This is a genomic window from Acuticoccus kandeliae, from assembly GCF_003073115.1.
The window spans coordinates 225,022-282,692 of record NZ_QBBV01000002.1 but is presented as its reverse complement, the minus strand read 5'-3'; the positions used below and the strand labels follow the sequence as shown (position 1 = coordinate 282,692).

49 protein-coding genes (2 of these 49 only partly in view) are annotated in these 57,671 nt (G+C 68.6%); 30 read left to right on the top strand and 19 right to left on the bottom strand.

Translation table 11 applies throughout. From position 1 onward, the window contains the following. Together DBV35_RS13950 and DBV35_RS13945 are read left to right on the top strand one after the other, a co-directional pair. Positions 1-714: the 3' portion of an enolase C-terminal domain-like protein gene (locus DBV35_RS13950; protein WP_108660934.1), read on the top strand. The gene continues 477 nt to the left of window position 1, outside the view; 714 of the gene's 1,191 nt are visible here — the last part of the coding sequence; its start codon lies off the left edge, out of view; the stop codon is at positions 712-714. A 14-nt stretch (positions 715-728) separates the two neighbouring features. Beyond that, on the top strand, positions 729-1,481 hold the full coding sequence (locus DBV35_RS13945; RefSeq protein WP_108660933.1) for an RraA family protein: 753 nt from the start codon (positions 729-731) through the stop codon (positions 1,479-1,481). A gap of 27 nt (positions 1,482-1,508) precedes the next feature. Here the strand turns inward: DBV35_RS13945 and DBV35_RS13940 are convergent, their stop codons facing one another. From DBV35_RS13940 to DBV35_RS13930, 3 genes are read right to left on the bottom strand one after another with little or no spacing between them, the layout of a single operon-like run. Beyond that, positions 1,509-2,552, bottom strand: coding sequence for a 2,5-dihydroxypyridine 5,6-dioxygenase NicX family protein (locus DBV35_RS13940; RefSeq protein WP_205648678.1), 1,044 nt, complete (start codon positions 2,550-2,552; stop codon positions 1,509-1,511). 21 nt (positions 2,553-2,573) lie between these two features. Then, positions 2,574-3,302 carry an SDR family NAD(P)-dependent oxidoreductase gene (locus DBV35_RS13935; protein WP_108660932.1) on the bottom strand — a complete coding sequence of 243 codons (729 nt, stop codon included), beginning with the start codon at positions 3,300-3,302 and terminating at the stop codon, positions 2,574-2,576. Then, on the bottom strand, positions 3,299-4,237 hold the full coding sequence (locus DBV35_RS13930; protein ID WP_170134938.1) for a LysR family transcriptional regulator: 939 nt from the start codon (positions 4,235-4,237) through the stop codon (positions 3,299-3,301). Before DBV35_RS13930 ends, DBV35_RS13935 begins: the two co-directional genes overlap by 4 nt. Before the next feature lie 78 nt (positions 4,238-4,315). Here DBV35_RS13930 and DBV35_RS13925 point away from each other — a divergent pair, with 78 nt between their 5' ends. The 7 genes from DBV35_RS13925 to DBV35_RS13895 all read left to right on the top strand — a co-directional run bounded on the left by DBV35_RS13925 (position 4,316) and on the right by DBV35_RS13895 (position 11,751). Then, positions 4,316-5,134 carry an alpha/beta fold hydrolase gene (locus DBV35_RS13925; protein WP_108660930.1) on the top strand — a complete coding sequence of 273 codons (819 nt, stop codon included), beginning with the start codon at positions 4,316-4,318 and terminating at the stop codon, positions 5,132-5,134. 52 nt (positions 5,135-5,186) lie between these two features. Further along, positions 5,187-6,143, top strand: a complete 957-nt coding sequence (locus DBV35_RS13920; RefSeq protein WP_108660929.1) for an ABC transporter substrate-binding protein — start codon at positions 5,187-5,189, stop codon at positions 6,141-6,143. Next, positions 6,143-6,934: an ABC transporter ATP-binding protein gene (locus DBV35_RS13915; RefSeq protein WP_108660928.1), complete on the top strand. Its 792-nt coding sequence runs from the start codon at positions 6,143-6,145 to the stop codon at positions 6,932-6,934. The genes DBV35_RS13920 and DBV35_RS13915 overlap by 1 nt, the downstream gene beginning before the upstream one ends. Positions 6,935-6,939: 5 nt before the next feature. Continuing rightward, on the top strand, positions 6,940-7,842 hold the full coding sequence (locus DBV35_RS13910) for an ABC transporter permease (RefSeq protein ID WP_108661941.1): 903 nt from the start codon (positions 6,940-6,942) through the stop codon (positions 7,840-7,842). Further along, positions 7,839-8,633 (top strand): VOC family protein, encoded by a 795-nt coding sequence (locus DBV35_RS13905; protein ID WP_108660927.1) that lies wholly within the window; start codon positions 7,839-7,841, stop codon positions 8,631-8,633. The genes DBV35_RS13910 and DBV35_RS13905 overlap by 4 nt, the downstream gene beginning before the upstream one ends. A gap of 152 nt (positions 8,634-8,785) precedes the next feature. After that, positions 8,786-10,579 (top strand): diguanylate cyclase, encoded by a 1,794-nt coding sequence (locus DBV35_RS13900; protein WP_108660926.1) that lies wholly within the window; start codon positions 8,786-8,788, stop codon positions 10,577-10,579. A 92-nt stretch (positions 10,580-10,671) separates the two neighbouring features. Beyond that, positions 10,672-11,751, top strand: coding sequence for an AI-2E family transporter (locus tag DBV35_RS13895; RefSeq protein WP_108660925.1), 1,080 nt, complete (start codon positions 10,672-10,674; stop codon positions 11,749-11,751). Here DBV35_RS13895 and DBV35_RS13890 read toward each other — a convergent pair. From DBV35_RS13890 to DBV35_RS13880, 3 genes are all read right to left on the bottom strand, one after another. Next, positions 11,741-12,859: an alpha/beta hydrolase gene (locus DBV35_RS13890; protein ID WP_157961736.1), complete on the bottom strand. Its 1,119-nt coding sequence runs from the start codon at positions 12,857-12,859 to the stop codon at positions 11,741-11,743. The genes DBV35_RS13895 and DBV35_RS13890 overlap by 11 nt on opposite strands. A gap of 196 nt (positions 12,860-13,055) precedes the next feature. Further along, complete coding sequence (locus DBV35_RS13885; protein WP_245943986.1) at positions 13,056-14,159, bottom strand: alpha/beta hydrolase; 1,104 nt, start codon at positions 14,157-14,159, stop codon at positions 13,056-13,058. A gap of 98 nt (positions 14,160-14,257) precedes the next feature. Further along, positions 14,258-15,703, bottom strand: coding sequence for a GntP family permease (locus DBV35_RS13880; RefSeq protein WP_108660922.1), 1,446 nt, complete (start codon positions 15,701-15,703; stop codon positions 14,258-14,260). Between the two features lie 586 nt (positions 15,704-16,289). Between DBV35_RS13880 and DBV35_RS13875 the strand changes: the two genes are divergently transcribed. Continuing rightward, positions 16,290-17,375: an efflux RND transporter periplasmic adaptor subunit gene (locus DBV35_RS13875; protein ID WP_108660921.1), complete on the top strand. Its 1,086-nt coding sequence runs from the start codon at positions 16,290-16,292 to the stop codon at positions 17,373-17,375. Beyond that, positions 17,372-20,452 (top strand): efflux RND transporter permease subunit, encoded by a 3,081-nt coding sequence (locus DBV35_RS13870; RefSeq protein WP_108660920.1) that lies wholly within the window; start codon positions 17,372-17,374, stop codon positions 20,450-20,452. The genes DBV35_RS13875 and DBV35_RS13870 overlap by 4 nt, the downstream gene beginning before the upstream one ends. Before the next feature lie 19 nt (positions 20,453-20,471). Here DBV35_RS13870 and DBV35_RS13865 read toward each other — a convergent pair whose 3' ends face one another. The 3 genes from DBV35_RS13865 to DBV35_RS13855 form a co-directional block, all read right to left on the bottom strand. Then, on the bottom strand, positions 20,472-21,389 hold the full coding sequence (locus tag DBV35_RS13865) for a dienelactone hydrolase family protein (protein WP_245943985.1): 918 nt from the start codon (positions 21,387-21,389) through the stop codon (positions 20,472-20,474). Between the two features lie 132 nt (positions 21,390-21,521). Further along, positions 21,522-22,826 carry a sensor histidine kinase gene (locus tag DBV35_RS13860; RefSeq protein WP_108660918.1) on the bottom strand — a complete coding sequence of 435 codons (1,305 nt, stop codon included), beginning with the start codon at positions 22,824-22,826 and terminating at the stop codon, positions 21,522-21,524. Then, positions 22,823-23,545, bottom strand: coding sequence for a response regulator (locus DBV35_RS13855; protein WP_108660917.1), 723 nt, complete (start codon positions 23,543-23,545; stop codon positions 22,823-22,825). Before DBV35_RS13855 ends, DBV35_RS13860 begins: the two co-directional genes overlap by 4 nt. A gap of 317 nt (positions 23,546-23,862) precedes the next feature. On the opposite strand from DBV35_RS13855, the gene DBV35_RS13850 reads away from it, so the two are divergent. The 4 genes from DBV35_RS13850 (at position 23,863) to DBV35_RS13835 (ending at position 28,259) form a co-directional block, all read left to right on the top strand. Next, positions 23,863-24,885, top strand: a complete 1,023-nt coding sequence (locus tag DBV35_RS13850) for a TerC family protein (RefSeq protein WP_108660916.1) — start codon at positions 23,863-23,865, stop codon at positions 24,883-24,885. 15 nt (positions 24,886-24,900) lie between these two features. Beyond that, on the top strand, positions 24,901-25,512 hold the full coding sequence (locus tag DBV35_RS13845; RefSeq protein ID WP_108660915.1) for an exopolysaccharide biosynthesis protein: 612 nt from the start codon (positions 24,901-24,903) through the stop codon (positions 25,510-25,512). Positions 25,513-26,190: 678 nt separating this feature from the next. Beyond that, positions 26,191-27,462 carry a glycosyltransferase gene (locus DBV35_RS13840; protein WP_108660914.1) on the top strand — a complete coding sequence of 424 codons (1,272 nt, stop codon included), beginning with the start codon at positions 26,191-26,193 and terminating at the stop codon, positions 27,460-27,462. A 92-nt stretch (positions 27,463-27,554) separates the two neighbouring features. Then, positions 27,555-28,259 (top strand): sulfotransferase family protein, encoded by a 705-nt coding sequence (locus tag DBV35_RS13835; RefSeq protein WP_157961734.1) that lies wholly within the window; start codon positions 27,555-27,557, stop codon positions 28,257-28,259. Positions 28,260-28,666: 407 nt separating this feature from the next. Here the strand turns inward: DBV35_RS13835 and DBV35_RS13830 are convergent, their stop codons facing one another. Next, positions 28,667-29,413 (bottom strand): SDR family oxidoreductase, encoded by a 747-nt coding sequence (locus tag DBV35_RS13830; protein WP_108660912.1) that lies wholly within the window; start codon positions 29,411-29,413, stop codon positions 28,667-28,669. 198 nt (positions 29,414-29,611) lie between these two features. Here DBV35_RS13830 and DBV35_RS13825 point away from each other — a divergent pair, with 198 nt between their 5' ends. The 5 genes from DBV35_RS13825 to DBV35_RS13805 all read left to right on the top strand — a co-directional run bounded on the left by DBV35_RS13825 (position 29,612) and on the right by DBV35_RS13805 (position 36,540). After that, a complete protein-coding gene (locus tag DBV35_RS13825) occupies positions 29,612-30,550 on the top strand; it encodes a LysR family transcriptional regulator (protein WP_170134936.1) in 939 nt (312 codons plus the stop codon). A gap of 216 nt (positions 30,551-30,766) precedes the next feature. After that, entirely contained in the window at positions 30,767-31,942 is a 1,176-nt protein-coding gene (locus DBV35_RS13820; protein WP_108660910.1) for an efflux RND transporter periplasmic adaptor subunit, read from the top strand. Continuing rightward, on the top strand, positions 31,942-35,046 hold the full coding sequence (locus DBV35_RS13815; protein ID WP_211099983.1) for an efflux RND transporter permease subunit: 3,105 nt from the start codon (positions 31,942-31,944) through the stop codon (positions 35,044-35,046). Before DBV35_RS13820 ends, DBV35_RS13815 begins: the two co-directional genes overlap by 1 nt. 158 nt (positions 35,047-35,204) lie before the next feature. Then, positions 35,205-35,810: an exopolysaccharide biosynthesis protein gene (locus DBV35_RS13810; RefSeq protein ID WP_157961733.1), complete on the top strand. Its 606-nt coding sequence runs from the start codon at positions 35,205-35,207 to the stop codon at positions 35,808-35,810. Positions 35,811-36,150: 340 nt separating this feature from the next. After that, entirely contained in the window at positions 36,151-36,540 is a 390-nt protein-coding gene (locus DBV35_RS13805) for a response regulator (protein WP_108660907.1), read from the top strand. 39 nt (positions 36,541-36,579) lie between these two features. Here the strand turns inward: DBV35_RS13805 and DBV35_RS13800 are convergent, their stop codons facing one another. After that, positions 36,580-37,971, bottom strand: a complete 1,392-nt coding sequence (locus tag DBV35_RS13800; RefSeq protein ID WP_205648677.1) for an FAD-binding oxidoreductase — start codon at positions 37,969-37,971, stop codon at positions 36,580-36,582. Between the two features lie 320 nt (positions 37,972-38,291). On the opposite strand from DBV35_RS13800, the gene DBV35_RS13795 reads away from it, so the two are divergent. The 9 genes from DBV35_RS13795 to dhaK are packed head-to-tail and all read left to right on the top strand — an operon-like array spanning position 38,292 to position 45,839. Beyond that, positions 38,292-39,590 (top strand): ABC transporter substrate-binding protein, encoded by a 1,299-nt coding sequence (locus tag DBV35_RS13795; RefSeq protein ID WP_108661940.1) that lies wholly within the window; start codon positions 38,292-38,294, stop codon positions 39,588-39,590. Between the two features lie 52 nt (positions 39,591-39,642). Beyond that, entirely contained in the window at positions 39,643-40,593 is a 951-nt protein-coding gene (locus DBV35_RS13790) for a carbohydrate ABC transporter permease (protein ID WP_108660905.1), read from the top strand. Further along, positions 40,590-41,534 (top strand): carbohydrate ABC transporter permease, encoded by a 945-nt coding sequence (locus DBV35_RS13785; protein WP_108660904.1) that lies wholly within the window; start codon positions 40,590-40,592, stop codon positions 41,532-41,534. The genes DBV35_RS13790 and DBV35_RS13785 overlap by 4 nt, the downstream gene beginning before the upstream one ends. After that, positions 41,531-41,701, top strand: coding sequence for a hypothetical protein (locus DBV35_RS30535; protein WP_170134935.1), 171 nt, complete (start codon positions 41,531-41,533; stop codon positions 41,699-41,701). Before DBV35_RS13785 ends, DBV35_RS30535 begins: the two co-directional genes overlap by 4 nt. 3 nt (positions 41,702-41,704) lie before the next feature. Continuing rightward, the gene (locus tag DBV35_RS13780; RefSeq protein ID WP_108660903.1) at positions 41,705-42,085 is read left to right on the top strand and encodes a bleomycin resistance protein; all 381 of its coding nucleotides are present in this window, start codon (positions 41,705-41,707) and stop codon (positions 42,083-42,085) included. Next, positions 42,078-43,163 carry an ABC transporter ATP-binding protein gene (locus DBV35_RS13775; protein ID WP_108660902.1) on the top strand — a complete coding sequence of 362 codons (1,086 nt, stop codon included), beginning with the start codon at positions 42,078-42,080 and terminating at the stop codon, positions 43,161-43,163. Before DBV35_RS13780 ends, DBV35_RS13775 begins: the two co-directional genes overlap by 8 nt. Next, positions 43,156-44,172, top strand: a complete 1,017-nt coding sequence (locus DBV35_RS13770; RefSeq protein ID WP_108660901.1) for an ABC transporter ATP-binding protein — start codon at positions 43,156-43,158, stop codon at positions 44,170-44,172. The genes DBV35_RS13775 and DBV35_RS13770 overlap by 8 nt, the downstream gene beginning before the upstream one ends. Before the next feature lie 39 nt (positions 44,173-44,211). Further along, positions 44,212-44,835, top strand: a complete 624-nt coding sequence (gene dhaL / locus DBV35_RS13765; RefSeq protein WP_108660900.1) for a dihydroxyacetone kinase subunit DhaL — start codon at positions 44,212-44,214, stop codon at positions 44,833-44,835. Between the two features lie 20 nt (positions 44,836-44,855). Further along, positions 44,856-45,839: a dihydroxyacetone kinase subunit DhaK gene (gene dhaK, locus DBV35_RS13760; protein ID WP_108660899.1), complete on the top strand. Its 984-nt coding sequence runs from the start codon at positions 44,856-44,858 to the stop codon at positions 45,837-45,839. A gap of 30 nt (positions 45,840-45,869) precedes the next feature. Here the strand turns inward: dhaK and DBV35_RS13755 are convergent, their stop codons facing one another. From DBV35_RS13755 to DBV35_RS13740, 4 genes are read right to left on the bottom strand one after another with little or no spacing between them, the layout of a single operon-like run. Then, complete coding sequence (locus DBV35_RS13755) at positions 45,870-46,730, bottom strand: 2-keto-4-pentenoate hydratase (protein WP_157961732.1); 861 nt, start codon at positions 46,728-46,730, stop codon at positions 45,870-45,872. A gap of 25 nt (positions 46,731-46,755) precedes the next feature. Then, entirely contained in the window at positions 46,756-50,454 is a 3,699-nt protein-coding gene (gene metH / locus DBV35_RS13750) for a methionine synthase (protein ID WP_108660897.1), read from the bottom strand. A gap of 25 nt (positions 50,455-50,479) precedes the next feature. Continuing rightward, on the bottom strand, positions 50,480-51,352 hold the full coding sequence (gene metF / locus DBV35_RS13745; protein WP_108660896.1) for a methylenetetrahydrofolate reductase [NAD(P)H]: 873 nt from the start codon (positions 51,350-51,352) through the stop codon (positions 50,480-50,482). Next, complete coding sequence (locus DBV35_RS13740) at positions 51,349-52,365, bottom strand: ArsR/SmtB family transcription factor (RefSeq protein WP_108660895.1); 1,017 nt, start codon at positions 52,363-52,365, stop codon at positions 51,349-51,351. The genes metF and DBV35_RS13740 overlap by 4 nt, the downstream gene beginning before the upstream one ends. 221 nt (positions 52,366-52,586) lie before the next feature. Here DBV35_RS13740 and DBV35_RS13735 point away from each other — a divergent pair, with 221 nt between their 5' ends. Continuing rightward, positions 52,587-53,288: a LysM peptidoglycan-binding domain-containing protein gene (locus DBV35_RS13735; protein ID WP_170134934.1), complete on the top strand. Its 702-nt coding sequence runs from the start codon at positions 52,587-52,589 to the stop codon at positions 53,286-53,288. Positions 53,289-53,301: 13 nt separating this feature from the next. Here the strand turns inward: DBV35_RS13735 and DBV35_RS13730 are convergent, their stop codons facing one another. The 4 genes from DBV35_RS13730 to DBV35_RS13715 form a co-directional block, all read right to left on the bottom strand. Continuing rightward, on the bottom strand, positions 53,302-53,667 hold the full coding sequence (locus DBV35_RS13730) for a hypothetical protein (RefSeq protein ID WP_108660893.1): 366 nt from the start codon (positions 53,665-53,667) through the stop codon (positions 53,302-53,304). Between the two features lie 60 nt (positions 53,668-53,727). Further along, entirely contained in the window at positions 53,728-55,359 is a 1,632-nt protein-coding gene (locus DBV35_RS13725) for an AMP-binding protein (protein WP_108660892.1), read from the bottom strand. Positions 55,360-55,363: 4 nt separating this feature from the next. Next, entirely contained in the window at positions 55,364-57,442 is a 2,079-nt protein-coding gene (locus tag DBV35_RS13720) for a putative bifunctional diguanylate cyclase/phosphodiesterase (protein WP_108660891.1), read from the bottom strand. A 78-nt stretch (positions 57,443-57,520) separates the two neighbouring features. Then, positions 57,521-57,671, bottom strand: the 3' portion of a protein-coding gene (locus DBV35_RS13715; RefSeq protein WP_425428473.1) for an HPr family phosphocarrier protein. It continues 125 nt past the right edge of the window; 151 of the gene's 276 nt are visible here — the last part of the coding sequence; the start codon falls outside the window, past its right edge; the stop codon is at positions 57,521-57,523.

The following is a 57,671-nucleotide window of genomic DNA, read 5'->3' as shown; positions in this document are numbered from 1 at the left end:
GGCGTGAAGGCGATGAAATTGAAGGCCGGGGTGATGCCGCCCAACGAGGAGGCGCGCGTCCTCGAACTGTGCCGCGACCGGCTCGGCCCCGAATTCGGCCTGCGCATCGATCCGAACGGCGTCTGGTCCGTGCCGACCGCGACCCGCATCGGCCATCGCCTGGAGCCGCTCGCCATCGAATATTTCGAGGACCCGTCCTGGGGGCTCGAAGGCAACGCGGCGGTGCGGCGGGCCGTCCGCATCCCGATCGCCACCAACATGTACCCGGCGAAGTTCGACGATCTCGGCCCGGCCGTGCGGCTCGGCGCGGTCGATATCGTGCTCACCGACATCCACTATTGGGAAGGCCCGCGCGGGGTGAAGGATCTCTCCGCCGTCTGCCGGACCTTCGCCCTCGGCGTCGCGATGCACTCGGGCGCGGAGTTCGGTATCGAGCTCGCCGCGATGCTCCACACCGCCGCGACCATCCCGGAGATGAGCTTCGCCGGCGACGCGCACTACCACTACCTCACCGACGACATCATCGAAGGCGGGCTGATGCCATATGTCGACGGCGCCATCGCGGTGCCGACCGGCCCCGGCCTCGGGGTGACGCTCGATGAGGACAAGATGCGCCACTACGAGCGCGTCTACGAAGAACGCGGCGACTACTACGCCCGCTTCCATCAGGACCCCTATCGCCCCGACTGGTATCCGGTCGTCGGCGGACTTTGAGGCGAGGACAGCCCATGAACGATGCCCCGACCGGCGCGCTGCAGCGCGAAGCCTCCATGATGAAGCTCGAACGCCTGATCGCGGAGCGCGAGAGCGTGGACGACGCCCCCCTCGCCGTGCCGCAGGCCGAGCTCCTCGCCCGCTATGAGAAGCTCTATACCGGCGCGATCTCGGACGTGCTGCGCGAGAATCTGCTGATGGACCAGGCGCTGCCCGGCTATCTCCAGCCGCTGCGGCCGGAGAAGACCGTTGCCGGGATCGCGTTCACGGTGAAGAGCGCGCCGAGCACCAAGGTCTCGGGCGAGCTGACGCTCCGCACGAAGATGCTCGACCAGATGCCGGAGGGCGCGTTCGTGGTGTGGGACACCTCGGGCGATCTCGCCAGCACCTCCTGGGGCGGGGTGATGACGGCGACCGTCTCCGGACGCGGCGTGCGCGCGGCGGTGATCGATGGCGGCATCCGCGACACGGCGCAGATCCTCGCCGCCGACTTCCCCGTCTACTACCGCTACCGCAGCCCCAATGGCAGCCTCGGCCGCTGCCTCATCTCGCACTACCAGATCCCGGTGGAGATCGGCCGCACGATGGTGCGTCCCGGCGACGTCGTGGTGGGCGACATTGACGGGGTGATCGTGGTGCCGCGGGCCCTCGCGGTGGCGGTGCTGGAGCGGTGCGAGGAGGTGCTCGCCAACGAGCGCAAGATCTTCGGCTGGGTCGCGGAGGGGGCGAGCCCGACGAGCATCGCCGAGCGCGGCGGCTACTTCTAGCCGCACGTCGCCCAGGCGGACGGCGGGTCAGCCCGCCGTCAGGCGCCCGTCGCGCACCACCACGCGGCCGTCGATGTCGACGGTGCAGGCGCGCATCGGGAAGTCGAAATGGCAGGGGGTGTAGCGGTCGGCGAACTCGTTTGCGCCGGTCGAGATGAGGAAGCTCCCCGCGACGGCGCGCAGCTCCGTGCCGTTGATCTCGTTCTTGTCGTACATCATCAGCGAATCCCAGCTCGCGCCCGGATTGAGGCCCCAGCCGACGTGCGCGATCGCGTAGGCGAGCGGGTCGTTCCAGGCGGCGAAATAGGACCGCAGCGTCACCGCATCGAGCCCGTCCCCAAGGATCTCCACCACGACGTCGTTCTCGATGACGAGCGTGACGCGGCTCTCCAGGTAACGCTTGAAGGTGAGGTTCACGTCGCCGACGTCGAGGACGACGCGGCCGTTCACGCTGTTCGCGAGCGGAAAGCAGAGGGCGAGCCCCGCCGGCCAGTAGGCGATCGGGGCGCCGGGCGCGAGGAAGCCCGCCCCGCCGCGCACCGGCGCGCCTTCGATCTCGGCGACGAGATCCGTGCCGGCCGCGGAGGTGACGCGCATCCGCTTGCCTTCGCCGAGCGTCGTCATCGCGCCCGCGACCGCGTCGGCGAGGGCGGGATCGGGCCGGCAGCGCTCCAGCACCTCCGGATGCTCGTTGGAGATCATGTAGATCCGCCCGCCCGCCGCGAGCACGGCCTTGCGGACCGGGCTGTGGAGGAGCCCCTCCACCGTCACGTCGACGATGAGCGCACATCCCGCGATCGCGGCCAGGAGCGGGGCATAGTCCTCGTAGGCGAGGGAGGTGCCGGTGGAACGGATCGGCTGCACCGTCGTCACCGGCGCGCTCGGCACCTTCACCGTCACGAATCGCGCCCCGCACAGGGCAAGGCCCATCTCGGCGAGGTTCACGAGCACCGGGTTCGACTGGCTTTCGGCGACGACGGCGACCATCTGCCCGGCCGCGACGCCGCTGAGGCGGAAGCTCTCCTCGAACATCCGGGCCCATTTCACGTCGGGGTTGGCTTCGAGCGGCACGGCGGGACGTCCTTCAGTGGGTCAGGCGGGCAGGCTCTTGCCGCCATCGACGAGGAGGCATTGGCCGGTGACGAAGCCGGCGCGCGGCGAGGCGAGGAAGGCGACCGCCCAGGCGACGTCCTCCGGCTTGCCGACGCGGCCGAGCGGCTGCTTCGCGACGAAGGCGGCGAACTGCTCCTCGTTGAGGACGGAGCGCGAGAGCGGGGTGTCGATGAAGCCGGGCAGGATCGCGTTCACGGTGATCCCGCGCGGCAGAAGCTCCACGGCGAGGCTGCGCGTCAGCGCGTTCACCGCCGCCTTCGTGGCGCTGTAGTGGGCGATGCCCCGCCCGCCGAGCGCGGCGCGGGAGGAGATGTTGATGATCCGCCCGCCCTCTTCCATGCGCGGCAGCGCGCATTGGCAGGCGGTGAAGAGGCCGAGCACATTGACGTTGATGAGCCGCTGGAACTCGGCGTGGCTGATCGCCTCGAAATCGTGCTGCGACATCGTCCCGGCGCTGTTCACCAGCACGTCGCATCGCGGGATCGCCTCGAAGGCGGCGCGGATCGAGGTCTCGTCGGCGAGGTCGCAGGCGATGGCGGCCGCCTCGCCCCCGGCCGCGCGGATCTCGGCGACCACGGCGTCCGCGTTCGCCTGGTTGCGGTTGAGGATGCGGAGCGCGTGGCCGAGCCGGGAAAGCTCCAAGGCACTCGCGCGGCCGATCCCGGACGCGCCGCCGGTCACCACGGCGATCGGCTTCGTCTCGTTCATCCGATCGTCTCCCTGGCGCCCGCGAGAATCGGCGGGGCGTAGGCCGCGAGCACGCCCTTGAGGTGGGCGAGAAAGGCTTCGGCGGCCGGCGATGTCGCCGATCCCGCCCGGCGCAAGAGCACCACCGACCACGGTACCTCAACCTCCGGCACCGAGAGGATGGTCATCTCGCCGAGCTCGACCTCGCGCATCACGAGATAGGGGGGTACCAGGCTGAGATAGAGCCCGCTGCGCATCAGCGCCTTGATGCAGGCGCCCGAATTCGTCTCCACGCGCGGGGGAGGCGGGGTGAGGCCGATCTGGTCGAACGAGCGCTTGGCGCTCTGCCACAGGAGCCCCTCGCTGGGCGGCAGCACCCAGGGATAGTCGAAGAGGTCGGTCGGGGTGAGGTCGCCGGTGTGGGCGAGCGGGTGATCCGAGCGCGTCACGAACAGGAACTCGCCACGGAAAAGGTCCTCCGCCGTCAGCTCGTCCGACGGGTCGACGATCGGCTTGGTGGTGATCGCGAAATCGAGCCGCCCGCTCTCCACCCCGGCGGTCAGCGCCTCGTAGAGCCCTTCGATCATGAGGGCGGTGAGCTGGGGGTGGTCCTGCAGGAAGGTCGCGAGCGCCTCGGACACCAGCGAGGCGGCGAGGGCCGGGCCGACGCCGAAGCGCACCTCGCCACGCGCGAAGCTGCGCAGGCTGTCGAGCTCCTCGCGCGCCCGCTCCAGCTCGTTGCTGATGATCTCGGCCCGGCGGGCGAGGATGTCGGCATAGGTGGTGGGCTCGACGCCGGTCGGCGTGCGGTGGAACAGCGTGACCTTCAGCTCGTCCTCCAGCCGCCGCATCGCGTTGCTGATCGCGGGCTGCGACACGCCGAACTGCCGGCTCGCCTTGCCGATCCCGCGATGACGGTAGACGGCCAGGAATTGGAGGAGCGTTTCCGAGTTCATGGGTAATAATTGAAAGTTATGAACTGTCCATCTGATACCCACTTGTATTAATGAGGACGCGCTTGGCATTGTCAATTCATGACACAGCGCATGATCGTCATCCCCGGTTCGCCAGAGCTTGCCGCCGATATCGCCGGGGCGGGGCCGACGGTCGTGTTCGTCCACGGGATCGGCGGCAACCGGCTGAATTGGGCCGGCCAGATGGAGACCTTCTCCGGCCGCTACCAGACGATCGCCGTCGACCTGCGCGGTTATGGCGACAGCGCCGACCCCGATGACGGCTTCGCCTTCTTCGACTTCGTGGACGACATCTTGCGCACGCTGGATTTCGTCGGCGTCGAGACGGCTGATCTCGTCGGCTTGTCCATGGGTGGGCTCGTGGTGCAGGCGGTCGCCGCGCGGGCGCCGGAGCGGGTGCGCAGCCTCACCCTCGCGGGCTGCCGGGCGGGCGACAGCCCGGTCTTCGACGACCCGGCCTCCTTCGCGGCCGAGCGCATCGGCTCCCTCTCCGCCGACGCGCCGGCAACCATCGCGGTCGACGCGATGCTCCCCCGCCTCCTCGGCCCGGCGGTGTCGCCCGAGGCCGCGCGGGCGATCCGCGGAAGCCTCGAATTGCTGCGACCGGCCAACTATCGGCGCACGATGATGGCGCGCCTCGCGATCCCGCCCTTCCTCGACCTTTCGACCATCGCCGTGCCGACCCTCGTGATCGGGGCGAGCCACGACAAGGTCGCCCCGCTCGCGCAGATGCAGGGCATCGCCGCGCGCATTCCCGGCGCCCGCTTCGCGACCATCGCGGACGCCGGGCACCTCATGAACATCGAACAACCCGACGCCTTCGACACGGTGCTGGCGTCGTTCCTGGAGTCGGTGCCGCGTTTCGTCTGTCCATCCTGAACGAGAACAATCACCCTCGAGCCGAGGGAACAGCACACGAGAGGACTAGTCTATGAAGTGGATCCTCCCCGCCATCGCGAGCCTCCTGGTCGGCGCGTCGGTATCCCACGCCGAGGAGAAGACGATCGCGATCGCGAACTTCGGCGACCATCCGGCGCTGCAGCTCGTGATCGATGGACTGAAGGAGTCCATGGCCGAGCGCGGCTTCGACGTCACCTACACCTACGACCAGGTGAACTGGGAGCGGAACGTCATCCCCCAGATGCTCGCGAAGATCTCCGCCGCGCAGCCGGATGTGGTCGTCACGATCACGACGCCGGTGACGCAGACGGCGGTGAGGGCGCTTCAGGATCCGAACGTCCCCGTCGTCTTCGCCGCCGTGCAGGATCCCGTGACCGCCGGCCTCGTGCCGGACTGGGAGACCGCCGCGCCGAACATGACGGGCGCGGCGAACCTCGTCGACATGGACGGCACGCTCGGCTTCATCAAGGAGATGATGCCGGACCTCACGCGCCTCGGCGTGCCGTACAATCCGGGTGACGACGCGGACAACGCGCTGCGCGAGCGCCTCGTGAAGTTCGCCCCGGACCACGGGATCGAGCTCGTTCTCGTCGGCGTCGACAACGTCAACGATCTGCCCCAGCGCATCCAGTCGCTGAGCGGGAAGGTGGACGCGGTCTATGTCTTCCCCTCGAACCTCTTCCAGCCGGCGACGGCGCAGATCGCCGCGATCACCGACCGGATGGGCGTTCCCGCCTTCAACGGCCTGCCGGCCCCGGTCGAGAAGGGCGAGATGCTGGGCTCCTATTCGGTGAACTGGCCGCGCATCGGCGCGAGCGCCGCCGGGATCATCGAGCAGATCTTCAACGGGGCGAAGGTGTCCGACATTCCGCCGACCGTGCCGACGGCGCAGGACCACACCGTCGTCATCAGCAAGGCCCAGCTCGACCGGTGGAACCTCACCCTCCCGGCGGCCTATGCCGACTGCGACACCTGCGTGGTCGACTAGTGGGCGAAGTCGCCTCGCTCGCCGTCAGCGGCGTCGCGAAGACCTTCCATCCCGGCACCCCGAGCGAGCGGCGCGCGCTCGCCGGCATCGACCTGACGCTCGCCAACGGCGATTTCACCGTCGTCATCGGCAGCAACGGGGCGGGCAAGAGCACGCTCCTCAACGTCGTCGCGGGCGAGATCATGCCCGACAGCGGGAGTGTGACGATCGCCGGCGACGACGTGACCGCGATGCCCGTCCACCGCCGTGCGCGCTACGTCGCCCGCGTTTTCCAGGACCCGGCGATCGGCACGGCCGCGGGGCTGACGGTGGAGGAGAATCTGGCGGTCGCGCTGAAGCGGGGGGAGGGGCGCGGCCTCTTCTATTCGCTCACCGGGGCGCGGCGGCGTCAGTTCATGGACGCGCTGGCACCGCTCGGGCTCGGCCTCGAGGAGCGGCTCGGCACGGGGGTCGAGATGCTGTCCGGCGGCCAGCGCCAGGCGCTCTCCCTGATCATGGCGTGCCTGCGCCGCCCGAAGGTGCTGGTGCTCGACGAGCATTGCGCCGCGCTCGACCCGCGCACCGCCGACGCGGTGATGCGCGCGACGATCCAGGCGGTGGAGGGCTCGCACATCACCACGCTGATGATCACCCACAACATGCAGCACGCGATCGACTGCGGAAACCGCCTCGTGATGATGCACGAGGGCCGGATCGTCTACGAGGCGGCGGGCGAGGAGAAGGCCGGCCTCACCGTCGACGCGCTCGTCGCCCGGTTCCACGGGGCGGACGACAAGGTGCTCCTGGTCTGATCATGATGGATTTCATCACCGGCTTCTGGAACCTCGTCCCCGTCACCCTCGCGCAGAGCCTCGTCTACGGGTTCATCGCGCTCGGGATCATGATCCCCTTCCGCCTCCTCAACTTTCCGGACCTCACCTGCGAGGGCGCCTTTCCGCTCGGCGGGTGCCTCTGCGCCGCGCTCCTCGTCGCGGGCGTTCCGCCGGGGCTCGCCTTCCTCCTCGCCATCGCGGCGGGCTTCCTCGCCGGTTGCGCGACGGCGCTGATCCACCTCAATCTGAAGATCAACACGCTGCTCGCCGGCATTCTGATGATCACGATGCTGTGGAGCCTCAACCTGCGCATCATGGGCAAGTCGAACACGCCGCTCTTCACGGAGACGACCTTCTTCGACAGCCTGCTGCCGACCTTCACCCGCAGCCTCATCGTCCAGAACAGCGTGTGGGTGCCGATCGTGATCGGCGTGTGCGCGCTGGTGAGCTGGTATCTCCACACCGACAGCGGCCTCGCGCTGCGCGCCTCGGGGGCGAGCAGCGCGATGGCGCGGGCGAACGGGGTCTACACCTGGCGCATGACGCTCCTGGGCGTCGGCGTCGCCAACGCCTTCAGCGCGTTCGCCGGCGCCTCGGTCGCGCAGGTCCAGGGCTATGCGGATGTCGCGATGGGGTTCGGCGTCCTCATCAACGGCCTCGCCGCGCTCATCATCGGGGAGGCGATCGTCGGCCGGTCCTCGGTGCTGCGGCAGGTGGCGGCGCCGTTCGTCGGCTCACTCGTCTACTATCAGGTGATCTCGGCCGGTCTCGCGGCCGGCGTCAATCCGTCCGACCTCAAGCTGGTGACGGGGCTCTTCGTCCTCGGCATGCTGGCATTGTCCTCGCGCCGGGGCGGCTTGCGGGCGGAGCGGAGAATCAACGCATGAACGGGGCGGCAAGGCACGCGGGCGGCGCGGGACGCGGGGTCATCGGATTCGACCATCTGATGGTCCTCGTCGACGATCTCGAGGCCGTCGCGGCCGAGGCGTCGGCGGCCGGCTACACGCTGACCCCGCCGAGCCTGATGCCGGGCCTCGCCAACCGGCTGATCTGCTTCTCCGACGCGCTGCCGGGCGCGACGAGCTTCATCGAGTTCCTGCAATATGGCGACATCGAGCGTGTGCCGGCGGTCGTGCGCAATTTCCTCGGCATGGCGCCGGGCCCCGCCGCCCTCGTCATCGCGGTCGAGGATGTGGCCGCGTTCGGCGATGGACTCACCCGTCAGGGCATCGCCCATGCGGAGCCGATCGCGATCCGCCGCCAATGGGCGGTCGATGGCGGGGAGATCCTCGACGTCCACCTCGAGGTGCTGCTGATCGCGCGCGCCGGGCTGCCGGTGCCGTGCGTCGCCGTGCGCCACCACACCCCGCACCATTATCTGCGCGAAACCTTCGTGCGCCACCGGAACGGGGCGACGGGCATCCCCGCGATCGTCCTCGCCGCGGCCGATCCGGGCGCGGTCGCCGCGACGCTCGGCACGGTGTTCGGCTGCCCGTCGCGCGAGACGGGGGACGGCGCGGTGGTGGACCTTCCCGGCGCGCGCCTCATCGTGCGCCGCGCCAAGGTGGAGCGGACCATGATCGTCGGCCCGCACATCGCGGTCGCCGGGCATGGCGGCGCGGCCGCCCCCGCGCGCCCGCTTCCCTCCGCCCCCGGCCTCGACCTCATCCCCGCATAGGCGGGGCGGGCGGCGTCCACACCGCGTCCGGCTGCCGCGAATGGAATGTGGCGTTCAGACGGCGGCATCTATAACGGTGGGATCGCGTGTCGTTGGCGGACGGATTCGTCTATCCTCGACACCGTCTCGCCGAGGGTAGACCGACCACCATCATGCGGATTTGCTTGCGCGTTCTCCTCCTGCTGGCCTGCATCTCCGCCTGTTTCCTCGCGGGCCCGGCCGGTGCGCAGGAGGCCGACGGCGCGAGCGAGCCGCCGCCCGTCACCTTCAGCACGCTGGAGGAGGGGCGACGCCTTTTCGGCAACGCGCGCCTCTTCCGCGATCCGGACCACGACCTCTCCTTCGAGGAGGTGCTGGAGGCGGAGGAGGAAGAGTGGCACCTCATGCAGCCCGAGATGGGCGAGCAGGGCATCACCACGGACGCCTTCTGGCTCCGCTTCACCATCCGCAATGACAGCGACAACGACCAGCGCCTGGTCGTCAGCCACGACATCGCCAACCTGTCGGATTTCGACGCCTATGTGCGCGGGCCGAACGGGCTCGAATCCCACACCGATTTCGACCCCAACGCCCCGTTCCGCAGCCGCGAGATCGCCTATGCCGGCCCCGCCGCTCCCATCGCCGTGCCGGCCGGGGAGGCGCGCGAGGTCTATGTCAGCTTCTACAACGAGTTCGCCATCCCGATTCACGTGAACGTGCGGCTGTGGAGCGAGGACGCGTTCGACGACCACACCATCGAATACACCGCCTTCTACACCTTCTGGATCGCCTCGCTGCTGATGAACGCCCTGTTCTGGGTGCTCTACGCGGTGGTCATGCGGCAGATGCGGATCATCATGTACTCGCTCTACATGGTGTCCCTCGCGGTGACCTATCTCGGCTTCTTCGGCATCGGCTTCCAGCTCCTCTACGCGTCGATGCCGTGGATCCAGGCGATGGGGTACCACTGGTCGATGTTCCTGGCGCTCGCCGCGGCGACCGACTTCGCCCGCCGCCATCTCGAGATCGACCGCCTCCATCCGCGCCAGAACACGCTGATGCTGGGGGCGATCGCGCTCTTCCTCTTCGGCGCGGGGTTCGCGATCGTCGCCCGGCGGCCGGAGATCGAGGCGCCGATCACCTTCATCGGCTTCGCGATCGTCCCCGCCTATATCTGCTGGCGCAGCTTCGTCGCCTGGCGCAGCGACCGGCTGAGCTATGCCGGGTGGATGTTCTTCGGCTGGTTCACCATCAGCCTCACGATCCTCTTCACCCTCGTCGGCAGCCTCGTCGAAGGCGCGTTGACGGACTGGTCCAACATGGACTTCATCCGCCTCGCCTTCTCGCTGACGGTGCTGGAAAGCCTCCTCCTCAGCGTCTCGCTCGCCCAATGGCTGCGCAGCCAGGAGCGGCGGCTGCTCGCGGCCGAGCAGGCGGCGGCGCGCGACGCGCTGACCGGCCTCCTCAACCGGCGCGGCTTCAGCGACCGGATCGCCGACATCAAGTCCGACCGCATCCGCTGGCCGGGCGACCTGTGGCTCGCGGTCATCGACATCGACCGCTTCAAGCAGATCAACGACACGCACAACCACGCGGGCGGGGACGCGGTGCTCGTCCACCTCGCCCACCTCCTCCAGCGCGAGTGCCGGGCGGACGACATCATCGCCCGTTTCGGCGGGGAGGAGTTCGTGGTCCTCTTCTCGGCGCGCTCGGAGTCGGCGGCGCGCGCCTTCATCGACCGGATCCGCGTGATCTTCGACGAGAGCCCCACAGTGTTCGAGAACCGGCCGATCGCCCATACGCTGAGCGCCGGCATCGTGCGCGTCGCCGATGTCCGCCACGGCGACGAGCGGGAGCTGATCGCGCGGGCGGACGACGCGCTCTACCGCGCCAAGCGGGCGGGGCGGGACCGCGTCTTCGTCGGCGCGACAGGCCCCGCCGGCCTCACCCCCGCGATCGCCGAATGAGCGCTTGAACGACACCCCGCGAGGGGGCGCGGCCCTTGCATGGCCGCGATGCGGCGGCGAATGTGGCAAATCGGCAAGCGAGAGGAAGTTGAATGCGTACGGCGGTGACGATCGCGGCTGTGATCTGGATCCTGATCACGGCGCGCGGCGTGTTGCAGCCCCTGGCGGTCGGGCTCGTCGTCTGGCTCGTGCTCAGCGCCTCCACGCGCAAGATCACGAGCCTGCTGCCCGGCCGTTTCCGCCGCGGAAAGACGACGGTGCGCATCATCGGCGCCTTCAGCGTCGTCGTCATCCTCCTCACGCTCGGCGTGTTCGTCGGCGAGAATATCGCGCAGCTTCACGCCAACCGCGCGATCTATGAGGAGAATCTCGACCGCTGGCTGGAGTTCGGCGGCGATATGATCGGCCTCACCGAGCGCATGAGCGTTGCCGATATCCTCGGCCGGATCGAGCTGACGAGCTTCGCCCTCAGCGTCGCGGGCTCCACCGCCGCCTATCTCGGTGCCCTCATGGGCGTCCTCATCTACGTCATCTTCATCTTCGTCGAGGCGGAGGCGATGGACACCAAGATCACCGCCTTCGCGAACGACCCGGTGCGCGAGGGGAGGATCCGCCACTCGCTCGGCACGATCCGCCGCGGGATCGACGATTTCCTTAGCGTGCAGGTCTTCGTCGGCCTCCTCCAGGCGGTGCCGACCTACGCGCTCCTCGCGCTTCTCGGCGTCGACGCGGCGCTGTTCTGGTCGGTGCTGGTGCTCGTCTTCAGCTTCATCCCGACGATCGGCACGCTGTTCGGCATCGCCTTCCCTGCGGCGATGACGCTCCTCCAGTTCGGCACGCTCCAGCCCTTCCTGATCGTCGTCATCGTGCTCGGCATCGTGCAGATCACGTGCAGCAACGTCATCCTCACCCAGATGATGAGCAAGTCGCTCAATCTGAGCCCGCTGGTGGTGCTCTTCGCCGTCTTCGCGGGCGGCGCGGTTTGGGGGATCACGGGCGCGCTGATCGCGGTGCCGGTGCTCACCGTCCTCGCCATCATCTGCGCGGAGCGGCCGGAATGGCGGCCGATCGCCGTGGTGCTGTCGGCGAACGGCACGCTGCCGCAGCGCTTCCCCGACCGGCTCGAGGACGAGGTGGTGGAGGAGCCGGCCGCGCCCGCCCCTATTCGTTGACGACGACGACCCGGCCGCCGCCCACGATGCGGGCCGGCAGCAGCGTCACCTCGAAGAGGACGTTGCGCACGCCCTCGATCGGGTTGTCGTCGTTGTCCTCGGCGAGGTTCCCGTCATTGCCGAGATAGCGGCCGATGAGCTGCACGACCTCGGGCGCCTGCGCGAAGGTCGAGTGCTGGAGGCGGTCGCCCTGGGTCACGCGGGTCACGTCCACCGCGTTGACGCCGAGCTCGGCGAGCTTCTCCGGATCGGTGTTGCCGGCGCGGCTGACGCCGCCCGCGATGCTGCGCGAGAGGGCGAGGGCGCGGTCGTTCGCCGAGGTCATCACGAAGATCGGCGGGTCGCCGACGGGCAGCGGGGCGAGCTGCTTGCGGAAGAGGTCGATGTCGATGTCCGGCGCGGCGAGCATGATGCTGCCGATCCGGTCCGCCGTCGCGAAGCGGCCGAGGAGCGCCATCTGCCGCATCGATTCCACCACGAGGAGATTGCCCATCGAGTGGGCGAGGATGTCGACGGCGACGGCCTTCGATTCCTTCAGCGCGTCGGCGGTCGCGAGCAGCGAGTCGCGGGACTGGAGCGCGCTGTTCATGTCGTAGACGTAGTCGATCGTGCGCCCGCGCGAGGGCCAGCTGAAGAGGAGCGGGATGCCCGGATAGCCGCTGTCATAGGCGAACTGGGCCGTGCGGGTGACGGCGGACGGGAAGTCGGTGTTGAAGCCGTGGACGAAGAGGAGGACGTGTCGGCGCGGGGCCGGACGCTCCATGAGGTCCCGGTTGAGCGAGGACACGAAGTCGGCCTCGCTGCCGAACACCTGCGCGGCGACGACCACGAAGTGGCGTCGCGGGTCGGGCGGCAGCGTGGAGGCGCGCGTCACCTCGCCGACCGGGCGGTCCGGCGGCACCGAGACGACGAGACGCGCATAGGAGACGTCGTCACTGCGCTCGCCTGAGAAGAGGAGGTGCGGGTTGTCGGACGCCGCGCGGCTCGTCGCGACATAGATCGGGAGGAGGTGCGTTCCGGGAACGTCGACAGCGCGGGTCGAGACGCCGTCGACGCCGATGATCGCGGCGGGAGGCCCCCCGCAAGCGGCGAGCCCGAGCAACAACACACACACGATCCAACGCACGCCCACCACCTTTCGCCAACCCCGGCCCGAGGAGCGCGTCGGTTCATCCCGCCTCCGTGACGGGGCGGCGCGCTCCAGGAACGATCAGCGTCCTTGATGCGCGCAACGGGCGGGTGGGTGGAAGGGCGAAAGCACCTTAAGTGGTCCCGGTGCCTTCCGATTTTTGCAACGAGTCGCTTTATTGCACGCGTTTGGCGGTGCTCGGGTCGTCGATCATCTGGAGGATGAGCGGGTAGGTGATGTCCGGATTGGCGCCGGGCTCCAGCGGGTCGATCAGCTCGTGGCCGAGACCGTCGCTCGCGGGGAACTCGTAGCGCGTCACCGGCATCCCGTGCTTCTCCCACGCGTCGGCGATGAGCTGGGTGACCGAGTTGTCGACCGCGGTGTCCGCCTCGTTGGTGACGACAGCGGCTTCCTTGGCCGCCGGCGCCGTCTCCTGCGCCTGGCGATAGACCGCGAGGCCGAGACGCATGATCTCGCCCGTCGCACGGGTCGACTGGCGCTGATAGGCGTGCGGCATCCCCTCGAACTGATCGCGCTGCACCGGATCCTTCCAGATCGAGACATGCGGCAGGACGAGCATCGTGCGCATCAGCGCGACGTTGATCCGCGCGCCGAAATTCGCGAGCCCGAAGAAGGGGGCGAGGAGGACGACGCGGTCGACCTCGGGCCGATTCTGCCCGGCCCAGGCCGCGACCGTCCCGCCCGCCGAGATGCCGAGGACGACCATCTCGTCGCCGAGCCCGGCGGCGATGTCGACCGAGACGTCGCCCATCTCGCGCAATTGCTCGGCCGTGAGGTGTCGCAGCGCGTCGGTGGAGCGGTCTGCGAAGCCGTTCTGCGGCATCCGGGTGATGAGGACATTGTCGCCCTTGTCGAAGAGGATCGGGGCGAAATCCACGAAGGCCTGCGGGCAGCTCGACACGCCGTGGAAGAGGACGACGACGCGCGCCGTCTTCTGGCCGTGCGTGAGGAGCTGGGACGGGCAGAGCGGGTTGAGTGGCTCGGTGGTGCGCGCCTTCTCCCGCTCGAAGCGCGCGACGGCGGCCTCGTAGCTCGTCTCGGGGTGGGGCTGGGCAGCGAGGCTCTCGGTCTCGACCGGCATCAGCATCGTGTAGGCGAGGAAGGCGATCAGCACGACGACCCACAGGATCACCGAGCGCTGGAAGCGGATGAGGAGCGACGTCACCGCGACGAGGATCGCGAACGCCAGGAGCAGCGCGACGACGCCGATGATCGCCCGCATCTCCACGGTCAGGGATCCCAAGAGGTTCGTGATCATCTCCACCGGGATTCCTCCTCGCGCCGATTTGTCGTGATGGCGTACGGCATCGCGCGGGTCGCCGCCATGCCCCGTTGTCTAAAAATATCGCGCGCCGGTCAGAATGAGCCGACGAGGCTGCCGAGAATGATGACGACCGTGAGGGCGATGAGCGCGCCGACGACGGCGGCCATCACGATGTCGAGATAGCTGTCCTTGTGGGTCGAGCCGCAGACCGCGAGCATCGTGACCACCGCCCCATTGTGGGGAAGGCTGTCGAGCGTGCCCGAGGAGATCACCGCCACGCGGTGGAGGAGGGCGGGGTCGAGCCCGGTGTTCGCCGCGATCTCCATGAAGGTCGGCCCGAGCGCCTCGAGCGCGATCGTCATGCCGCCCGAGGCCGAGCCGGTGAGGGCGGCGAGGATGTTGGTCGCGACCGCGAGCGAGACGAGCGGCCCGCCCTCGATGCCGAGCACCCACTCCTTGACCATCTCGAAGGCGGGGAGCGCGGCGACGACCGCGCCGAACCCGACGAGGCTCGCGACGCTGAGGATCGGCAGGACGGAGGCGTTGGCGCCGGCATCGATGGTGCCGCGGATCGCAGGGAGGCGGCGGAAGCCGGTCGCGACGAGCGCGATGATGCCGGAGAGGAGCGCCACCGCGACCGCCCAGACGCCGCCGACGGCATTGATCGAGGTTCCGCCCCAGCGCGGCTCGGCGAGGAAGGAAAAGTCGAGCGCGGGCAGGATGAGCTGCGCCATCAGCAGGTTGACGAGGATGACGACGGCGAGCGGCAGCACCGCCATCGCGAAGGAGGGGGACGCCTCGCTCTTCGCGCCCGAATCGATCTCCTGCGGGTCGAACTCGCGCGCGGTGGTCGCGAGCTCGCGCACGGTGAGGTCGTCGGCGTGCGGGCCGGGGGCGGCCTCGCCATAGCCCTCGCCGGCGGCGGCCGCGCGCCGGGCGCGGAACGTCAGCCACCACATGCCGAAGCCGAACATCACGACGGAGGCGATGAGGCCGAGACCCGGCGCGGCGAAGGCGGTCGTGCCGAAGAAGGGCATCGGGATCGCGTTCTGGATCGCCGGGGTGCCGGGCAGGGCGGACATCGTGAAGGTGGAGGTGCCGAGCGCGACGGCGGCCGGGAGGAGGCGCTTCGGCACCGCGGCCGCGCGGAAGAGGGCCTGCCCCATCGGCGCGATCACGAAGAAGGCGACGAACAGGCTGACGCCGCCATAGGTGACGAGCGCGCCCGCGAGCACCACCGCGAGGATCGCCCGCTTCGGCCCGAGCGTGCGGGTCATGAAGTCGGCGATGGCGTTCACCGAGCCCGAATCGTCCATCAGCTTGCCGAAGAGGGCGCCGAGCAGGAAGAGCGGGAAAAACTGCGCGACGAACCCGGCGGCAGCGCCCATGAACGTCTGGGTCCAGTGGGCGAGGAGGGGCTCACCCGAGAAGGCGGCGGCGACGAGGGCGGCGAGCGGGGCCAGCAGCAGGATCGTCCAGCCGCGGAAGGCAAGCGCCATCAGGAGGGCGAGGCCGACCAGAATTCCCAACAGCCCCATCGGTGTCTCCATCGTCCTCAGCGCGGCGCGCGGTCGTGTTGCGGCCGCGCCTTTCCGCCTCGGCGCGAGCCTAGCATCTCATTGTGCATTGCCGAAAGATTGTTGCGTTGCACATAAGCATGGCTGCCGCGTGGAGGCGTGAAATCACGGGCCCGGCCGGGATGCAACCGTGGCCCCGAGAGGCAGAAGAACGGCCCGGCGGCCCCGGTGTTAGGACAATCGACTTGCCTCAGCGGAGGTCAAAGAAGCTGCCGGAGAACGGAAAGCATGGGATCGACCGATGGAAATCCGCGGATCCTGTGCGCAACACTGGCGAGAGGAGGGTTCGTCTGCGACTGGAAAGTATTCGCTCTCTTCTTGCTGGGCTAGGAAAAATTGCTTGAAAGCCAAGCAGCGGCGTGATGCCGCGAAACATTAAATATCATTCGCCGCCATGGAATTGGGTTGCGGCAGATCATGGCGCCCGCATAAGAAACGTGCGTCAAGCAGCATTCAAATTTATCGTCTAACATGGCTCCGGGCCGCTCAGGCGCACCGGGCGCCGTCGGGCGGCTCCGCCATCGTCAGTCTTCAAAGGTCGGCGTTCATGCGTTTGCGAACAATTGCCTTCACCGCCAGTGCCGCCGCGCTCTTCGCGCTCGCCGGCTGCAACTCCGAAGAGGAGCAGGAGACGGTGGAGGTGCCGCGGCTCGTCCGCGTCGTCACCGTCGTGGAGCAGACCGAGGGGCGCACCATCAGCCTCACCGGCACCGTCGCCGCCGAGCGCCAGGTGGATCTCGCCTTCCGCGTCGGCGGACGGATGACCGAGCGGGCCGTCAACGTGGGTGACGCGCTGGAGGCCGGCCAGTTCGTGGCGCGCCTCGACCCGGTGAACGAGCAGAACACGCTCCTGTCGGCCCAGGCCGGACTTTCCGCCGCGGATGCCCGGCTCGTGGAGGCGCAGCTCGATTTCGATCGCCAGCAACACCTCTACCAGCGCGAGGTCGTCGCCCGCGCGCGGCTCGACAACGCCTCGCAAGTGCTCCGCTCGGCCCAGTCCGCCGTCGACGACGCGCAGGCCCGTGTGGACCTCGCCCGCACCCGCTACGACGACACACAGCTCCTCGCCGATTCGACCGGCTCGGTCATCGCGGTCGGCGCCGAGGTCGGCGAGATCGTGCAGCCCGGACAGATGGTCGTGCGCATCGCCCGCGACGATGGCCGCGACGCGGTGTTCGACGCGCCGGCGAACCTGATGGGCGTCGTCCCGCGTTACAAGGAGATCGACGTCGCGCTGACGATGAGCGCCGACGTCACCGCCAAGGGCCTCATCCGCGAGGTCTCGCCGCAGGCCGACGCCACCACCGGCACGTTCCGCGTCCGGGTCGGGCTCGACAATCCGCCGGCTGAGATGCGCCTCGGCTCCACCGTCACCGGCCGCCTCACCCTCGGCGATGCGGCGGGCGTCGTCATCCCGTCCACCGCGATGACGAGCGCGAACGGCGCACCGGCGGTCTGGGTCGTGGATCCGGCGACCTCCACCGTCTCGCTCCGTCCCGTCGAGGTCAGCGAGCACCTGCCGAGCCGCGTCGTCATCGACGCCGGGCTCCAGCCGGGCGAGGTCGTCGTGACCGCCGGCGTCCAGGCGCTGCGCCCCGGCCAGACCGTCCGCCTGCCCGACGCGCAATCATGATCGGGCCGAACCTCTCCTCGTGGGCGATCCGCAGCCGATCGCTCACCATCTATCTCATGCTCGTCGCGCTGATCGCGGGCGCTGCCGCGTTCGTCAATCTCGGCCGCGACGAGGACCCGACCTTCACCATCAAGACGATGCTCGTGTCGGCCGTGTGGCCTGGCGCGACGATGGACGAGACGCTGAACCAGGTGACCGAGCGCCTCGAGCGCACGCTCCAGGAGACGCCCGGCCTCGACGCGCTGCGCTCCATCACGCGCCCCGGCGTCGTGACGATCTATGTGGAGCTCGAAGGCACGTGGCCGCCGGATGAGGTGGCCGATTCCTGGTACGAGGTGCGCAAGCGCGTCGGCGACATGCGCCACACGCTGCCCCAGGGCGTGCTCGGCCCCTTCTTCAACGACGATTTCGGCGATGTCTTCGGCATCGTCTACGGCTTCACCGCCGACGGCTTCAGCTTCCGCGAGCTGCGCGACGCGGTCGACGGGGTCCGCTCCGATCTCCTGATCGACGTGCCGGGCATCGCGAAGATCGAGTTCATCGGCGCGCAGGACGAGCGGATCTATATCGATCTCGACCCCGAACGGGTCGCCGCGCTCGGCCTCGACTACAGCCAGATCTTCGCCGCCGTCGCCGCGCAGAACATCGTGCGCCCGGCCGGCACCATCAACACGGGTCTCGAAAACCTGTCGCTTCGGGTGACCGGCGCGTTCGAGACGGAGGCCGACGTCGCCAACGTGTCGATCAATGCCGGCGGCCGGATGATCCGCCTCGGCGACATCGCCGACATCCGGCGCGACTTCGCCGACCCGCCGAGCCCGATCTTCCGCTTCAACGGCGAGCGGGCGATCGGTCTCGCCATCTCGATGCGCGAGGGCGGCGACGTCCTGGAGCTCGGCCGCAACGTCGACGCGGCGATGGCGAAGATCACGGCGGAGCTGCCGATCGGCATCGAGACCTTCCTCGTCTCCGATCAGCCCGAGGTCGTGACGCGCGCCATCGGCGACTTCACCGCGTCGCTGTGGCAGGCGATCGGCATCATCCTCGTCGTCAGCTTCGTCACGCTCGGCGCGCGGCCGGGCGCGGTGGTGGCGATCGCCATCCCGGTGACGCTCGCCACCGTCTTCCTGGTGATGCAGACGCTGGGGATCGACCTTCACCGCGTCTCGCTCGGCGCGCTGATCATCGCGCTCGCCCTCCTCGTCGACGACGCGATGACGACGGTGGACGCGATCCTGCGCCGCCTGGCCCTCGGCGAGAAGATCAGCGACGCGGCGTCCTACGCCTACAAGATGCTCGCCGCGCCGATGCTGACCGGCACGCTCATCACCATCGCCGGCTTCATCCCGATCGGCTTCGCCGAGAGCATGGCGGGCGAGTACACCATCTCCCTCTTCCAGGTCGTGGCGATCGCGCTGATCGCCTCGTGGTTCGTCGCCGTCCTCTTCACCCCGATCCTCGGCGCGGCGATCCTGAAGCCGCCGAAAGGGGGCGCGGAGCCCGCGAAGCCGGGTGCGATCCTGCGCGTCTATCGCCGCGTCCTCGACGTCGCGATCACGGCGCGGTGGCTGACGGTGCTGATCGCGATCGGCCTCTTCGCGCTCGCCATCGTGGCGCTCGGCGGGGTCAACCGGCAGTTCTTCCCGCCGTCCGACCGAAACGAGCTGATCGTCGACTTCCAGCTCCCCCGGTCGAGCTCGATCTTCGCGAGCGAGGCGGCCGTGGAGACGATCGAGGACTGGCTCGCCAAGAACGAGGAAGTCGACTTCTACTCGTCCTATATCGGCCGCAACGTCGTCCGCTTCTATCTCCCGCTCGCGATCCAGCCGCCGAGCGACCATCACTCGCAGATCGTGGTGATGGCGAAGGACGTGGAATCGCGCCTGAGGCTCGAGGATTCGCTCTCGAACTATCTCGAGGCGACCTTCCCGGAGGCGATCAGCCGCGTCAGCCCGCTCGAGATGGGCCCGCCGATCGGGTGGCCGCTCCAGTATCGCCTCATCGGTCCGGACATCGAGACGCTGCGGACCGAGGCGCAGAGCCTCGCCGCCATTGTGGCCGCCCATCCGGGCGCGACCGGCGTCCATTTCGACTGGATCGAGCCCTCGCGTGAGGTGCGGATCGTCGTCGACCAGGACCAGGCGCGCCGGCTCGGCCTCACGAGCGCCGCGCTCTCGAACGTCCTCAACGCGGCGGTCTCGGGCACGCCCATCACGCAGCTGCGCGACGGGATCTATCTCGTGAACGTCGTCGGCCGGGCGAGCGTCGACAACCGCGTCACGCTCAACACGCTGAACACGCTCCAGGTGCCGGTGCCCGGCGGGCGGACCGTCGCGCTCAGCCAGTTCGCGACGTTCGAGCCCTCGCTCGAACAGCCGATCGTCTGGCGGCGGGACCGTGTGCCGACGCTGACCGTGCTCGCGGACGTCGCGCCGGGCAGCTCGCCCGAGGCGGTGGTCGCCGACATCGCGGACGAGATCGCCGAGTTCGACGCCGCGCTCCCGCCCGGCTTCCGCGTGGAGCTTGGCGGCACGGCCGAGACGAGCGCGGAGAGCGCGGCGGCGGTGTTCGCGGTGGTGCCGCTGATGGTGATCGTGATGATCACCCTCCTGATGGTGCAGCTTCAGAGCTTCCGCCGCGTCGCGATCGTGGTGCTCCTCCTGCCGCTCGGGCTCATCGGCGTGGTCGCGGCGCTTCTCGCCTTCGGGCGGCCGCTCGGCTTCGTCGCGATCCTCGGCATCCTCGCCCTCATCGGCATGATCGCGAAGAACGCGGTGATCCTGATCACCCAGATCGTGGACGAGGAGGCGAAAGGGCTCTCCGCGCGCGAGGCGGCCGCGGTGGCGGCGACGGCGCGCCTGCGCCCGCTGATGCTGACGGCCTTGTCGACGGTGCTCGGCCTCCTGCCGATCGCGCCGACCCTCTTCTGGGGACCGATGGCCTTCGCCATCATGGGCGGCCTGCTCGTTGCGACGATCCTGACGCTGATCGTCCTGCCGGCGCTCTATGTCATCCTCGCCGGACGACGGAAGGCGCCGCCGGCGACGGATGCGGAGACGACGGCGCCCTCCGCCTGAGGCGGGCGCCGGCGAAAGATCAGCCGCCGGGCGTGAGGCCGGCGGCCTCGTTCAGGAAGCGGACGGCGGTGGCGAGCGCGGTCTCCGTCGCCTCCGCGTTGAACTCCAGCAGGCTGAAGGCGGCGCGGGTCTTCTGGTCGAACCCGTGCGTGGTGCCCTCGAACACCACCGTCTCGACGCTCTTGCCCTGCTTCTCAAGCACCTCGGCGATGTCGAGGCACTCGCCCGACGGGGCGATGGCGTCCTCCCGGCTGAGCAGGAAGAGGACGGGCGCCTCGTCGCGCCAGCCGGAGGAGCGGGCGCGGTTCGCCGGCCCGCACCAGGGATAGACGAGGACGCTGCCGACGATCCCCTCCATCCCGCGCGCCGCGAAGCTTTCGGGCAGGGCGGAGAGGCTGAAGGGCGTCGTCTCCGGCGGGTCGAGGACGAAGAAATCCATGATCGACCAGCCGCCGTGGGATGCGCCGATGAGGGCGATCCGGTCGGTGTCCACGAAATCCATCTTGCGCGCGTCGTCGATCCCGATCAGCACGTCGCCCGCGCGCTCGGAGCCCATGAAGAGCTGGCCGACGCAGATGAGGCGCCAGATGTCGTAATCGTCGAAGCCGCGCGGGGTGTGGCTGTCGACGACGATCGAGGCCCAGCCCTCCGCCGCGAGCCGCTCCGCCCAGCGGGCCATGTTGTCCTGCGGACCGTCGCAGCCGGAGAAGATGAGGGCGGTCGGGAAGGGGCCTGCCCCCTCCGGCTTGGTGATCCGGTAGTAGGGGCTGAGGAGGGCGGACGCCTCCTGCGGCGTCAGCCGCTCCGTCGTCCAGCCGAAATAGCGGCCGAGCGTGTTCGCCCCCGCCCCGAGGAGGACGACCGCGACGAGCGCGGTGAGGCCGATCACGGCCCAGCGGACGCGCCGTCCGTTCCGCCCGCGCCAGAATTCAGTCACGCTCAAGCTCACGCCGCCCCCTTGCCGCCACCCGCGGGCCGCCCGGCCCCTGATATGGCTGTAGCGGCATCTTCGTGCAGCGGCCAGCGCTCCGGCCGCGCCCGGGGCCGCTCGAATGGACGCAGCGGCCGGTCAGGCGAAGGCGGGCTCGTCCATCCGCGCCGTGTCGGCCTTCGGGTGCGTGCCGGAGCCGGTCAGCGGCAGGCGCACGACCTGCTCCAGCCCGTGCGGCGTACGGTTCCTCACGACGATCGTGCCGCCGGCCCGCTCGATGATCTCGCGGGCGATGGCGAGGCCGAGCCCGGCGCCTGGGATCGCCTTGCTGCGCGCGTGGCGGGCGCGGAAGAAGGGCTCGAACACCTGGTCGATGAGCGCGGGCGGGATGCCCGGCCCCTCGTCGCAGATGGTCACGATCGCCTCGGTCCGGCTGGTCTCCAGCGACACGGTGGCCCCGCCCCCGTGCGTCGCGGCGTTGACCATGAGGTTGCGCAGCGCGCGCTTCAGCGCGACGGGCGCGGCGCGGACCTGCGCGCCGTCGACCCGCGCGAGCGCGACCGCGTGGCCGAGTTCGCACAGCTCGTTCGCGATGCGTGCGAGGGAGCGGGAGAGGTCGACGGCCTCGACGCGGCTGTGGCCGGCCTCCTCGCGCACGAGCAGGATCGCGCTGTCGGCGATCGCGTCGAGTTCGGCGAGGTCGGCGAGCCACTTGTCGCGCTCGTCGTCGGGCAGGAATTCAGCGCGCAGGCGCATTCGCGTCATCGGCGTGCGCAGGTCGTGCCCGGCGGCGGCGACCATGCGCACCCGGCTCTCGGTCGCCCGCTTCAGCCGGGTCGAGAGGCGGTTGAGCGCCGCGGCCGTGGCGCGCGCCTCGACCGGCCCCGTCACCTCGATGCGCGGCAGCGTGCCGTCCGGCTGCACCATCGCGACGGCGGATTCGATGAGGCGCAGCGGGCGGATGACCTTCGCCGCCGCGAACGCCGACACGAGCGCGCTGCCCACCACGATGAAGGCGATCCACACCGCGAACACCGACCAGCCCCCCGGCGGTGGTCCGATGCGCGGGAAGGGGACGATCAGCCAGCGCCCGCTCTCGAGCTGGATGGAGGCGAGATAATCCGCGCGCCCCGGCCGCTCGACCACCTGCACCGGCCGGGACGGCCCGGTGGAGGCGAGTGCCTCGGTCACGATGGCGGAGGCGAAGGGCACGTTCTCCCCGTTCGCCGGCGTGTCCGACAGCACCGCGCCGGCCGCGTCGAGGGCGGTGGCGTTCACCGAGGCGAGGCGCGCGATGAGGTGCAGCCCCTTCGCGATCGGCTCGACCGTCGCCTCCGGGCGCGGCGGGTGCAGCGTCATGTAGGCGGCGAGCGTCGCGAGGCCGACGACGGAGAAGATCGCGACGATCAGGAGCGCGGTGATCCGCGTCCGGAGCGAGTTCATCCGGCGAATTCGGTCTGGACGGGCATCGCGAGCTGGTAGCCGCCGTTGCGGATGGTCTTGAACAGCGGCCCGTTCGACGTGTCGCCGAGCTTGCGGCGCAGGCGGCTCATGAGGACGTCGATCGACCGGTCCATCGCGTCGCGGTCGCGGCCCTGGGTGAGGTCGAGGAGCTGGTCGCGCGACAGGAGCCGGCCCGGCCGCTCCATGAAGGTGCGCAGGAGGTCGAACTCGGCGCTCGTCAGCGTCACCTCTTCGCCGGAGCTGCGCGCGATGCGGCGGCGTTCCGGCTCCATGACGAAATCGCCGACGCGGTAGGCGACGATCTTGTCGTCCTTCTCCGGCACGGTGGCGGAGCGGCGCAGGACAGCGCGGATGCGCGCGGTCAGCTCGCGGGGGTTGAACGGCTTGCCGAGATAATCGTCCGCGCCGAGCTCGAGGCCGATGATGCGGTCGACGTCCTCCTTCAGCGCCGTCAGCAGGATCACCGGGGTCGACGGGCGCCTTGACGAGAGATCGCGGCAAAGATCGAGCCCGGACCCGTCCGGCAGCATCACGTCGAGGACGACGAGATCGGGCGCTTTCTCGGCGAGCGTCGCGAGGCATTCGGCCTGGTCTCCGGCCACTTCCACGCGGAAGCCCTGGCTCACGAGATAGCGGCTGAGGAGGTCACGGATTTCGGGGTCGTCATCGACAACGAGGACGAGGGGTACACTGGACATACTGAGATCGATCTGAGGACCCCGGCCTTATAGGGTCGATTGCAGCGGCCGACGCATAAAAATTGCATCAGATTGTGTCAAAAGCAGCCATTGAAACGACGCGTTACAAAAAACAAAGGATCGACACGGCTTTGGAGAAAGTGTGTCACTGAACCGGGTGTCGCCGATAGGCAACGCGTTAAGCTGACGCGCCTCCCCGGCCTTGTTGTCTCCTGCCTGGGTTGCCATCTGACGGGCGTGCATACCCCGCCATGGCGGCGCGTGCATGGGAGCGCACGTCTGCGTCCCATCTCGCGCCGGCGGCATGGAGTCTGATTTTGGATACCCTCTTCATTGACATCATGGGGAAACCGGCCTGGATGTGGCTGGCCTTTCTCCTCCTCGTTCTCGTGCTTCTGGTGTTCGACCTCGGGGTCTTCCACCGCAATTCCCACGAGATCGGTGTCCGGGAGAGCCTTTTTCTTTCAGCCTTCTATATCGGTGTCGCCCTCGCCTTTGGCGGCTGGGTCTGGCAGACCATGGGCGACGATGCCGCGGTCCTCTACCTGACCGGCTTCGTCGTCGAGAAGAGCCTGGCGATGGACAATATCTTCGTCATCGCGCTCATCTTCGCCTACTTCAACATCCCGCGAATCCACCAGCGACGCGTGCTCCTTTGGGGCATACTGGGCGTCATCATCCTGCGCGCCATCATGATCGCCGCCGGCGTCGTGATCATCGAGCGCTTCGAGTGGATGCTCTATCTCTTCGCGGCCTTCCTGATCTTCAGCGGCATCAAGATGCTGGTGATGGGGGATGACGAGTACGACGTCGCCCAGAACCCGGTGCTGCGCCTGATGCAGCGGCGCTGCCGGCTCACCGAGGAGCTGCACGGCGAGCGCTTCTTCGTGCGCAAGCCCGACGCGAAGACCGGGCGGATGCTGACCTTCGTGACGCCGCTCTTCCTGGCGCTCGTGGTGATCGAGTTCGCCGATGTCGTGTTCGCCGTCGATTCCATCCCGGCGATCTTCGCGATCACGACCGACCCGTACATCATCTACACCTCGAATATCTTTGCGATTCTCGGCCTGCGCGCGCTCTATTTCGCGCTCGCGGCGATGCTCCATCGCTTCACCTATCTGTCGCAGGCGCTGGCGATCGTGCTGGTGTTCATCGGCTCGAAGATCTTCCTCGCCGATGCGCTGGGACTCACGAAAATTCCGCCCGCCTGGTCGCTGTCGATCACGATCGGAATCCTCGTCTCGGGCGTTGTGCTGTCGATCGTGAAGGCGCCGCGCGAAGAGGAATCGGACGAGGCCGCCGTCACGTCATCGGGAGAAGCCGACGCCGTAAGGCGGTGACAGACGGGGGCATCCTTGCGCCTATTGAATGAGGAGAGCGTCAGGCCTCCTCTATCCCGCGTCCTCTCGGATCTCGCACGGAACGCGGGTCCGCGGGTGACCATCGGGGACATCACCGAAGCGCTCGCAAAGCGATCCTTCGCGGCGCTCGTCCTGATCTTCGCGCTGCCGAACCTCTTTCCGATGCCGCCCGGCGCGGCCGCGGTCTTCGGCGTGCCGCTGATGCTGCTCGGGGCGCAGATGGTGGTCGGCTATCGCCGGCCCTATCTGCCGCGCCTCCTCGCCGATCGTGGCTTCGAGAAGGGCACGTTCGTGACGCTGGTGGAGAAGATGACGCCGCGCCTGTGCTGGCTCGAGCAGCGCGTGAGGCGGCGCTGGGCGCTGCTGCCGGAGCGGATGCTCGTGCCCCTCACGGGGGCGGTGGTGCTGATCCTCGCCTTCGTTCTCGTGCTGCCGATCCCGTTCGGAAACGGGCCGCCGGCGATCGCGCTGGCGCTCGTCGGGCTCGGCCTCATGGAGCGGGACGGTCTTCTCCTTTGCCTCGGCAGCGCGGTGGGGGTCTGCGCGGTCGCGGTCTATGGCACGCTGATCGTGTCGCTCGCGCACATGGCGGCCGGAGCCCTTTAGCGAAGGCGCACGAAAAAGCGGGTATATCATGCGGCATTCCGCCGCATGACGGGATGACATCTCGACCCTCGGTCCGGATGCGATAAATCCAGACTCAAGACGCCAGGATTGCGGCGCGATTTGCAATCGACCTGGGATTGCGACCAGGGAGCGGGCGATGGCCCGCGCGGCATTGAGGATCAAGGCAATTTGCAGGGGTGAGGCCGGTGTGCAGGGCTGCGCGCACCCGGTTAGGGCATCGCTTGACTTCCGCCCTAAACGATTTCCTCACATATTTGTGTCCGAGATTTAGCGTCCTGAATTCGACCGGTTTCCCGGCGAGTCGGACGGGATGTCGGATGGGGTACATAGTAGACCATGTAATGATCAGACGAATGGATCGTTTTGTCGGATCATATTCTGGTCACACTCTGAGTATTAGCATACAGCCATAAAACGAAGCGTTGGTGGTGTCGGGCACCGTTGACAAGCAATCGTCATAAGTATGTCTTTTTAGAAGCATAATAAGTCTGGCTTAATGGCAGGCTTGTGATGCGATTTAACTTTCATTGACCTTATTAGACTTTGTGGCTAATGGCCTGCGGGCCGACGGCACGGGGCGTGCTCGCAAGAAGCGCGTTGCGTGTCGCACGTTAAGGTTGTACAGCGAGAAACAGAGTTTGTGAGGGTTGAGCGGAAATGAAGATTGTCGCGTTTGCTGTCGGCACGCGTGGTGATGTCGAGCCGCAGCTGGCTGTCGCCGCCGCACTGCAGGCGCGCGGGCACGATGTCCGCATCGCGGCCCCGTCCGATCAGATGGATTGGATCGCGAAGTCGGGCGTCCCCGCCATCCCGCTCCCCTATCAGGCGAAGTCGCTGCTCAATTCGCCCGAGATACAGAAGGCCATCTCAACGGGCCGCATCTTCGGCCAGCTGAAAGCCTTCCTCGCGAAGATCAAGGGCGACACCGCCGTCACGCTCAACGCCGTGCACGACGCGGCGGACGATGCGGACGCCATCCTGTCGATGCAGGTCGGGATGAACATTCCCGCCGCCGTCGCGGCCGTGCGCGGCGTTCCGGTCCTGCCGATCACACTGTTTCCCTGGCTCCCCACCCACGCCTTCCCCTCGCCGGTGGTCACGGTGCGCCAGCTCGGCCCGCTCAACCGGGGCACCTACGCGCTCGTGCTGCGCCAGCTTGCAAGAGGAGTGAAGTCCGTGATCGATCCCTATCGTTCCGAGCACGGATTGCCGGCATCGAAAGACCCCTACGCGATGGAGGTGGTCTCGCAGAACCGCGCGGCGGCCATCGCGTGGAGCCGCTATATCGCGCCCCTGCCGCAAGATTATGGAACCGGCGCCTTCCAGCCCGGCCCGATCATCGTGCCGCCGTCATTGCGGGACGAGACGGGCAGCGTCGCGCCGAGCCGTGAGCTCGTCGACTGGATCAAACGCGGCTCCGCCCCGGTCTTCATCAGCTTCGGCAGCATGTCCGTGCCGGACGAGGCGGCCACCGTCGAGATGCTGAAGGACGCGCTCGACGAACTCGGCGTGCGCGGCATCCTGTCCGCCGGCTGGTCCGCCTTCGCGGAAGGGGAGAGCGACAATCTCTTCTGCGTGCGCCATGTCGACCACCAGCGCCTCCTGAAGCACTGCGTCGCGGCCGTCCATCATGGCGGCGCCGGCACCACGCACGCGACGATCTCGGCCGGCCTGCCGACGCTCGTCTGCTCCTTCGCGGTCGACCAGCCCTTCTGGGGCGAGCGGCTGAAGCGCCTCGGTGTCGGCGACCATGTGCCGTTCAAGTCGCTGACCCGCGCCCAGCTCGTGAAGCGCCTCGGCGCGCTCCTCGAACCGGAGACGGCGGCGCGCGCCCAGCGTCTCGGCGGCAACGTCCGCTCTGAGAACGGCCTCGCGACGATCGTCGACTATATCGAAGAGAAGCTGCCGAACGCCCCGAAACCCGCCTGACGTCCCCGCCGGGGGCTCTCCGGAGCCCGTGCCGGCGGCCCTTCCCCGGCGCCGTCCGGGTCCAGAATCCCGTGTAGAGTCAAGGAACGAGAATGCCGCTAGAAGTCATCGGAGTGGGGTTCGGCCGCACCGGAACCCGCTCCTTGCAGGCCGCCCTGCAGAAGCTCGGCTACGATCCGTGCTTGCACTACATGAATCTGCGGCGGTCCGACGTCTTCAAGTGGCACGACATCGCCTTCAAGGGAAAGCGCGACTGGGAGGCGGTCTACGGGCGCTACAAGTCGGCCGTCGATACGCCGACCTACTGCTACTACAAGGAGCTCTACGAGGCCTATCCGGACGCGAAGTTCATCCTGACCGTCCGCTCCTCGCCGGAGAAATGGTACGAGAGTTCGGTCAACACGGTGTTCGCGCTCCGCGACGCGGCGCCGAAATGGGTGCTCGCCCTCTTCCCGGCGGTGCGCAAGCTCGTCCAGTTCACCGACAAGCTCGTCTACGAGGGCGTCTTCAACTGGCGCTACCACGACCCCGCGCTGGCGAAGCAGAAATATCTCGACCACAACGCCGCCGTGAAGGCGACGATCCCGCCCGAGAAGCTCCTCGTCATGGAGGTGAGTGAGGGCTGGGAGCCGCTCTGCGCCTTCCTCGGCAAGCCCGTCCCCGACGAGCCCTTCCCCCGCCGCAACGACGCGAAGGCCTACCAGCGGATGGTCCGCATCGCGAAGTTCCTGAAGATCCTCCCCTGGATCGTCGCCGCCATCGGCGTCGCCGTCGCGATCACGATCGCCGCGACCTGACGGCGGGGCGGCTCCGCCCGCTCCAGGCTCACCGCATCGTCGGCCTTGGCGATGAGCCGCATCTGGCCGAAGCCCACGTCCCAATCCAGACGCGGAGCGTGCCTGCCCTGCGCTGCTGGTCGCCCTCATCCCGCACGGAAGTGAACCCGTCAACGTCGGGAGCGCCTAAGCGATCGACGTTCGGCGGGCGCTGGCGGGCCGACGGCGGTCGCACCGCACATGGTGCATGGGGCGTAAGCCCAGCGGCGCCGTCGGCGCTCCGCCTGTTTGGACGTCGGCGCGCCACTGTGCGGCGGGGCCGTCGGCTCGGCCGACGCTCGCCGGCACGAACGGCTGGGGCGCGCCGGTTTCGCCGGAAGCACCCCGCCCGGTTGCGGCGGCGCTGCGCCGGGCAGGCCTGCCCCGGCTCAGCGCCCGCCCGTCACCTCGATAAAGCTCCCCGTCACATAGGACGCGGCGTCGGAGGCGAGCCACATCACCGCCTCGGCGACCTCGTCGGCGGTGCCGGCGCGGCCCATCGGGACGCCGGGGATCAGCTTTTCGAGGCGCTCGGGGGCGCCGCCGCGGGCGTGGATCTCGGTGTCGATCAGGCCGGGGCGGATCGCGTTCACGCGGATTCCTTCGCGCGCCACCTCGCGGGCGAGGCCGATCGTCATCGTGTCGACCGCACCCTTGCTCGCCCCGTAATGGACCCACTCGCCGGCGCCGCCGAGGGTCGCGGCGCGCGAGGAGATGTTGACGATCGCACCGCCCTGCCCGCCGAGCGCGGTGGACATGCGCCGCACCGCCTCGCGCGAGGCGAGAAAGACGCCGAGGACGTTGATGTCGAAGAGGCGGCGGATGTCGTCGGCCGTCATGTCGGCGACGCGCACGATGTGGCCCGTGATGCCGGCATTGTTGACGAGCACGTTCGGCGCGCCGAAGGCCCCGTCGCACGCGGCGAAGAGCTCGAGCACGCCCGCCTCGGTGCCCATGTCGGCCTTCACGGCGAGGATGCGACCGTTGCGCGCCTCGGCCGCGGCGACCACCTTCTGCGCGCCCGCATCGTCGGCGCCGTAGCTGAACGCCACGTCATAGCCTGCGTTCACCGCGTGCAGGATGGTCGCCGCGCCGATCCCTCGGCTGCCGCCGGTCACGATCATCACTTGGGGCATGGGGGTGTCGTTTCCTCTTCCGGTCTTGTGTCGCCGTCTGGCTGTTTGAGGCGTATCGTCCAACGGGACACGGGCCGCGTCAAACCGGCACACGCGCGCCGGTCCGCATGGCTGACCGGCAGCCAGCGCTTGACGCCATGCCGGCCCTCGCCCTAAAATTTAGAAACATTGCATTGTTCAATTGATTGATTGATCGCAGTGATCAATTTCAAGCTGGCGGAAATCGCGACTTTTATCGCCGTCGCCGAGCTCGGGAGCTTCCGGGCCGCGGCCACGAAGCTCAACGTGTCGCAGTCGACCGTCAGCGTGCGCGTGCGCCAGCTCGAGGAATCCCTCGGGATCCGTCTCTTCCAGCGCTCCACCCGCCAGGTCGTCCTCACGAGCGGCGGCTCACGCCTTCTCGACGCGGCGCGCGACGCGCTCGGCGAGCTCGAGAAGCTGTCCCGCCAGCTTCGCGAAGAGGGCGAGCTGAAGCAAGGCCGGGTCGCGCTCACCGCGCTGCCGACGGTCGCGGCGAGCCTCCTGCCCCGCGTCCTCCTCGCCTTCCACAAGCGCTATCCGATGGTGGAGGTGACGGCGATCGACTGCACGGCGGACCGCGCGCTCGCGCTCGTCCTCGCCGGGGACGTGGATGTCGCGCTCGTCTCCGAGCCCGCCAACCGGCGCGACCTCACCTTCAACCGCCTCCTGCGCGACGAGTGCCTCGTCATCGTGCCGACCGGCCATCCGGCGGCGGCCTGGGAGGCGATCACGCTGGAGGACCTCGCCGATGCGCCGCTGATGGTGCCGGCGCGCGGGTCGGGCTTCCGCGCGACCATCGAGGCCGCCTTCGCCGCCAACGGGCGCACCTTCAGCCCCGCGCGCGAGGCGCAGAACATCACGACGCTGATCGCCTATGTCGAGATGGGGATGGGGTTCAGCTTCGTGCCCTCGATCTTTGCCCACAAGCTCGATGCGTCCCGCTGCCGCACGCTGCGCATCGGCCCCGTCCCGATCTTCCGCGATATCGGGACGGTGACGGCGGCCGAACGTCCCGTCACCCCCGCCGCGCGCGCGTTCATCGACTTCCTGCGGCGGCAGGCCCCCGGCCTCGTGGATCAAGGCAACGCCCCAGCGCCGGAGCCGGCCTCCGTCTGAGGCGCTTTCGCACTTCGCGGGGCGTTTGTTTGACGATAATGTGATCCAGCGGAATCCCTGGATACCTCTAGACGTTCATGTGTGGGACAGTCTCGTCGGGCATTGTGCGCCGGATCGACGCGACGGACGGGCCGAATGGCTTGATAGTTGCTACGCCGCGCTTGCCTCTTCTTGGGCGATCGCGGGGCGTTCGGGGCGCCGGCGGACGGGGGAACAATGGGCCTACTCAGACAGATCGTCATCCTCGCGGTGCTCGCGGCCTTCTTCGGTGGCGGCTATGTCCTCTACCGGGACCATGGCCAGCGCTCCGCGAACGCGGCGGCCCCCGCAGCCGGCCCAGCCGCGACCGCAGCGGCGCCCAAGCCCACCCGTGAAGTCCGCGCCACCGCCGTCGAGGTCGAGATCGCCGAGCTCCAGTCGCTCGACCTCAATGTCGAGGCGGTCGGCTCCACCCGCGCGCTCCAGTCGGTCGACATCGTCCCGCTCGCCGAAGGCCGGATCATCGAACTGAACATCGAGCCCGGCCAGGAGGTGGAGGAGGGGACCGTCCTCGCCCGCCTCGACATCGAGATCGAGGAGGCGACGCTGCGCGAGGCGGAGGCGCTGCTCGAGGAGAAGCGGCGCGCGCTCGAACGGTCCGAATCGCTCCTCCGAAACAATTCGAGCACGGTGAGCCGCGCGACGCTCGACCAGCTCCGCTCCGAGCAGCTCATCGCCGAGGCCGCCGTCCAGCGCGCCCGCCGCCGCGCCGAGGACCGCACCGTGCGCGCCCCCTTCGGCGGCGTGCTCGGCATCCGCAGCATGGACCTCGGCGCCCGCGTCGACACGTCGACCGTGCTGACGACGCTCGATGATCTCTCCGAGGTCGAGATCGAGTTCCGCCTGCCCGAGACGGTCTATGGCCAGATCCATCACGGCCAGCGCGTCGCGGCGACGAGCGCGGCCTTCCCGGACCGCGTCTTCGCCGGCAATGTGACGGCGATCGACAGCCGCGTCGATCCGGTCTCCCGCGCCTTCCGTGTCCGGGCGCGCCTGCCCAACAATGACCGCGCCCTGCCGGTCGGCATGTTCATGCGCATCGATCTTGCGCTGATGGACCGTGAGAATGTCGTCGTGCCCGAAGAGGCCGTGACGATCGAGGGCGGCGAGCACTACGTCTATATCGTCGAGGACAATCACGCGATGCGCCGGCCGATCGCGACGGGCCTGCGCCGCAAAGGCATCGTCGAGGTGCTCGACGGCGTGGCGCCCGGCGAAGTCGTCGTCTCGCGCGGCATCCAGTCGATCCGCAACGGCGCCGCCGTCCGCGTCCTCAACGAGCCGAAGAGCGAGCAGACGACGCCAGAGGCGGCGGTGGTCACGCCGCCCGTCACGCGGGAGCAGCGCTCCTGATGCTGTCCGATCTCGCGATCCGTCGTCCTGTGCTCGCGGCGGTCGCGAGCCTCCTGATCATCGTCTTCGGCATCGGCGCGCTGACCCAGCTCCCGATCCGCGAACTGCCCGACATCGACACCGCGATCGTCACCGTGCGCACGACCTACACGGGCGCCGCGCCGGAGATCGTCGACACCGACATCACGGAGGTGGTCGAGAGCTCGATCGCCGGCATCTCCGGCGTGAAGACGCTCTCCTCCCAGAGCCGCCGCGGCCGCAGCCAGATTACCGTCGAGTTCGAGGTCGGCCGCAATATCGACGAGGCCGCCAACGACGTGCGCGACGCCGTCGCCCGCGTCCGCGCCGAGCTGCCGGACGACGCCGACGAGCCGCAGGTCGTGAAGAGCGACGCGGACGGCGACCCCGTCATGCGCCTCGCCGTGACCTCCACGCGCATGACGCCGGCCGAGATCACCGACTATGTCGACCGCTATGTCGTCGACCGCCTCGCCACGGTGCCGGGCGTCGCGAGCGTCGATCTCTATGGCGACCGGCCCTTCGCGGTGCGCATCTGGCTCGACCGGCGCGCGATGGCCGCCCGCAACCTCACCGTCACGGACATCGCGGACGCGCTGCGCCGGGCCAACGTGGAGCTGCCGGCGGGCGAGATCGAATCCCAGTCGCGCCAGCTCACCGTCCGCCTCAACAGCCGCCTGCCGACCGTCGAGGCCTTCTCCAACGTCGTGATCGACCGGATCGCGGGCTACCCGATCCGCCTCCTCGACGTCGCGCGCGTCGTGCCGGGCGTCGCGAACGATTCCACCATCGTGCGCAACAACGGCACGGTCGCCGTCGGCCTCTCGATCATCCGGCAGAGCCAGTCGAACACGATCGCGATCTCCAACGGCGTGCGCGCCGAGATCGAGGCGATGTCGGCCGGCCTCCCGGATGGCATGGCCATCGAAGTCGGCTCGGACGACGCGATCTTCGTCGCCGCCTCCATCAAGGAGGTGGTCATGGCGCTCGGCATGTCGCTGGTGCTGGTCGTCCTCGTCATCATGGCGTTCCTGCGCTCGTGGCGGGCGACGCTGATCCCGGCGATCACCATCCCGATCGCCCTCATCGGGACGTTCACGCTGATCGCGGCGATGGGCTTCTCGATCAACGTCCTCACCCTCCTCGCGCTCCTCCTCGCCATCGGCCTCGTCGTCGACGACGCGATCGTGGTGCTGGAGAACATCCAGCGACGCATCGACCTTGGCGAGAGCGCGCTCGTCGCGAGCGTGCTCGGCTCGCGCCAGGTGACGTTCGCCGTCATCGCGACATCGCTGACGCTGATCGCCGTCTTCGTGCCGCTCTCCATGCTCGACGGGCAGGTCGGCCGCCTCTTCACCGAGTTCGGCTTCGTGATGGCGAGCGCCGTCGCGATCTCGACCTTCGTCGCGCTGACGGCCTGCCCGGCCCTCGCCTCCAAGGTGCTGCGCGGCGGCACGCTCGGCGCGGTTGACGAAAACCACGAAGGCTGGGTGATGCGCAATTTCCGCCGCCTCGTGAACGCGGCGGTGCGCGCGCCCCTCATCGTGCTCGCCGCCTCGGTCGGCGTCGCCGTCGCGGGCGGCTTCGTCTACCAGACGCTGCCGCAGGAGCTGACGCCGAGCGAGGATCGGGGCGTCGTCTTCGTGCCGCTCACCTCGCCGCAGGGGAGCACGCTCTCCTTCACCGACACGGCGGCGCGCCAGGTCGAGCAGATCGCCGAGCCGCTGCGCCAGTCCGGAGACGTCGCCGCGATCTTCACCTTCTCGGGCAGCTTCGGGCGGACGAACCGCTCCTTCGTCGTCCTGCGCCTCGCCGACTGGGACAAGCGCGACCGCGACCATCGCGAGATCGTCGCCGCGATGGCGCCGCAGATGCGCAACGTGACCGCCGCGCGCGGCTTTCCGGTCTCGCCGGCGGGGCTTGGTCTGCGCGGCAGCCGCACGCCCCTGCGCGTCGTCGTCAGCGGGCCGGATTTCGACAGCGTGAAGGTGTGGGCGGACGAGCTTCTGCGCCGGGCGCAGGAGAACCCGAACCTCACCAACATGGAAATGGACTACGAGGAGAATCAGCCGCAGCTCGACATCTCGCTCGACCGCGCGCGGGCCGACGATCTCGGCGTTTCCGTCGAGACCATCGCCGGCACGCTCCAGACGCTGCTTGCCTCGCGCGAGGTGACGAAGTTCGTCGACCGCGGCCGTGAATATCCCGTCCTGATGCAGGCCGAGGACAAGGACCGCGCCTCGCCCTCCGACATCGACTTCATCTTCGTGCGCGCCGGGGACGGCGAGACGCTGGTGCCGCTGAACTCGCTGGTGACGGTGAAGAACACCGCCGCCGCCGCTGAGCTGCGCCGCTACGACCGGCTCCCCTCCATCACCATCGAGGGCTCGCTCGCGGACGGATACAGCCTCGGCGAGGCGATCGCCTACATGGAGGCCGCCGCCGCCGAGACGCTGCCGCCCGAGGCGCGGCTCGGCCTCGCCGGCCAGTCCCAGCAATTCCGGGAGACGTCGAGCGGGGTCGCGACCACCTTCGCGCTCGCCCTCCTCATCGTCTTCCTGGTGCTCGCGGCGCAGTTCGAGAGCTTCGTCCACCCGCTCGTCATCATGCTGACGGTGCCGCTCGGCATCGCGGGGGCGGTCTTCTCGCTCTCCCTCGCCGGGCTCTCGCTGAACATCTACAGCCAGATCGGCATCATCCTATTGATCGGGCTGATGGCGAAGAACGGCATCCTGATCGTGGAGTTCGCGAACCAGCTCCGCGACGAGGGCAAGGGCATCCGCGAGGCGGTGGTGGACGCCACCGTGCTGCGCCTGCGCCCGATCGTCATGACGGTGATCTCGACCGTGCTCGGCGCCGTGCCGCTGGTGCTCGCGACCGGGGCGGGGGCGGAGAGCCGCATCGCCATCGGCACCGTGATCGTCGGCGGCCTCGTCGTGTCGGGCTTCCTCACCCTCTTCGTGATCCCGGTCCTCTACGACCTCCTCGCGCGCCTCACGCGCCCGCGTTCGGCCATCACCCGCGCCATCGAGGCGGAGCTGAGCGGCATGGGCGACAACAAGACCCCGCCCGCCCCGGCGGAATAATCCCGGTGGGTGCGGCGCTACGGTCGCGCCGCGCCACTGTGAACTTCTGATCCGGCAAATTATGTGTGCCCCTGGGCCTCGTCCCGTGCGCGACTTTGCGGCATGGAACCGGGCACCGCTGACTGCCGTTCCCGACAGTCGCTTTCGGAGGGTGGTGCGTGGAGTTAGGCGAGGGTCGCCTTCAGACCTTGTTGCGTGAGGTCGTCGAGGCGGGTCAGGGCGAGACCGTGAGCGTGGCGGATGCGCTCGAGGCGGTTGGCCAGAAGTCGTTCGGTGCGCTGCTTCTCCTGCCGAGTGTCGTCATCGTGTCGCCGATCAGCGGCATCCCTGGCACGCCGACGCTCGCCGCGGTGATGATCGTGCTCGTGTGCGTCCAGTTCCTCCTGGGGCGCGACACGGTCTGGCTGCCGGCGCGGCTTCTGAGGATGCGGATCGCGCGGCACCGGCTCGAATGGGCCGTCGGGCGCGCGGGGCCGGTGCTTACCCGCTTCGACCGGCTCGTCCGCCCGCGTTTCTCCTTCATGATCAACCGCTGGACGATCATCGCGATGGTGGTGATCTGCGCCGCGCTCGCCGCCACGATGCCGCCGATGGAGCTCCTCCCGCTGACGAGCACGCTCACGGCCGCGATCATCGCCCTCTTCGCGCTCGCCATCCTCGCGGGCGACGGCCTCCTCGCGCTCGGCGCCATGGGTGCGTCACTTTTGGCCGGCGGCGGCTTCCTCTTCCTCCTCCTCCCGGAAATCGCCGATCTGATCCACTGACGCGGCCGTCATCGCGACGGATCGCGCGCAAACACTGGCCGGCGCGCGGGTCGCGAACGTCCCGCGATGCGGCTTAGTTTCCCTGGATCCGCTTGTGTGATGGTCCGCAGAGGACTATCGTCCAATCAATAGCATCGAGATAATTCTCGCGATCAACTCAACGGAAACTGGACTTTTTGTTCCAAGTCCGCATCGCGCGTTAGCAAGATGGAGCTGGCTCCTGCGAAGCCGGCCGGCACGGGGGTGGAAGCGCTACCGAACGTGCCGGGCGGTGTATGTGCCCCGGTGTTGTCAGGAAGACGGAGCGACCGTGACGGGTGACGGCAGCAAGGATGGGGCGATGGGGCGCAAGACAAGCCAGATTCTGATCGTCGAGGACGAAGCCCTCATCGCGTTCGATCTGGCCGATCTGCTCGAAGACGCCGGCTACACGGTCCACGGCCCGTTCGCCGACGCCGACCAGGCGCTCGACGCCCTGAAGGCGTTCGTGCCGACCCTTGCCATCCTCGACGTCAATCTTGGCGAAGGCCGCACCAGCGAGAAGGTCGCCGCCTACCTCACCCAGATCGGCACGCCGATCGTGTTCGTCTCCGGCTACACGCTCGCCGGCAGCGAGGTGCTGCGCAACTATCCGAACGCGCAGCGCCTGCCGAAGCCCTGGGACCCGCAGGAGATGCTGGCGACCGTCGACCGCTATGCCGGGATCGACGGCGTGCCCTTCGTCAACTGACCGCGGGACGGCCGCGCGGTCCGGCGCGGCCGGACGCCCTCAGATCACCCGCCCGTGGTTCAGGATCCCCTTCGGATCCAGCGTCGACTTGATCGCGTGCATCAGCGCGAGCTCGGCCTCCGTCCGGCTGTGGGCGAGATAGGGCCGCTTCGCGCGCCCGATCCCGTGCTCGGCCGAGATCGACCCGCGGTGCTTGCGCACGATCTCGTAGACGCCGGTCTCGATCCGCTTGGTCTGGGCGGCGTCGATCGTCGTGTCGGGTTTCGCCGGGCCGGTCACGATGTGGAGGTTGCTGTCGGCGATGTGGCCGAAGACGACCTGGAGCGCGCTCGGCCACTCGGCCGCGTGGAGGGCGCGCAGATCCTCCACCGCGGCGCCGATCGCGGGGCGCGGGATCGCGATGTCGAACCCGACCTGTACCTTGTGGAGCCGCTGATACTCGTAGACGCTCTCGCGATAGCTCCAGAGCCTCAGCGCATCGGCGGCGGACTGGGCGAGGATCGCGTCCTCGATGGCGCCTTCCTCGAGGAGCGCGCCGAGGACGGCCTCGACCGCCTCGGCCGGGTTGTCGCCGCCCGGCGCGATCTCGGTGAGGATGAGGACGTCGTGCTCGGCTTCGAACGGGCGCACGATGCCGAGTTCCTCGGTCGCGACCGTGATGAACTCGCGCCACATCCCCTCGAACACCATCAGCCCAGCGCCGAACTCGGCCTCGAGCCGCTTCAGCACCTTGAGCGCCGCGTCCGCGGAGGGGAGGGCGAGGAGCGCGGTCTCGACCGCCTTCGGCTGCGGATGGAGCCCGACCACGACGCGCGTGATGACGCCGAGCGTCCCCTCCGACCCGACGAGGAGCTGCGTCCAGTCGTAGCCGGTGTTGTTCTTCATCATCTTGTTGAGTGAGGTGAGGATCGTGCCGTCCGCCTGCACCGCCTCGAGCCCCAGGATGTTCTTGCGCGTCATCCCGTAGCGCAGCACCTGGTTGCCGCCCGCGTTCGTCGCGACATTGCCGCCGATCGTGCAGGAGCCGCGCGCGCCGAGATCGATGCCGCACAGGAAGCCCGCCGCCTCGGCCGCGGCCTGGACGTCGGCAAGCGTCGTCCCCGCGAGCGCGGTCAGCGTGCCGGCGACCGGGTCGACCTCCTCGACGCCGCGCATCTTTTCGAGGGACAGCGCGAACTCGCCGTCCATCGGATGCGCGCCCGCGGCAAGCCCCGTCATCCCGCCTTGCGTCACCACGTGCTGGCCGGCCTCGTTGCACAGACGCAGCGCGATGGAGACGTCCATGGTGCTGCGCGGCAGGATCAGCGCGGCCGGACGCACCGGCGTAAGCTTCGTCTCGTCGGCCCAGTTGCGCGGCGGGATGTCGTCGCCCGTCAGCACGCTGTCCGGGCCGAGGCGCTCGCGAAGGCTCGCGATCAGGTTCTCGTTCAAGGTCGTCTCTCCTGGTGCCGGCGATGCGTCGCCCTCGGGCGGCCGGCGCCGCCACACTCTACGAGGCGGGCAAGTGTCCGCAAGCGCTTCCGCCATGTTCCGCGCCGGATCCCGTCACACGGAACGCGGCCGCTGGGGTGGATCTGCACAGAAATTGCGCATCCCTGAGGTTGTCGGGAGCGTTGACGACACCAGCGATTGCTGGCCTCATGACGATAAGCCGCCGAAGCGCGGCTTGCCGCCACAGCATGGCCTCAAAACGGGGCAGACAAGAAGAATGGCGGCCAACAGGGGAGGATGGAATGCGCGTCTTCGCAACGATGACTGCTGCCCTGGTGTTTGCCGCCACGGCAGGCGCCGCCCGAGCCCAGGACAAGGAAATCACGCTCTGTTGGGCCGCGTGGGATCCGGCGAACGCTTTGGTGGAACTCTCGAAGGACTTCACCGCCGAAAGCGGCATCAACATGAAATTCGAGTTCGTCCCGTGGACGAGCTTCGCCGACCGGATGCTGAACGAGCTGAATTCCGGCGGAAAGCTCTGCGATCTGATGATCGGGGACAGCCAGTGGATCGGCGGCGGCGCCACCTACGGCCACTACGTCCAGCTGAACGACTTCTTCGAGAAGGAAGGCATCACGATGGATGACTTCCTGCCGGCCGCGGTGGACGCCTACTCCGCCTGGCCGAAGGGGTCGACCAACTATTACGCGCTGCCGGCGATGGGCGACGCGGTCGGCTGGGTCTATCGCCGCGACTGGTTTGAGAATCCTGACATCCGTGCCGCCTTCGAGGCCGAGGTCGGTCGCCCGCTGGAGGTCCCGCGCACCTGGGACGAGCTCCTCGAGGTCGCGAAATTCTTCCAGGGCCGCGAGATCGACGGCGAGACGCGCTATGGCGCGGCGATCTACACCGAGCGCGGCTCGGAGGGGATCACGATGGGCGTCACCAACGCGCTCTACCCCTACGGCTTCCAGTACGAGACCGAGCCCGGCACCTACAAGATGGACGGCGCGGTGAACTCGCCGGACGCGGTGAAGGGGCTCGAGGTCTACAAGGAGCTCTACGAGTGCTGCACCCCACCGGGCCACTCCGACGCGTACATGACCGAGGATCTCGACGCCTATAAGTCCGGCCAGACGGCGCTGCAGATGAACTTCTTCGCCTTCTTCCCCGGCATCGCGAAGGACCCGGCCGTCGGCGGCGACACCTCCGGCTTCTTCGTGAACCCGTCGGCGAAGATCCCGGCCTCGGTCCTCGGCGGCCAGGGCATCTCCGTCGTCGCCTATTCCGACAAGCAGGACGAGGCGCTCCAGTACATCAAGTGGTTCGCCCAGCCCGAGGTCCAGAAGAAGTGGTGGAATCTCGGCGGCTACGCGGTCCACAACGCGGTGCTCGAGGATCCGGGCTTCGTGGAATCCACCCCCTTCGCCGGCCAGTTCCTGGAGGCGATGAGCAACGTGAAGGACTTCTGGCAGGAGCCCATCTATGCCGAGCTTCTCCTCGCGATGCAGAAGCGCGTCCACGACTATGTCGTCGCCGACCAGGGCACGGCGCAGGAGGCTCTCGACAAGCTGATCGAGGACTGGACCGTCTCCTTCGAGGACGACGGGAAGCTCTGACGCACAAGGCTGGCGGCCGGTCCCCGGCCGCCGCCCCACCGGGATCTCGCGGATGATCGACCAACCTGCTGCCCACCCGCTCGCCGCGCGGGCCGTCCGGGCGAGCCCCGCGCTCGCGCGGCGGGCACGGGGCCTGTCGGACCGGGCGATCGCCTGGCTCTTCATCACGCCGACGATCGTCCTCCTCCTCGCGATCAACATCTTCCCGCTGATCTGGACGGTCTATCTGTCCTTCACCAACTACCGCGCCAACCAGCCGGGGCGTCCTGTCGAGTGGCTCGGCACGAAGAATTATGAGCGGATCCTCGGCTCGGAGGACATCTGGTCCTACCTCCAGGCGACGGCGCATTTCGTCATCTGGACGATGCTGCTCCAGATCCTGATCGGCTTCGGCCTCGCCCTCCTCCTCAACCGCTCCTTCCGGGGGGCGAGCTTCTGGACGACGCTGATCCTCATCCCGATGATGCTGTCGCCCGCGGTCGTCGGCACCTTCTGGACCTACATCTACCAGCCGCAGACGGGCATCTTCTCCTACATCATCGACTTCTTCGCCGGGACGGGACCGATCGACATGATCGGCTCGGTGCCGCTCGCGCCCTGGGCGATCATCATCGTCGATACGTGGATGTGGTCGCCCTACATCATGCTCCTGTGCCTCGCGGGCCTGCGCTCGATCCCGGACTATCTCTACGAGGCGGCGGAGATCGACCGCGCGAACTGGCTCCAGAAATTCTGGTACATCACGCTCCCGCGCGTCCTGCCCTTCCTGATGCTCGCCGTGCTCTTCCGGGGCATCGAGAACTTCAAGATGTTCGACATGGTGGTCGAGCTGACCTCGGGCGGCCCCGGCTCGACCACCGAGCTCGCCTCGATCAACCTGAAGCGCGAGGCGTTCGAGAAGTGGCGCACCGGCTTCTCCAGCGCCTTCGCGGTGATCCTGTTCGTGACCGTCTTCGGCCTCGCGAACATCTATGTGCGCGCGCTCAACAAGGTGAAATCATGAGCGCGCCGCTGAAGCCCGGCGAGACGTCGGCACGCGGCAAGTGGATCGCCGGCACGATCGTCATCGTCTACGCGCTGATCACGATGATCCCGCTCGTGTGGATCGTCGCGACCTCGTTCAAGTCGCCGCCGGCCTCGATCTCCTATCCGCCGCAGGTGCTCTTCACGCCGACGCTGGAGGGCTACGTCAACCTCTTCACCACGCGCTCGCGCCAGACGCCGGAATATATCGAGAGCCTCGGCCCGCCGAAGACCTGGTACGACGCGCTGGTGCGCGAGCGGAACATGGTGATCACCGGGCCGAGCCGCTTCGCCGACCGCTACTTCAACTCGGTGATCATCGGCTTCGGGTCGACCTTCCTCGCGGTCTTCCTCGGGACGCTCGCGGCCTACGCCTTCTCGCGCTTCCGCGTGCCCATCAAGGACGACCTCCTCTTCTTCATCCTGTCGACGCGGATGATGCCGCCGGTGGCGGTCGCGATCCCGATCTTCCTCATGTACCGCGAGCTCGGCCTGTCGGACACGCACGCGGGCATGATCCTCCTCTACACCGCCGTGAACCTCTCCCTCGCCGTGTGGCTCCTGAAGGGCTTCGTGGACGAGATCCCGCGCGAATATGAGGAGGCGGCGGTGGTCGACGGCTACACCCGCGTCCAGGCCTTCCTGAAGGTCGTCCTGCCGCAGATGCGCGCCGGCATCGCGGCGACGGCGATCTTCTGCCTCATCTTCTCCTGGAACGAGTACGCCTTCGCGCTCCTCCTCACCTCCGGCACGGCGCAGACCGCGCCGCCCTTCATCCCGATCATCATCGGCGAGGGCGGGCTCGACTGGCCGGCGGTGGCGGCGGGGACGACGCTGTTCCTCCTCCCGGTCGTCTTCTTCACCGTGATCCTGCGCAACCAGCTTCTGCGCGGCATCACCTTCGGCGCGGTGCGGCGATGAGGCGCCTCTTCCGCCGCGACCCCTGGGAGAACGCCGCGACGGTGCTCATCGTCGCGGGCGTGTTCATGCTGATGCAGCCCTTTTCCTTGTGGCTCTTCGGCTGGTCGTTCGCCGTGATCCTGGCGGGGACGATAGGCTTCGTCATCGTCAGCCACTTTCCGGACTAGATCATGCTGAACAGCGTCGCCCCCATCCTGCCCGCCCGCGACTTCGACAAGACCGTCGCCTTTTATCGTCCGCTCGGTTTCGAGGTGCGCGGCCGCTTCGATGGTGACGGCTATCTCATCCTGAAGCGGGACGCGGTGGAGCTGCATTTCTTCCGCTATCCGGACCTCGACCCCGGCCGCTCGGCGCACGGGGCCTATGTGCGCGTCGCCGACCCGCGCGCGCTGTCGGACGAGCTCGCCCCGCTCGGCCTGCCCGCCCACGGCATCCCCCGCTTCCACCCGGTGGAGGAGAAGCCCTGGGGGATGGTCGAGCTCGCCCTCATCGACGAGGACGGCAATCTCATCCGCGCCGGCGCGCCGGTCGGGGAGGGCGGCGATGGCTGAAATCCGCCTCGAGGAGGTCCGCAAGACATTCGGCGACTTTACCGCCGTGCGCGGCTCGTCCTTCACGATCCGCGACGGGGAGTTCTTCGTCATGCTCGGCCCGTCCGGCTGCGGCAAGACGACGACGCTGCGCATGATCGCCGGGCTCGAGCTGCCCACCTCGGGCCGCATCCTTCTCGATGGGGAGGACGTCACCTGGAAGCGCGGCTCGGAGCGCGACATCGCCTTCGTCTTCCAGCTCTTCGCCCTCTATCCGCACATGTCGGTCCGGCGGAACATCAACTTCCCCCTCCGCATCGCCGGCCTCCCGCGCCGCGAGGTGAAGGCGCGCACCGAGGAGGTGGCGGCGATGCTGCGGATCGAGCATCTGCTCGACCGCTCCGTCGGGGGCCTTGCGGCGGGCGACCGCCAGCGCGTCGCGCTCGGCCGCGCCATCGTGCGCCGCGCCAAGGCGTTCCTGATGGACGAGCCGCTCGGCGCGCTCGACGCCGAGTTCCGCGACGTGATGTGCGAGGAGCTGCGCGTCCTCCACAACCGCGTCGGCGCGACCACCGTCTACGTCACCCACGACCAGGTGGAGGCGATGGCGATGGCGGACCGGATCTGCGTGATGAACCACGCCGAGGTCCTCCAGATCGCGACCCCGACCGAGATCTACGACCACCCGGCGACGCGCTTCGTCGCGAACTTCATCGGCTCGCCCTCGATGAACTTCCTGCCCGCCGAGGGACACCTCCCGGCCGGGGCGACGGCGCTCCGCGTGAAGGGCGTCTCGATCGCCGTGCCCGCGACGACGGCGCCGCTCTCGGCCGAGGCCGTGCTCGGCGCGCGGCCGGAGCACATCCGGATCGTGGAGGAGGGGGCGCTGCGCGGCCGCGTCTTCGGCGTCGAATATATGGGCTCGCGCCAGCTCGTGACGGTGGACACCGAGGCGGGCCGGCTGCGCGTGCGCGCGCCGAACACCGTGCGCGTCGCCGACGGGGAGACGATCGGGCTCGACTTCATCACCGAGCGCCTTTCCGTGTTCGACGCGGCGACGGACCGCTCCGTCACCATCCGCGGGGCCGCGCATGGCTGACGCGGCGCTCATCGGCGCGACGAAGCGCTTCGGGGAGACTGTCGCGGTCGACGACGTCTCGCTCTCGATCGCGCACGGGGAATTCGTCGTTCTCCTCGGACCGACGGGGGCGGGGAAGACCACGACGCTGCGCCTCTTCGCCGGGCTCGAGCGGCCGGACGAGGGGAGCGTCCACATCGCGGGCGTCGACGTCACCGCGATGCCGCCGGCGGCGCGCGACGTCGCCTTCGTCTTCCAGCAATATTCGCTCTATCCGCACTACACCGTCTTCGACAATCTCGCCTTTCCGCTGCGCGCGCCCGGACGCCGCCAGCCGGCTAAAGTGGTGCGCGAGCGCGTCACGGCGATCGCCGAGATGCTGAAGATCGGCGGCAAGCTGAAGAACAAGGCGACGGCCCTCTCGGGCGGCGAGATGCAGCGCGTCTCGATCGGCCGGGCGCTGGTGCGCGAGCCGAACCTCTTCCTGATGGACGAGCCGCTCTCCTCGCTCGACGCGAAATTGCGCGAGGAGCTGCGGGTCGAGCTGAAGCGCATCCAGCGCGATCTCGACGCGACGATCCTCTACGTCACGCACGACCAGCTGGAGGCGATGACGCTCGCCGACCGGATCGGCATCCTCCAGGAAGGCCGCCTCGTGCAGCTCGACGTGCCGCGCCGCGTCTACGAGTCGCCGGCGACGATCTACGCCGCCCAACGCCTCGGCAGCCCGCAGATCAACCTCATCCCCGCCGGCCGCCTCGGCCTCGTCGACGCGCCCGCCCGCGCCGCGACGGCGGGCGTGCGGCCGGAGGACGTGACCGTCGGCGCGGCGGAGGGGATGGACGGGCGCGTCCTCAATGTCGAGCATCTCGGCGCGGAGACGATCGCGCTGATCGCGGTGGAGGGGCGCAACGTCCATGCCCTCATCGATCGCGAGGCGCCGCTCCATTCGGGCGAGGCGACGCGGGTCGCGGTGCGCCCCGGCGCCGCCTTGTGGTTCGACGGCGAGGAGCGCCTGATCGTCGCCTGAGGACGGCACCGCCACCAAGCAACCAATCGAGCAGGACCCATGTCGACCGAGACCATTCTGAAAGCGGCGGAAGCAGCACGGGAGGCGATCGCCGCCAACGAGAGCGAGATCGAGCATCTCGACCGCGCGATCGGAGACGGCGACCACTACATCAACATCAAGCGTGGCGCCGAAACGATCATCGCGCTCGCCCCCGACCTCGCGGACAAGGCGCCCGGCGAGGCGATGAAGGCGATCGCGATGAAGCTGATGTCGACCATCGGCGGCGCGAGCGGCCCCCTGATCGCGAGCTTCTTCCTTGCCGCCTCCAAGACCGAGGGCATCGACGAGCCGTGGACCGCCGCCACCGTCGCCCGCCTCACGCGCGACGGAGTCGAGGCGATCAAGAAGCGCGGCAAGGCCGATCTCGGGCACAAGACGATGCTCGACGTGCTGATCCCCGTCGCCGCTGCGCTGGAGGACGGCGCGGCCTCGGGCGAGGCGGGGGACGCGCTCGCCGAGCGGGTGGTCGCGACCGCCGAGGCGGGCAAGGATTCGACGCGCGATCTCACCGCCCATTATGGGCGCGCCGCCTTCCTCGGTGAGCGGGCGATCGGCACCGTCGATCCGGGGGCGATGTCCTCCTTCATCATCATCCGCGCGATCTGCGGCGCGACGCGCTGACACGCTCCAAGGGGGGATCCATGAAGAAACTCATCAACGACACGGGCACCATCCTCGCCGAAGGCCTCGCGGGCTTCGGCCGCGCCCACGCCGATCTCGTCTCGATCTCCCAGGAGCCGCGCTTCGTGACGCGCCGGGTCGGGCCGACGAAGGGCAAGGTCGCGCTGATCTCCGGCGGCGGCTCGGGTCACGAGCCGATGCATGCGGGCTTCGTCGGTCTCGGAATGCTCGACGCGGCCTGCCCCGGCGAGGTCTTCACCTCGCCGACGCCCGACCAGATGCTCGCCGCGGCCGAAGCGGTGGACGGCGGCGCGGGCACGCTCTTCATCGTGAAGAACTATGCCGGCGACGTCATGAATTTCGAGATGGCCGCCGAGATGCTCGACGGGGAGAGCGCGACGATCCTCACCAATGACGACGTGGCGGTCGAAAGCTCGACCCACAGCCAGGGAAGGCGGGGCGTCGCGGCGACGGTGATCGTGGAGAAGATCGTCGGCGCGGCGGCCGAGCGGGGCGACGATCTCGCCACGCTGAAGGCGCTGGGGGAGCGGGTGAACGCGGCGTCGGGCACGATGGGGATCGCGCTGTCGAGCTGCACGGTGCCGGCCGCGGGCCGCGCCACCTTCGATCTCGGCCCGGACGAGATCGAGATCGGCGTCGGCATCCACGGCGAGCCCGGCCGCCGGCGCGACACGATGAAGTCCGCCGACGCGCTCGTCGCCGAAATGTTCGCCGCGATCCAGAAGGACATTGCGCCGAGAGGCGACGTGCTCCTGATGGTGAACGGGATGGGCGGGACGCCGCTCCTGGAGCTCTATCTCGTCTACGAGGCGGCGGCGAAGCTGTGCGCGAAGGAGGGCCTCACCATCGCCCGCTCGCTCGTCGGCAACTATTGCACCTCGCTCGAGATGCAGGGCTGCTCGATCACGCTGACGAAGCTCGACGCGGAGATGATGGCGCTGTGGGACGCGCCGGTCCGCACCGCCGCGATGCATTGGGGGTGAGGGCGCGGGCGGCCGGGGCCGCCCGTCCGCTCATTTCAGCGTCACGGTCACAGAGACGCCGTCGTCGCCGAGCCCGCCATAGGTCGCGACGATGATGCCGGGCGCGGCGATCTGGAAGCGTCCCATGGAGCCGAGGCTGAGGACGTCGCCCGCCTTCAGCTTCATCCCGCGCGCGTTGGCGGCCTTGGCGATCCAGAGCACGGCGTTCATCGGGTTGCCGAGGAGGCTCGACCCGTCCGCCTCCGCCACCGCCGTGCCGTCCTTGGCGAGTCGGCCGCGGATGGCGGCGAAATCGTCGACGCCCATCCCGTCCACCGGGATCGGCGCGCCCTCGACACCGAGGCGCGAGCCGGCGTTCATCGCCTGGAGGAGCGGGCCGGTGACCTCGACCCCCTTCGGCACCATGAGGTCGCCGAGCTCGATGAAGGGGATCAGCGCGTCGATCTCCGAAAGCGCCTCTTCCGGCGTCGTCGCGGCGTTGATCGCGTCGCTCTTCACCCGCGCGAGCAGGTCGAGCTCGAAGATCATCCGCGCGCCTTCGGTGATGGCGATCTCCGACCCGTCCGCGCGGATCTGGTCGCGGAAGAGGACGCCGAGGACCGGCTGGTCGAGGCCGAGCTGCTTCTGCGCGCCCGGCGAGGTCGCCGCCGCCTTGTAACCGACGACGGGGCCGAGCTTCTCCGCCAGCGCGGCGAGGAGCCGGTCCTGGTGGCAGGCGCCGTCCGGCAGGGTGCTGATCACTTCGGTCGCGCGCGCGGCCTCGCGATAGGGTTGACCGGCGAAATAGGCCTCGGCGAACGGGCCGGCGAAATCGAACGATCCGCACGAGGTCTGCGCTGCCGCTGGCAATACCGACAGCGCGAGCACCCCCGCGATCAACCCCATGCGCATCGTTTCGCCTCCCCTTTTTGCGGGGTCAGGCGGCTTTCAGCAGCGGCTCGGCCTGGTAGTTGAGGATCGGCGCGAGCCAACGCTCCGCTTCCGAGACTTCCCAGCCTTTACGACGCGCGTAGTCTTCCACCTGATCCCGTTCGATCTTCCCAATCCCGAAATAGAAACTGTCGGGGTGCGAGAAGTAAAGCCCGGAGACAGATGAAGCCGGCCACATCGCGCAGCTTTCGGTGAGTTCCACGCCGATCCGCGCCTCCACGTCCAACATGCTGAAGAGCGTGCGCTTTTCGGTGTGGTCGGGCTGCGCCGGGTAGCCCGGCGCGGGCCGGATGCCGCGATAGGTCTCCTCGATCAATTCTTGCGGCGTCAGCGTCTCGTCCGGCGCGAAGCCCCAGATCGAGCGGCGGATGCGCATGTGCGCGTACTCCGCGAACGCCTCGGCGAGACGGTCGGAGAGGGACTGGAAGAGGATCTTGTTGTAGTCGTCCCCGGCGGCGACGAACTTCTCCGCGATCGCCTCCTCGTCGAGCCCCGCCGTCACGCAGAAGGCGCCGATATAATCCTCAGGGCCGCCCACGGGGGCGACGAAGTCGGCGAGCGCCGCGTTCTTGCGGTCGCCCGAGCGGGCCATCTGCTGGCGCAGCGTGTGGAGGCGCGCCGTCTCCGCCCCGTCCTCGCCATAGACGATGATGTCGTCCCCGTCCGACTGGGCGCGCCAGAGGCCGATGATGCCCTTCGGCGCGAGCCACTTCTCGCGCACCATCTTCTCCAGCATCGCCGTCGCGTCGCGATAGAGCGGGCGCGCGGCCTCGCCATAGCGCGGGTCGTCGAGGACGCGCGGGAAGGCGCCCTTGATCTCCCAGGCCGAGAAGAACGGGGTCCAGTCGATGAAGGACACCAGCGTCTGAAGCGGCGCCTCGATGGTCTGGAGGCCGAGCTTCGTGGGCACCGGCGGCGTGTAGGCGGCCCAGTCGAGGGCGACGTGGTTGGCGCGCGCGTCGGCGATCGGCACGCGCTTCTTCTCTTCCTGGCCGCGCAGATAGCGCGTCGCGACGGACTTATAGTCCTCGCGGATCTCGGTGATGTAGGCGGCCCGGTCCGTCAGCAGGCGCGAGCACACGCCGACCGCGCGCGAGGCGTCGGTCACGTAGACCGCCTGCCCCGACACGTAGTTCGGGTGGATCTTCACCGCCGTGTGGATCTTCGAGGTGGTCGCCCCGCCGATGAGGAGCGGCACGTTGAAGCCCGTCCGCTCCATCTCGGCCGCGACGGCGCACATCTCGTCGAGCGAGGGGGTGATGAGGCCGGAGAGGCCGATGATGTCGACATTCTCCGCCTTGGCGACTTCGAGGATCCGCGCCGCCGGCACCATCACGCCGAGATCGATGACCTCGAAATTGTTGCACTGGAGCACGACGCCGACGATGTTCTTGCCGATATCGTGGACGTCGCCCTTCACGGTCGCGAGGAGCACCTTGCCGGCGCTCGAATGGGCGCGCCCGTCCTTCTCCGCCTCCATGAAGGGGAGGAGGTAGGCGACCGCCTGCTTCATCACGCGCGCCGACTTCACGACCTGCGGCAGGAACATCTTGCCGTCCCCGAAGAGGTCGCCGACGACGTTCATGCCGGCCATCAGCGGCCCTTCGATGACCTCCAGCGGACGCGTCGCCGCCTGGCGCGCCTCCTCCGTGTCGGCCTCGATATATTCGGTGATGCCGTGGACGAGGGCGTGCTTCAGGCGCGCGTTGACGTCGCCCTCGCGCCAGGTGAGGTCCTGCGCGCGCTTGGCGCCCGGCCCGCCCTTCCAGCGCTCGGCCGCCTCGAGCAGGCGCTCGGTGGAGTCCTCGCGCCGGTTGAGGACAACGTCCTCGCACAGTTCGCGCAACTCGGTCTCGAGGTCGTCATAGACGGCGAGCTGGCCTGCATTGACGATGCCCATGTCCATCCCCGCCTTGATGGCGTGGTAGAGGAAGACCGAGTGCATCGCCTCGCGCACGCGCTCGTTGCCGCGGAACGAGAAGGAGAGGTTCGACACGCCGCCCGAGACGTGCGCACCGGGCAGGTTCTGCCGGATCCAGCGCGTCGCCTCGATGAAGTCGACGCCGTAATTGTTGTGCTCCTCGATGCCGGTCGCGACGGCGAACACGTTCGGGTCGAAGATGATGTCTTCCGGCGGGAAGCCGTTCTCGGTGAGGAGCTTGTAGGCGCGGGCGCAGATCTCGGTCTTGCGCTTGAAGGTGTCGGCCTGGCCCGTCTCGTCGAACGCCATGACGACGGTCGCGGCGCCGTAGCGGCGCACGAGCTCGGCCTCGGCGAGGAACTTCTCCTCACCCTCCTTCAGCGAGATCGAGTTGACGATCGCCTTGCCCTGGACCTGGCGAAGCCCCTCCTCGATCACCTCCCACTTGGAGGAATCGACCATCACCGGCACGCGGGCGATGTCGGGCTCGGAGGCGACGAGGCGCAGGAAGGTAGACATCGCCTCCTTGGAGTCGAGGAGGCCCTCGTCCATGTTGACGTCGATCACCTGGGCGCCGTTCTCCACCTGGTCGCGCGCGACGTCGAGCGCGGTGGCGAAGTCGCCTTCCTTGATCAGCTTGCGGAAGCGGGCCGAGCCGGTGACGTTCGTGCGCTCGCCGACATTCACGAAGGGGATGTCCTTGGTGAGGGCGAACGGCTCGAGGCCGGAGAGCTGCATGATCGCGCGGTGCTCGGGCACCTCGCGCGGCGTGTGCCGGTCCACCGCCTCGCGGATCGCGGCGATGTGGTCGGGCGTCGTGCCGCAGCAGCCGCCGACGATGTTGAGGAGGCCTTCCTGCGCGAATTCCTCGAGCTGGCGCGCCATGTAGGCGGGCGACTCGTCATATTCGCCCATCTCGTTTGGCAGGCCCGCGTTCGGATAGGCGCAGATCAGCGTGTCGGCGACGCGGCTGATCTCGGCGACGTGGGCGCGCATCTCGGCCGCGCCGAGGGCGCAGTTGAGGCCGATCGAGAACGGCCGCGAATGACGCACGGAATTCCAGAAGGCGGTCGGCGTCTGGCCGGAGAGGGTGCGGCCCGAGCGGTCCGTGATCGTGCCCGAGATCATCACCGGCACGCGGCGCACGCCCGACGCGAAGAGGCCCTCGATCGCGAAGATCGCGGCCTTGGCGTTCAGCGTGTCGAAGATCGTCTCGACGAGGAGAAGGTCCGCCCCGCCATCGACGAGGCCGCGCGCGGCCTCCGCGTAGGCGTCGGCGAGCTCCTGGAAGGTGATCGCGCGGAAGCCCGGATCGTTCACGTCCGGCGAGATGGAGAGGGTGCGGTTCGTCGGGCCGAGGGCCCCGGCGACGAAGCGCGGGCGGTCCGGCTGTTCGGCCGTGACCGCGTCGGCCGCCGCCTTCGCGACGCGGGCGCCGGCGACGTTCATCTCGTAGGCGTGGTCCTGCAGGCCGTAATCGGCCTGCGCGATCCGCGTCGAGGAGAACGTGTTCGTCGCGACGATGTCCGCGCCGGCGAGGAGATATTCCCGGTGGATCCGCTCGATCGTGTCCGGCTGGGTCAGCACGAGCACGTCGTTGTTGCCGCCCTGCGGGTGATCGAAGTGGACGGCGCAGGAGTGTCCGCCACCGCCGGCGCCGAGGAACGCGTCCTCGTCGAACTTCTCGGCCTGGATCATGGTGCCCATGGCCCCATCCAGGATGAGGATCCGGCGGCGCGCTTCTTCGGCGAGTCTGTTGGGCATCGGTTTACTCCGGAACGTATCGGGTTCAGGCCGCCGCAGCGACCTCGGTGGTCGGCTTGAGGCCGATCAGGCGGCAGAGCGCGTAGACGAGCTCCGCGCGGTTCATCGTGTAGAAATGGAAGCGGTCCACGCCGCGCTTCTCGAGGTCGGCGACCTGCTCGGCCGCGACCGCAGCGGCGACGAGGCGGCGCTGGTCCTCGTCATCCTCCAGCCCGTCGAAGCGCTCGGCGAGCTTGTCCGGCACCGAGGCGCCGCACATCGCGGCGAAGCGCTGGACCTGCTTGAACGAGTGGATCGGGATGATGCCCGGCACCAGCGGGATGTTGATGCCGCGCTTGGCGACGCGCTCGCGATAGGCGTCGAACAGCTCGTTGTCGAAGAAGAACTGGGTGATCGCGCGGTCGGCGCCGGCGTCCACCTTGCGGGCGAGCTGGTCGATGTCGGCGTCCCAGCCCGCGCTGTCGGGGTGGCACTCGGGATAGGCCGAGACGGAGACCTCGAACGGGGCGATCGCCTTGATGCCGGCGGTCAGCTCCGCGCCGTTGGCGTAGCCGTCCGGGTGCGGCTTGTAGGCGGTGCCAGGGCCCTCGGGCATGTCGCCGCGCAGCGCCACGATGTGGCGCACGCCCGCCTGCCAATACTCGCGGACCACCTCGTCGATCTCGGCCTTCGAGGCCGCGACGCAGGTGAGGTGCGCGGCCGGCTTCAGCTTCGTCTCCTCGACGATGCGGCGGACGGTGCGGTGGGTGCGCTCGCGCGTCGAGCCGCCCGCGCCGTAGGTGACCGACACGAATTCGGGCGCCAGCGGGGCGAGCTTCTGGATCGACGCCCACAGCGTCTCTTCCATCGCCGGGGTCTTCGGCGGGAAGAATTCGAAAGATACGAGCGGGGTCGTCATGCGTACGCGCCCTCCTTGTGTCGGGTCTCGTCGGTTATGATGCGGGGATCTTTCGCGAGCCACAGCGTGACCGTGAGCGAAGAGTCCGTTCCCGTCAGGTCGCAGACATCGACCGTGTCGAGTTCGGCCGCCCGCAGCCACTCGGCCATCTCGTCCCGGCCGATGCCGAGGCGACGATGCTGAGCTTCGCTGCGGAGCGTTTCCACCGCATGCGGGGCGAAATCGACGATCACGAGCCGGCCGCCGGGGCGCAGCGTGCGCGCTGCCTCCAGGACGGCGCGGCCGGGATCGTCGAGATAGTGAAGCACCTGATGGATGATGACGGCGTCGAACGTGTCGCGCGGCACGGAGAGCGCGTAGACGTCGTCCTGCATCAGGCGGGCGTTGGTGATGCCGGCGCGGGCGAGATTGGCGCGCGCGACCGCGAGCATCGCCGCCGAGGCGTCGATGCCGGTCATGCGTTCGGCCCGGTCCGCCATCAGCTCCAGGATGCGGCCCGTCCCGGTGCCGACATCGAGGAGCGTGCGGATGGGCGCGTCGCCGAGGAGGGCCCGGACCCGCCCCTCGACCTCCGCCTCCGGCGCGTGCAGCGAGCGGATATGGTCCCAGATCTCCGCGTTCGCGGCGAAATAGCCGGCGGCGGCCTCCGCGTTCGACCGGTGCGTGGCGGCACGGCGCTCGCGGTCGCGCGCATGGACGGGGTCGTCGGGGTCGAGATGCTGGAGGATCATGTCCGCCGGGCGGGCCCCGTCATCGGTCTCGGCGAGGCGATAGAAGGCCCACGCGCCCTCGGCCGAGCGCGTCACGAGACCGGCCTCGGCGAGAAGCTTCAGATGACGCGAGATCCGCGGCTGGCTCTGGCCCAGAATGGTCGTGAGGTCCTTCACCGTCAGATCCGCGTCGGAGAGAAGCGCGAGAATGCGCAGCCGGGTCGTTTCTCCCGCCGCGCGCAGGATAGAGACGAGCTGGTCGTGACCGCTCACCGTCGCCGGCTGCTTCACAACACCCAACATGCGCATTTCCATATAAAGAAATCTTTATGACGTTATGGTGGGTGTCGCGACCTGAGTCAATAACGCCGCGCGCCGGCGCCGGTCCGGCCCGGCGCATCGCTGCGACATTGCGATGCGTGCGGCGTGCCAACCCCTCCCGCCCCGCCGCCGCGCCTCTAGCTTTCACAGCGTGTGTGGCCGGTGCGCCGGCCGGTGGACGACCAAGCGAGGAGGTTCTCCGAATGAAGGCGTCGATGATGGCAGGCGGGCTGCTGCTCGCGTCGATGGCGGTCCTGCCCGCGGGCGAGGCCATGGCGAGCCAGGGCCCGTGCGGACAGACCTATGTGCTGGAAGGGAACGACACGTTCTACACCGTCGCCGAGCGGTGCAAGGTGACGCTGAGCGCGCTGATGATGGCGAACCCGTCGATCAGCAACATCGACAGCGTCGCGCCGGGCACGGAGCTGATGGTGCCGGCCGCGGTGACGGGTCTCGACACGACCCCGCTCGAAGGCTCGCGCGATGCCGAGGCCGTCGCGGGGACGCGGCACGTCGTGGAGCCGGGCGACACGTTCGACACGATCGCCGCACGCTACAACATCTCCGTCGGCGTGCTGGAGGCGGCCAATCCGGGGATCGAGGAGGCGGATCTGAGGCCGGGCGCCTCGCTGATCCTGCCGCCGTCACCGGCCGAGGACGGGAAGGCGCCGGTGCCGCGCGGGCTCAGCATCGCCGAAGGGCGCCTTGCGGCTGGGGCGGACTGCCCGGTGGTGACGACCCCGGCGGGCGAGATCGTCGGCCTCGTCGGCAACACGCGCGGCTTCCGCAATGGCGACTATGTCCGCGTCGAGGGCGAGTTGACCGACCGCGGGGCCTGCTCGCAAGGCTCACGCACGATCGACGTGGCGACGATGCTGGCGGTGGACCCGCCCGAGGGGCAGTAGGCCCCCCGCGCCCTCAGTTCGAGATGAAGCGGTAGGTCGCGTGCCGTGATCCGTAGTTGAAGACGCGGACATAGTAGCGGGCCTTCCGGCCGACACGGAACGTGCAGGTGTGGGAGTCGGCCGCGAACTGGCGGTTGCAGACCACCGGGCCGGACTGTCCGACCTGCACGTACATGCCGAGCTGATCCTGCGCCGAGGTCCCGTCGATCGAGATGATGGCCTGGCCGGGGCACAGGGTGAAGAAGCGGTCATAGTCGGCGTTGCCGGCGCCGATGATCCGCTGGAGGACCTTGGGGCCGTAGCAATTGCCGGCCTCGGCCGCGGGGGCCATGGCGATCACCGCCAGCAAGGCCATCGCCGATAGGAACAGGTAGCGCATGGGATCAGCCCTCTCACGATCAGGAGAGGGCTGCATACCGTCCGCAATCTATGCGTGCAATCAGGCCTTCTCGTTCTCGACAAGCTCCCGCACACGCTGGCGCAGCTGGAACTTCTGGACCTTGCCGGTGGAGGTCTTCGGCAGCGCCTCGAACACGATCTTGCGCGGGGCCTTGTAGTGGGCGATCCGCTCGCGGACCCAGGCGATGAGGCTCGCCTCGTCCGCCTCGCCATCGCTCGTCAGCTCGACGAAGGCGCAGGGCGACTCGCCCCAGCGCTCGTGCGGCATCGCGACGACGGCAACGCTCGCGACGGCTGGGTGGGCGTAGAGCGCGTTCTCCACCTCGATGGAGGAGATGTTCTCCCCGCCCGAGATGATGATGTCCTTCGCCCTGTCCTTCAGCTCGATGTAGCCGTCCGGGTGCTGGACGGCGAGGTCGCCCGAGTGGAAGAAGCCGCCCTTGAAGGCGGCGTCGGTCGCCGCCTCGTCCTTCAGATAGCCCTTCATGGTGACGTTGCCGCGCATCATCACCTCGCCCATCGTCGCGCCGTCGGCGGGGACGGGCTCCAGCGTCTCGGGGTCGCGCACCGAGACGTCGCCTTGCATCGAGTAGCGCACGCCCTGGCGGGCCTTGAGGCGGGCGCGCTCGGTCTCCTCGCGTCCATCCCATTCCGGGTTCCAGGAGGAGACGACGGTCGGTCCGTAGGTCTCGGTGAGGCCGTAGACCTGCGTCACCTCGATGCCGATCTCCTCCATCTTGCCGATGACGCTCGCCGGGGGCGGGGCGGCCGCGGTCATCATCCGGATGGTGTGGGCGGCCCGGAAGCCACGCTTTCGCGCCCCCTCGATCACCATCTGCATGACGATCGGCGCGCCGCCGAGATGGGTGACGCCGTGGTTCTCCATCGCGTCGATCAGGCTGTCGGGGTCGACCTGGCGCAGGCACACATTGGTGCCGGCCATCAGCGCCACCGTGTAGGGGAAGCACCAGCCGTTGCAGTGGAACATCGGCACCGTCCAGAGATAGACTGGAAAGCGCGGGATCGCCCAGTCGACGAGGTTGGAGATCGCCGTCATCGCGACGCCGCGGTGCGAGTAGACGACGCCCTTCGGCTTGCCGGTCGTGCCGGAGGTGTAGGAGAGCGAGAACGAGTCCCACTCGTCCGCCGGGCCGTCATAGGCGGCGATCGGCGTCTCGGCGAGGAGGTCCTCGTAGGCGAGATCGACCGGGCCGTCGGTGGGCTTCTTCGCGAGGTGATCGTCGATCCGCACGATCTCGGGCCGCGTCTCGAGCTTGGCGACCGCCTCGCCGAGGAGGGCGGTCAGCTCGCTGTCGACGAGCACCATCCGCGCCTCGGCGTGCTGCAGTGAATAGGCGAGCGTCCCGGCGTCGAGCCGCGTGTTGAGCGGCAGCAGGATCGCGCCGGCCATCGGCACGGCGTAGTTCGCTTCCAGGAAGGCGGGGATGTTGGGGGCGAGGATCGCGACCACGTCGCCCGCGCCGATGCCGCGCGCCACGAGTCCGGCGGCGAGACGGCGGACGCGACGGTCGAAGTCGCCCCAGCTCATCGACCGGTCGCCGTGCTTCCAGGCCGGGCGGTCCGGATACACCGCCGCGGTGCGGGTCAGATAGTGGAGCGGTGTGATCGCAGCGTAGTTGCTGTCACGTCGTTGGAGGCCGCGTTCGTCCATGGTCTCAGGTGTGGTCCAGCATGTCTGCGAATTGGGAGAAGGGCACCGGGAAGGAGTAGAAATAGCCCTGCGCATAGCGGCATCCGATATCGCGCAAGACCTCCTGCTGCTCCGCCGTCTCGACGCCTTCGGCGATCACGTGCAGCCCCATCGAGCGGGCGATCTGGATGATCCCCTTCACGATCGCGCGTTTGCGCCGGTCGGTCTCGATGCCGAAGATGAACTGCTTGTCGATTTTGATTTCCTTGATCGGGAAGCTCGTGATGTGGATCAGCGAAGCATAGCCCGTCCCGAAATCGTCGAGCGAGAACTCCACCCCGGACGAGACGAGGAAGGAGATCTTGTCGTGCAGCGCCTGGTCGTCGACGCCGATGATCACGTCCTCGGTGATCTCGATGATGAAGTCGTTCGGCTTGAGGTTCCCGTTGCGCGTCTTCTCGAGGAAGGTGTCGAGGAAGTCGTTGCGCAGCACCTCGGTGCGTGAGGCGTTGATCGACACGCGGAACGGCTTGTCCGTCATCTGGCGCAGCTTCGCAATGTCGATGATCACCGCGTCGAGCACGGCGCGGCCGACGCGGCTGCCGATCTCGTGATCGTCGAGCGCGTAGGCGAAATCCTTCGCGTCGAGAAGCACGTCCGGCGTCTGCCAGCGCACGAGCGCCTCGACGCCGACGACCTCGTTCGTCTCGATGTCGATCTGCGGCTGGTAGTAGGGGACGAACTCGCGCTTGGCGAGACTGTCGCGGGCGCGCCGCAGGATCGTCTCGCGCCGCTTGGCGGCGTCGTTGGCGATCTGCCGGTCGAACACGATGACGGGCGAGTCGAGCCGGCGCTTGGCCTGCGACAGCGCCATCTCGGCCGCGCGCGTCAGCTCCTCGGCCCCGCTCGCATGGTCCGGATAAAAGGCGATGCCGACGGACATGTGGATGCCGTCGCCCGCGCCTTCCTTCTGCATCTGGTCGATCTGGTCGCGCAGGCGCGCGATCGGGGAGGCGATGTCCTCCTGATTCTTCACGTCGTTGAGGAGGATCGCGAACTCGTTGAGCGACAGGCGGGCGATCGTGTCGCTCTCGCGCATCACGGCGGCGATGCGGGAGGCGACGTCCATCATGTGCTTGTCCGGCACGGTGTAGCCGGAGCGCTCGGTGAGGCGGGCGAAGTCCGAGATGTCGATGATGACGAGGGCGAAGGATTTGTTGTCGCGCCGCGCACGCTGGACGGCGGTGCTGATGCGGTCCTCGAAGAGGAGGCGGTTCGGCAGGCTCGTCACCGGGTCGTGGTTCGCGGCCCACCAGAGGCGCCGCTCGGCGGAGAGCTGGGCCGTCACGTCCTGGGCGATGCCGTAGAGCTTGGTGCCGTTCACCGCGCGCGCCACGGTGCGCACGATGCGCCGCTCGCCCGACGGGGTGCGGATCGGGGCGGTGAGGTCGAAGCCGCTCCCCTCGGTCGCCGCCCGCTCCAGTTCGAGGCTCAGCTTCTCGCGGCCCGGCGAGGGGTAGAGCTGGAGGACGCGGTCGAGGGAGAGGTCGCTGCCCGGCTCGAGGCCGTGGATGGCGTAGATCTCGCGCGACCAGGTGAGGCGGCCGGTGGTGAGGATGTGCTCCCACCCGCCCACCTGGGCGAGCTCCTCGACATGGCGCAGGAGGCGCGCCGATTTCTGCAGTTCGATCCGCTCCGCGCGCAGATCGTCGATCCGGTAGAGGACCGGGAGGGCGGAGGCGGCGGCGTGGCGGAAGGCCTTCGCGTCGATCGACTGGCCCTTGTCGAGCATCTGGAAGACGATCGTCTCGCTCTCGGGGAAGACGACGGCGGCGGCCGCGGCCCCGCTCGGTACCGAGACCTCGATCGCCTGGCTCGACTGGGCCTCCTCGGCGTCGAAATCGGTGGCGGCGACGGCGGCGAGGATGGCCGAAATGACGGCGTGACGCTGCTCGAGCGGGAGGCGCATGAACTCGGACGACCCGCCCTTGAGCCGCTCGCCCTCGATGGCGATGACTCCGCACTGACGCGCGCCAACATTGTCGGCGAGCAGGTTGCACGCCGCTGACGCGAGATCGTCAAATGGGTCGTTCCACTCCTCCAACGCGTCTCCTTGATCGTCTATTCGTCACCGTATGTGCGGCGATCGGTTTTCACTATATCGGTTGAGGCCCGTGCAAATCTATTCACTTTCCCCGAAACCACCGGAGACGAGCTCGGTCAACATGGCGGCCGCCTCGTCGGCATCGTCGCCGCTGAGCACGACCGTGACCGTGCTGCCGCAGGGCGCGCCCAGCATCAGGAGGCCCATGATGGAGCGGCCGTCCACGTCG

What these genes read in the sequence shown, in the direction of transcription:
- DBV35_RS13935 (WP_108660932.1), bottom strand. Translation starts at nt 3,302, where the DNA reads ATGAACGAGACGAAGCCGATCGCCGTGGTGACCGGCGGCGCGTCCGGG.
- metF (WP_108660896.1), bottom strand. Translation starts at nt 51,352, where the DNA reads ATGACGACCCCGCTCGTATCTTTCGAATTCTTCCCGCCGAAGACCCCG.
- DBV35_RS13830 (WP_108660912.1), bottom strand. Translation starts at nt 29,413, where the DNA reads ATGCCCCAAGTGATGATCGTGACCGGCGGCAGCCGAGGGATCGGCGCG.
- DBV35_RS13925 (WP_108660930.1), top strand. Translation starts at nt 4,316, where the DNA reads ATGACACAGCGCATGATCGTCATCCCCGGTTCGCCAGAGCTTGCCGCC.
- DBV35_RS13820 (WP_108660910.1), top strand. Translation starts at nt 30,767, where the DNA reads ATGGGCCTACTCAGACAGATCGTCATCCTCGCGGTGCTCGCGGCCTTC.
- DBV35_RS13725 (WP_108660892.1), bottom strand. Translation starts at nt 55,359, where the DNA reads ATGGACGAACGCGGCCTCCAACGACGTGACAGCAACTACGCTGCGATC.
- DBV35_RS13870 (WP_108660920.1), top strand. Translation starts at nt 17,372, where the DNA reads ATGATCGGGCCGAACCTCTCCTCGTGGGCGATCCGCAGCCGATCGCTC.
- DBV35_RS13840 (WP_108660914.1), top strand. Translation starts at nt 26,191, where the DNA reads ATGAAGATTGTCGCGTTTGCTGTCGGCACGCGTGGTGATGTCGAGCCG.
- DBV35_RS30535 (WP_170134935.1), top strand. Translation starts at nt 41,531, where the DNA reads ATGAGGCGCCTCTTCCGCCGCGACCCCTGGGAGAACGCCGCGACGGTG.
- DBV35_RS13910 (WP_108661941.1), top strand. Translation starts at nt 6,940, where the DNA reads ATGGATTTCATCACCGGCTTCTGGAACCTCGTCCCCGTCACCCTCGCG.
- DBV35_RS13835 (WP_157961734.1), top strand. Translation starts at nt 27,555, where the DNA reads ATGCCGCTAGAAGTCATCGGAGTGGGGTTCGGCCGCACCGGAACCCGC.
- DBV35_RS13860 (WP_108660918.1), bottom strand. Translation starts at nt 22,826, where the DNA reads ATGAACTCGCTCCGGACGCGGATCACCGCGCTCCTGATCGTCGCGATC.
- DBV35_RS13930 (WP_170134938.1), bottom strand. Translation starts at nt 4,237, where the DNA reads ATGAACTCGGAAACGCTCCTCCAATTCCTGGCCGTCTACCGTCATCGC.
- DBV35_RS13730 (WP_108660893.1), bottom strand. Translation starts at nt 53,667, where the DNA reads ATGCGCTACCTGTTCCTATCGGCGATGGCCTTGCTGGCGGTGATCGCC.
- DBV35_RS13735 (WP_170134934.1), top strand. Translation starts at nt 52,587, where the DNA reads ATGAAGGCGTCGATGATGGCAGGCGGGCTGCTGCTCGCGTCGATGGCG.
- DBV35_RS13875 (WP_108660921.1), top strand. Translation starts at nt 16,290, where the DNA reads ATGCGTTTGCGAACAATTGCCTTCACCGCCAGTGCCGCCGCGCTCTTC.
- DBV35_RS13740 (WP_108660895.1), bottom strand. Translation starts at nt 52,365, where the DNA reads ATGTTGGGTGTTGTGAAGCAGCCGGCGACGGTGAGCGGTCACGACCAG.
- DBV35_RS13855 (WP_108660917.1), bottom strand. Translation starts at nt 23,545, where the DNA reads ATGTCCAGTGTACCCCTCGTCCTCGTTGTCGATGACGACCCCGAAATC.
- DBV35_RS13755 (WP_157961732.1), bottom strand. Translation starts at nt 46,730, where the DNA reads ATGCGCATGGGGTTGATCGCGGGGGTGCTCGCGCTGTCGGTATTGCCA.
- DBV35_RS13895 (WP_108660925.1), top strand. Translation starts at nt 10,672, where the DNA reads ATGCGTACGGCGGTGACGATCGCGGCTGTGATCTGGATCCTGATCACG.
- DBV35_RS13805 (WP_108660907.1), top strand. Translation starts at nt 36,151, where the DNA reads ATGGGGCGCAAGACAAGCCAGATTCTGATCGTCGAGGACGAAGCCCTC.
- DBV35_RS13945 (WP_108660933.1), top strand. Translation starts at nt 729, where the DNA reads ATGAACGATGCCCCGACCGGCGCGCTGCAGCGCGAAGCCTCCATGATG.
- DBV35_RS13790 (WP_108660905.1), top strand. Translation starts at nt 39,643, where the DNA reads ATGATCGACCAACCTGCTGCCCACCCGCTCGCCGCGCGGGCCGTCCGG.
- DBV35_RS13785 (WP_108660904.1), top strand. Translation starts at nt 40,590, where the DNA reads ATGAGCGCGCCGCTGAAGCCCGGCGAGACGTCGGCACGCGGCAAGTGG.
- DBV35_RS13780 (WP_108660903.1), top strand. Translation starts at nt 41,705, where the DNA reads ATGCTGAACAGCGTCGCCCCCATCCTGCCCGCCCGCGACTTCGACAAG.
- metH (WP_108660897.1), bottom strand. Translation starts at nt 50,454, where the DNA reads ATGCCCAACAGACTCGCCGAAGAAGCGCGCCGCCGGATCCTCATCCTG.
- DBV35_RS13775 (WP_108660902.1), top strand. Translation starts at nt 42,078, where the DNA reads ATGGCTGAAATCCGCCTCGAGGAGGTCCGCAAGACATTCGGCGACTTT.
- DBV35_RS13900 (WP_108660926.1), top strand. Translation starts at nt 8,786, where the DNA reads ATGCGGATTTGCTTGCGCGTTCTCCTCCTGCTGGCCTGCATCTCCGCC.
- DBV35_RS13905 (WP_108660927.1), top strand. Translation starts at nt 7,839, where the DNA reads ATGAACGGGGCGGCAAGGCACGCGGGCGGCGCGGGACGCGGGGTCATC.
- dhaK (WP_108660899.1), top strand. Translation starts at nt 44,856, where the DNA reads ATGAAGAAACTCATCAACGACACGGGCACCATCCTCGCCGAAGGCCTC.
- DBV35_RS13770 (WP_108660901.1), top strand. Translation starts at nt 43,156, where the DNA reads ATGGCTGACGCGGCGCTCATCGGCGCGACGAAGCGCTTCGGGGAGACT.
- DBV35_RS13880 (WP_108660922.1), bottom strand. Translation starts at nt 15,703, where the DNA reads ATGGGGCTGTTGGGAATTCTGGTCGGCCTCGCCCTCCTGATGGCGCTT.
- DBV35_RS13795 (WP_108661940.1), top strand. Translation starts at nt 38,292, where the DNA reads ATGACTGCTGCCCTGGTGTTTGCCGCCACGGCAGGCGCCGCCCGAGCC.
- DBV35_RS13815 (WP_211099983.1), top strand. Translation starts at nt 31,942, where the DNA reads ATGCTGTCCGATCTCGCGATCCGTCGTCCTGTGCTCGCGGCGGTCGCG.
- DBV35_RS13920 (WP_108660929.1), top strand. Translation starts at nt 5,187, where the DNA reads ATGAAGTGGATCCTCCCCGCCATCGCGAGCCTCCTGGTCGGCGCGTCG.
- dhaL (WP_108660900.1), top strand. Translation starts at nt 44,212, where the DNA reads ATGTCGACCGAGACCATTCTGAAAGCGGCGGAAGCAGCACGGGAGGCG.
- DBV35_RS13885 (WP_245943986.1), bottom strand. Translation starts at nt 14,159, where the DNA reads ATGATCACGAACCTCTTGGGATCCCTGACCGTGGAGATGCGGGCGATC.